Annotated in this window: 51 protein-coding genes and 4 pseudogenes (1 of these 55 running past the window's edge); 36 read left to right on the forward strand and 19 right to left on the reverse strand. The window is 34.8% G+C overall.

The features are described 5' to 3' along the window. Window positions 1-562: pseudogene (locus D0T87_RS15305) on the forward strand (hypothetical protein); the annotation flags it as partial. 118 nt (window positions 563-680) lie between these two features. After that, window positions 681-2,084: a hypothetical protein gene (locus D0T87_RS15310; RefSeq protein ID WP_163176019.1), complete on the forward strand. Its 1,404-nt coding sequence runs from the start codon at window positions 681-683 to the stop codon at window positions 2,082-2,084. Window positions 2,085-2,281: 197 nt separating this feature from the next. Here the strand turns inward: D0T87_RS15310 and D0T87_RS15315 are convergent. From D0T87_RS15315 to D0T87_RS15340, 6 genes and pseudogenes are all read right to left on the reverse strand, one after another. Beyond that, window positions 2,282-2,803 (reverse strand): annotated as a pseudogene (locus tag D0T87_RS15315) (transposase); the annotation flags it as partial. Beyond that, window positions 2,745-3,068: a hypothetical protein gene (locus D0T87_RS15320; RefSeq protein ID WP_163176020.1), complete on the reverse strand. Its 324-nt coding sequence runs from the start codon at window positions 3,066-3,068 to the stop codon at window positions 2,745-2,747. The pseudogene D0T87_RS15315 and the gene D0T87_RS15320, both read right to left, overlap by 59 nt. Window positions 3,069-3,143: 75 nt before the next feature. After that, window positions 3,144-3,560, reverse strand: coding sequence for a DUF1896 family protein (locus D0T87_RS15325; protein ID WP_163176021.1), 417 nt, complete (start codon window positions 3,558-3,560; stop codon window positions 3,144-3,146). A 173-nt stretch (window positions 3,561-3,733) separates the two neighbouring features. Beyond that, window positions 3,734-5,353 carry a toprim domain-containing protein gene (locus D0T87_RS15330; protein ID WP_163176022.1) on the reverse strand — a complete coding sequence of 540 codons (1,620 nt, stop codon included), beginning with the start codon at window positions 5,351-5,353 and terminating at the stop codon, window positions 3,734-3,736. 61 nt (window positions 5,354-5,414) lie between these two features. Then, window positions 5,415-8,351, reverse strand: coding sequence for a JAB domain-containing protein (locus D0T87_RS15335; RefSeq protein WP_163176023.1), 2,937 nt, complete (start codon window positions 8,349-8,351; stop codon window positions 5,415-5,417). Window positions 8,352-8,421: 70 nt separating this feature from the next. Beyond that, a complete protein-coding gene (locus D0T87_RS15340) occupies window positions 8,422-10,263 on the reverse strand; it encodes a hypothetical protein (protein ID WP_163176024.1) in 1,842 nt (613 codons plus the stop codon). Window positions 10,264-10,435: 172 nt separating this feature from the next. Here D0T87_RS15340 and D0T87_RS15345 point away from each other — a divergent pair, with 172 nt between their 5' ends. From D0T87_RS15345 to D0T87_RS15385, 9 genes are all read left to right on the forward strand, one after another. Then, complete coding sequence (locus D0T87_RS15345) at window positions 10,436-10,738, forward strand: helix-turn-helix domain-containing protein (protein WP_163176025.1); 303 nt, start codon at window positions 10,436-10,438, stop codon at window positions 10,736-10,738. A 139-nt stretch (window positions 10,739-10,877) separates the two neighbouring features. Then, entirely contained in the window at window positions 10,878-11,222 is a 345-nt protein-coding gene (locus tag D0T87_RS15350; protein WP_163176026.1) for a hypothetical protein, read from the forward strand. 17 nt (window positions 11,223-11,239) lie between these two features. Continuing rightward, complete coding sequence (locus tag D0T87_RS15355; protein ID WP_163176027.1) at window positions 11,240-11,497, forward strand: hypothetical protein; 258 nt, start codon at window positions 11,240-11,242, stop codon at window positions 11,495-11,497. A gap of 28 nt (window positions 11,498-11,525) precedes the next feature. Beyond that, the gene (locus tag D0T87_RS15360) at window positions 11,526-11,780 is read left to right on the forward strand and encodes a hypothetical protein (RefSeq protein ID WP_163176028.1); all 255 of its coding nucleotides are present in this window, start codon (window positions 11,526-11,528) and stop codon (window positions 11,778-11,780) included. 10 nt (window positions 11,781-11,790) lie between these two features. Beyond that, complete coding sequence (locus D0T87_RS15365) at window positions 11,791-12,015, forward strand: hypothetical protein (RefSeq protein WP_163176029.1); 225 nt, start codon at window positions 11,791-11,793, stop codon at window positions 12,013-12,015. A gap of 7 nt (window positions 12,016-12,022) precedes the next feature. Further along, window positions 12,023-12,361, forward strand: a complete 339-nt coding sequence (locus tag D0T87_RS15370) for a hypothetical protein (RefSeq protein ID WP_163176030.1) — start codon at window positions 12,023-12,025, stop codon at window positions 12,359-12,361. Between the two features lie 260 nt (window positions 12,362-12,621). Then, window positions 12,622-12,984 carry a hypothetical protein gene (locus tag D0T87_RS15375; protein ID WP_163176031.1) on the forward strand — a complete coding sequence of 121 codons (363 nt, stop codon included), beginning with the start codon at window positions 12,622-12,624 and terminating at the stop codon, window positions 12,982-12,984. Next, entirely contained in the window at window positions 12,977-13,318 is a 342-nt protein-coding gene (locus tag D0T87_RS15380; protein WP_163176032.1) for a hypothetical protein, read from the forward strand. The genes D0T87_RS15375 and D0T87_RS15380 overlap by 8 nt, the downstream gene beginning before the upstream one ends. A 15-nt stretch (window positions 13,319-13,333) precedes the next feature. Further along, window positions 13,334-14,668 (forward strand): type II toxin-antitoxin system HipA family toxin, encoded by a 1,335-nt coding sequence (locus tag D0T87_RS15385; RefSeq protein ID WP_163176033.1) that lies wholly within the window; start codon window positions 13,334-13,336, stop codon window positions 14,666-14,668. Between the two features lie 32 nt (window positions 14,669-14,700). On the opposite strand, the gene D0T87_RS15390 is transcribed toward D0T87_RS15385, so the two are convergent. From D0T87_RS15390 to D0T87_RS15415, 6 genes and pseudogenes are all read right to left on the reverse strand, one after another. Beyond that, window positions 14,701-16,002 carry an HlyD family secretion protein gene (locus tag D0T87_RS15390; protein WP_163176034.1) on the reverse strand — a complete coding sequence of 434 codons (1,302 nt, stop codon included), beginning with the start codon at window positions 16,000-16,002 and terminating at the stop codon, window positions 14,701-14,703. Further along, complete coding sequence (locus D0T87_RS15395; RefSeq protein ID WP_163176035.1) at window positions 15,999-18,194, reverse strand: peptidase domain-containing ABC transporter; 2,196 nt, start codon at window positions 18,192-18,194, stop codon at window positions 15,999-16,001. Before D0T87_RS15395 ends, D0T87_RS15390 begins: the two co-directional genes overlap by 4 nt. Window positions 18,195-18,196: 2 nt before the next feature. Beyond that, window positions 18,197-18,496, reverse strand: a pseudogene (locus D0T87_RS25125) (lantibiotic dehydratase C-terminal domain-containing protein); the annotation flags it as partial. Between the two features lie 300 nt (window positions 18,497-18,796). After that, a complete protein-coding gene (locus D0T87_RS15405; RefSeq protein ID WP_163176037.1) occupies window positions 18,797-21,112 on the reverse strand; it encodes an outer membrane beta-barrel protein in 2,316 nt (771 codons plus the stop codon). Beyond that, complete coding sequence (locus D0T87_RS15410) at window positions 21,112-22,923, reverse strand: YcaO-like family protein (RefSeq protein ID WP_163176038.1); 1,812 nt, start codon at window positions 22,921-22,923, stop codon at window positions 21,112-21,114. Before D0T87_RS15410 ends, D0T87_RS15405 begins: the two co-directional genes overlap by 1 nt. Window positions 22,924-23,173: 250 nt before the next feature. Beyond that, the gene (locus D0T87_RS15415; RefSeq protein ID WP_163176039.1) at window positions 23,174-23,314 is read right to left on the reverse strand and encodes a hypothetical protein; all 141 of its coding nucleotides are present in this window, start codon (window positions 23,312-23,314) and stop codon (window positions 23,174-23,176) included. 235 nt (window positions 23,315-23,549) lie between these two features. On the opposite strand from D0T87_RS15415, the gene D0T87_RS24655 reads away from it, so the two are divergent. Continuing rightward, window positions 23,550-24,140 carry a DUF4372 domain-containing protein gene (locus D0T87_RS24655; RefSeq protein WP_239063702.1) on the forward strand — a complete coding sequence of 197 codons (591 nt, stop codon included), beginning with the start codon at window positions 23,550-23,552 and terminating at the stop codon, window positions 24,138-24,140. A gap of 368 nt (window positions 24,141-24,508) precedes the next feature. Here the strand turns inward: D0T87_RS24655 and D0T87_RS15425 are convergent. Continuing rightward, window positions 24,509-24,795 (reverse strand): annotated as a pseudogene (locus tag D0T87_RS15425) (hypothetical protein); the annotation flags it as partial. 436 nt (window positions 24,796-25,231) lie between these two features. On the opposite strand from D0T87_RS15425, the gene D0T87_RS15430 reads away from it, so the two are divergent. Continuing rightward, window positions 25,232-29,392: a hypothetical protein gene (locus tag D0T87_RS15430; protein ID WP_163176040.1), complete on the forward strand. Its 4,161-nt coding sequence runs from the start codon at window positions 25,232-25,234 to the stop codon at window positions 29,390-29,392. Between the two features lie 306 nt (window positions 29,393-29,698). Here D0T87_RS15430 and D0T87_RS15435 read toward each other — a convergent pair whose 3' ends face one another. The 6 genes from D0T87_RS15435 to D0T87_RS15460 all read right to left on the reverse strand — a co-directional run bounded on the left by D0T87_RS15435 (window position 29,699) and on the right by D0T87_RS15460 (window position 37,410). Further along, window positions 29,699-30,754, reverse strand: coding sequence for a site-specific integrase (locus tag D0T87_RS15435; RefSeq protein WP_163176041.1), 1,056 nt, complete (start codon window positions 30,752-30,754; stop codon window positions 29,699-29,701). A 431-nt stretch (window positions 30,755-31,185) separates the two neighbouring features. Further along, window positions 31,186-33,351: a peptidase domain-containing ABC transporter gene (locus D0T87_RS15440; protein WP_163176042.1), complete on the reverse strand. Its 2,166-nt coding sequence runs from the start codon at window positions 33,349-33,351 to the stop codon at window positions 31,186-31,188. Continuing rightward, complete coding sequence (locus D0T87_RS15445) at window positions 33,348-33,851, reverse strand: peroxiredoxin (RefSeq protein WP_163176043.1); 504 nt, start codon at window positions 33,849-33,851, stop codon at window positions 33,348-33,350. The genes D0T87_RS15440 and D0T87_RS15445 overlap by 4 nt, the downstream gene beginning before the upstream one ends. A 973-nt stretch (window positions 33,852-34,824) precedes the next feature. Then, window positions 34,825-35,013: a hypothetical protein gene (locus D0T87_RS15450; RefSeq protein ID WP_163176044.1), complete on the reverse strand. Its 189-nt coding sequence runs from the start codon at window positions 35,011-35,013 to the stop codon at window positions 34,825-34,827. Window positions 35,014-35,116: 103 nt separating this feature from the next. Beyond that, window positions 35,117-36,181 carry an efflux RND transporter periplasmic adaptor subunit gene (locus D0T87_RS15455; RefSeq protein WP_163176045.1) on the reverse strand — a complete coding sequence of 355 codons (1,065 nt, stop codon included), beginning with the start codon at window positions 36,179-36,181 and terminating at the stop codon, window positions 35,117-35,119. A gap of 2 nt (window positions 36,182-36,183) precedes the next feature. Next, window positions 36,184-37,410, reverse strand: a complete 1,227-nt coding sequence (locus D0T87_RS15460) for an ABC transporter permease (RefSeq protein ID WP_163176046.1) — start codon at window positions 37,408-37,410, stop codon at window positions 36,184-36,186. Window positions 37,411-39,217: 1,807 nt separating this feature from the next. On the opposite strand from D0T87_RS15460, the gene D0T87_RS15465 reads away from it, so the two are divergent. From D0T87_RS15465 to D0T87_RS15575, 23 genes are all read left to right on the forward strand, one after another. Further along, window positions 39,218-39,976, forward strand: coding sequence for a ParA family protein (locus D0T87_RS15465; protein WP_163176047.1), 759 nt, complete (start codon window positions 39,218-39,220; stop codon window positions 39,974-39,976). Window positions 39,977-39,979: 3 nt separating this feature from the next. After that, on the forward strand, window positions 39,980-40,366 hold the full coding sequence (locus D0T87_RS15470) for a hypothetical protein (RefSeq protein ID WP_163176048.1): 387 nt from the start codon (window positions 39,980-39,982) through the stop codon (window positions 40,364-40,366). Between the two features lie 207 nt (window positions 40,367-40,573). Next, window positions 40,574-42,397 carry a fimbrillin family protein gene (locus tag D0T87_RS15475; RefSeq protein ID WP_163176049.1) on the forward strand — a complete coding sequence of 608 codons (1,824 nt, stop codon included), beginning with the start codon at window positions 40,574-40,576 and terminating at the stop codon, window positions 42,395-42,397. Between the two features lie 909 nt (window positions 42,398-43,306). Continuing rightward, the gene (locus D0T87_RS15480) at window positions 43,307-43,855 is read left to right on the forward strand and encodes a DUF3575 domain-containing protein (protein WP_163176050.1); all 549 of its coding nucleotides are present in this window, start codon (window positions 43,307-43,309) and stop codon (window positions 43,853-43,855) included. Between the two features lie 24 nt (window positions 43,856-43,879). Then, window positions 43,880-44,083 carry a hypothetical protein gene (locus D0T87_RS15485; RefSeq protein ID WP_163176051.1) on the forward strand — a complete coding sequence of 68 codons (204 nt, stop codon included), beginning with the start codon at window positions 43,880-43,882 and terminating at the stop codon, window positions 44,081-44,083. Next, window positions 44,080-44,544: a hypothetical protein gene (locus D0T87_RS15490; RefSeq protein WP_163176052.1), complete on the forward strand. Its 465-nt coding sequence runs from the start codon at window positions 44,080-44,082 to the stop codon at window positions 44,542-44,544. The genes D0T87_RS15485 and D0T87_RS15490 overlap by 4 nt, the downstream gene beginning before the upstream one ends. 5 nt (window positions 44,545-44,549) lie before the next feature. Beyond that, entirely contained in the window at window positions 44,550-44,834 is a 285-nt protein-coding gene (locus tag D0T87_RS15495; protein WP_163176053.1) for a hypothetical protein, read from the forward strand. Window positions 44,835-44,837: 3 nt separating this feature from the next. Then, window positions 44,838-45,056, forward strand: coding sequence for a hypothetical protein (locus tag D0T87_RS15500; protein ID WP_163176054.1), 219 nt, complete (start codon window positions 44,838-44,840; stop codon window positions 45,054-45,056). 167 nt (window positions 45,057-45,223) lie between these two features. After that, window positions 45,224-45,829, forward strand: coding sequence for a hypothetical protein (locus D0T87_RS15505; RefSeq protein WP_163176055.1), 606 nt, complete (start codon window positions 45,224-45,226; stop codon window positions 45,827-45,829). Window positions 45,830-45,840: 11 nt separating this feature from the next. Beyond that, entirely contained in the window at window positions 45,841-46,143 is a 303-nt protein-coding gene (locus D0T87_RS15510) for a hypothetical protein (protein ID WP_163176056.1), read from the forward strand. A gap of 404 nt (window positions 46,144-46,547) precedes the next feature. Further along, complete coding sequence (locus D0T87_RS15515) at window positions 46,548-46,721, forward strand: hypothetical protein (protein ID WP_163176057.1); 174 nt, start codon at window positions 46,548-46,550, stop codon at window positions 46,719-46,721. Window positions 46,722-47,038: 317 nt separating this feature from the next. Further along, a complete protein-coding gene (locus D0T87_RS15520) occupies window positions 47,039-47,290 on the forward strand; it encodes a hypothetical protein (RefSeq protein WP_163176058.1) in 252 nt (83 codons plus the stop codon). 22 nt (window positions 47,291-47,312) lie between these two features. Further along, window positions 47,313-47,720 carry a hypothetical protein gene (locus D0T87_RS24235; RefSeq protein WP_203558699.1) on the forward strand — a complete coding sequence of 136 codons (408 nt, stop codon included), beginning with the start codon at window positions 47,313-47,315 and terminating at the stop codon, window positions 47,718-47,720. 245 nt (window positions 47,721-47,965) lie between these two features. Next, a complete protein-coding gene (locus D0T87_RS15530; protein ID WP_163176059.1) occupies window positions 47,966-49,636 on the forward strand; it encodes a type IV secretory system conjugative DNA transfer family protein in 1,671 nt (556 codons plus the stop codon). Window positions 49,637-49,675: 39 nt separating this feature from the next. Further along, window positions 49,676-50,497: a hypothetical protein gene (locus tag D0T87_RS15535; RefSeq protein WP_163176060.1), complete on the forward strand. Its 822-nt coding sequence runs from the start codon at window positions 49,676-49,678 to the stop codon at window positions 50,495-50,497. Between the two features lie 134 nt (window positions 50,498-50,631). Beyond that, window positions 50,632-51,543: a radical SAM protein gene (locus D0T87_RS15540; RefSeq protein WP_163176061.1), complete on the forward strand. Its 912-nt coding sequence runs from the start codon at window positions 50,632-50,634 to the stop codon at window positions 51,541-51,543. 10 nt (window positions 51,544-51,553) lie between these two features. After that, window positions 51,554-52,165, forward strand: a complete 612-nt coding sequence (locus tag D0T87_RS15545) for an ATP-binding protein (RefSeq protein WP_163176062.1) — start codon at window positions 51,554-51,556, stop codon at window positions 52,163-52,165. Window positions 52,166-52,220: 55 nt separating this feature from the next. Further along, a complete protein-coding gene (locus D0T87_RS15550; protein WP_163176063.1) occupies window positions 52,221-52,547 on the forward strand; it encodes a hypothetical protein in 327 nt (108 codons plus the stop codon). Between the two features lie 14 nt (window positions 52,548-52,561). Then, window positions 52,562-52,894 (forward strand): single-stranded DNA-binding protein, encoded by a 333-nt coding sequence (locus tag D0T87_RS15555; RefSeq protein WP_163176064.1) that lies wholly within the window; start codon window positions 52,562-52,564, stop codon window positions 52,892-52,894. A gap of 579 nt (window positions 52,895-53,473) precedes the next feature. After that, window positions 53,474-55,522, forward strand: a complete 2,049-nt coding sequence (locus D0T87_RS15560) for a hypothetical protein (protein ID WP_163176065.1) — start codon at window positions 53,474-53,476, stop codon at window positions 55,520-55,522. Window position 55,523: 1 nt separating this feature from the next. After that, entirely contained in the window at window positions 55,524-56,420 is an 897-nt protein-coding gene (locus tag D0T87_RS15565; RefSeq protein ID WP_163176066.1) for a hypothetical protein, read from the forward strand. Window positions 56,421-56,445: 25 nt separating this feature from the next. Next, window positions 56,446-57,390: a fimbrillin family protein gene (locus tag D0T87_RS15570; RefSeq protein ID WP_163176067.1), complete on the forward strand. Its 945-nt coding sequence runs from the start codon at window positions 56,446-56,448 to the stop codon at window positions 57,388-57,390. 29 nt (window positions 57,391-57,419) lie between these two features. Next, window positions 57,420-57,671: the beginning of a fimbrillin family protein gene (locus D0T87_RS15575; RefSeq protein WP_163176068.1), read on the forward strand. The gene runs 3,981 nt beyond the window's last position; only the first 252 of its 4,233 coding nucleotides appear in the window; it begins with the start codon at window positions 57,420-57,422; the stop codon falls past the right edge of the window.

The following is a 57,671-nucleotide window of genomic DNA, read 5'->3' on the forward strand; positions in this document are numbered from 1 at the left end:
TAACCCAATACATACAAGACCAAAAAAACAAATGAATGGTTTGAAGAATGCTTTCATCCCACACCTAAAGAAGTGGGCTTTCAGGGGACAAAAGCGTAAAGCTGCTCTCATAGAGCAAGTGAAAGGACAATGTGAGAAGCAACTAAAACAACAAGAAGAACAAAACAGAACTCTGCAAAAACAATTGAAGGAGATTACAGACTCTCACAAAATAGCTTCAGAAAAGTCTAATGCTCAAATTGCTATTTTACAGAAACAGTTAAACAATATTATTGTATCTAATACGGAGAAGGATAAAAAGAACAATGAACAAGCAAAAATCCTTTCCGATCAGATTAAAAAATTAACCGACACCCAATTAGAACGAGATAAATCTTCTTCAATTCAAATAGATCAACTATCTAAGCAACTAACCACTTCGCAAGTGCGTATAGATAATCTTTTGAGATCTATCGCTGATAAAGATGCAAAAATAGCTGAATTATCTAACAAGCGATCAGGATGCCTAGGAGTGGTTGCCGGATTTGCTGGCATTTTAATCCTATTTTTAGCTTTCTTATAATTGCTTTGCATAATTAGAATATCATAATATTATTTTCGTTAGTAATTTGGTGTTGTTACCATTATTTTGATATTTTTGTGATTTTAAGTCCAATAAGCGAAAAAATTAGAAAGAGATCATGATCTTGAAAATCAATTTTCAAAATGTAACCCAACAATTGGGAAATACAACAATGTTTATAATAATTGCATTGTTAATTTCAACTGCTACCAATGCACAAGTTAAAATTGCAGTACTTGACTTTAAGGCTGGAGTTGGTGTAGGACAAGATGACGTAGATGGAATTTCTGCCATATTTGGTACCTACTTTATTAATCCTCAGAAATTTACGCTTGTAGAAAGAACGCAAGTAGATAGAGTTATCGTAGAACAGGGATTCCAATATTCTTCTTTAACCAATCAACAAATGGTACGTATTGGACAAGTTCTAAATATCTCGAAAATGGTGGTTGGTAATGTGAATATTGTGAGTGGTCAATATAATGTTGATGTCCGCGTGGTAAATGTTGAATCAGGTGCAGTGGAAGCAACTGATGGTGCTACTTGGGCAAGAGGTACTTCTTATCGGGAATTGATGAAAAATTTAGCCAGTAGATTAATGTCTAAAATGGACTACCAAGCAAGTAGTATTACACAAAACCAAACAAGTCTCTATAAACCTAATTCTGTAATAACATTATTAGGATATTTAAATGTATATCCCGATGATATTGGTGAGTTTTCTTCAATACCTACAAATATCATTATCAATATGAATAAACAGGAATTACACGGTTATGATAATTGGAGGCTACCTACACAAGAGGAATTGGATTTAATGAGAGCAAATAGTAGTAAATTGGGTATGAAAAATGGTGACTACATGATTTCTACAGGTAGTACTGGAAATGTAAGGTTAGTTACCTCAGGAAAATCTATAGCAGAAAAAAACAAACTAATGCAACAAGAAATAACCGAAGAGTTGCTTATTGAATGTGGATTTAGGTTTTCTGAGAAAAATTATGAAATGTGTTCTATTGAAGGAGAAAGAGGTGGATGTAAAGTAGAATCCTTTATTGGAGCAGAGTCAAAAAACGATGAATATGCAAATACTTCTTTTAAAATTAATCAATCTAAGATTTTTGGTGGAGAGTGTAAAAATGGTTATTTAAATGGACTGGTTTTTATGACTATTGATGGGGAAAGAAAATTGGGTAAAGAAAATATATTGGCATATTTCATTCATGGTAGAATAGTATATCCTGTTCTAAAAACTTATGTCGACAAAACAGATCAAATATTCATTGGAATTAATGAGGGTAATTCGTCCTACGGATGTGTAAGTGTTGGTAACAGTCTTAGTTGGAATTTTGCAGACACTCGCTCGATGTGTAAAAACATGAAAGATATATATGGAGAAAATATATTTTCCTTGAGATGGATGGATAATTTCAAGAATGGAAATATTGACTTGAAAGAATTGGAAAAACAATTTAGAAATTTTATTGTTAGCGATAAAAAGATATCTTGGGAATTAGATTAAGAGATGGGACTATCCATAGTTGTAAGAACTAGACTCGATCTGACAACTTATAAATTGGTTTTCTTAGACATGATTTCTTGGAATAATCTGATGATAGACAAGAGTACGTAATTTGTACTGTAAGATAAAGTCTAAACTAAAGGCACTATCCCACATTTTGTGTAAACCGTAAAACTTACAGGTAATCGGATTAGGATTTATATCTTAATCCGATTTTCAAATATAGTCAAAAACTGGTTAAATATCATGCCCCAGTTCCATATCGGTTGATACCACTTCTTCTCAATCTCACTAATAGCCAGATAAACAGACTTTTTCAACGCATCATCGTTAGGGAAAGAAAGTTTGTTTTTAGTGTATTTCCTAATTTTTCCATTCAGGTTTTCAATCAGATTAGTGGTATAGATTATCTTCCTGATTTCTACAGGGAAATCATAAAATGAGGTTAACTCGTCCCAATTGTTTCTCCATGAGCGGATGGCATAAGGATATTTATCACCCCATTTCTTTTCGAAGAGGTCAAGTTCCACACCAGCCGCCTCTTTTGTCGGAGCATTGTAGATATTCTTAAGATCGGCAGAGAACTCTTTCTTCTCTTTCCATACTACATAACGACACGAGTTTCTGATTTGATGAACAACACAGATTTGTGTTGTAGACTCAGGAAATACGCTCTTTATTGTATCGGTAAATCCATTTAGGTTGTCGGCTGTTTTTAATGGATAGAAGATATTTTTCGTATTCTGAATTATCTTTGCTGTTATCTTTAAGTATTTGATGGAGTTGTTTTATTGGCTCAATTAAGTTCTTGTCTGCCTCACTAAATAACTCAGGTTTATCCGGGGGAAGCAATATCGCTTTTATTCCCCCGAAACCTTTATACTCTTTTAAATGAATGAAATCTTCTGTTGTTTTATTGTTAGATAAGGCAATAGTGATTGCTTTGGTATTAGCTTCTAATACCTGTTTTTTATTGTATGACATAATAATAATGAAGTAACGACGATGTTGGTCGGACAGGCCATCGCTTCAGTGAATACTAAATGGAAAGGATTGGTTCTATTCCGTAATTCTCTTTAAGATGGCTTCTTTTAATGGACCTTCCTTCGCTGGATCCTCAAATAGCTCATTGGGATTATATTCCTGGAATATATCTACATATTCAAAATACTTACTCACTCTTTCTTCCTGCGAAAGTTCTTTATTGAATTCGGAGGAGTAAAGAGAGGCAAGAAAGTCTGTAGGAGACCATTTCAATCCTTCCAGTAGTATTTCTCTAGCGCTGGATCGTGCAGAGGGGACGTCAACACCATTTTGTATTAGCGATTGGTACTTTTCGAATGCAGCTTCTGCACGAGAGTCAACAAGTTCTGTAGCCGCCTCTTTATTTCCTAATAGATATGGATGTGAAATTTCAAGGATCTCACACATTTGTAATACCCAATAGTCAGTTAGGTTCAAATTTTCGTTTTGCATAAATAATTAAGTTTACTGAATTAATACTGTTTTTTATTACGTCATTCCACAAATATACAAAATAAGATCATAAATGGAAGTATATAAAGAATGTATAATTGCAAATTGAGAAATATTATAATTGAAAAGCACATAAATGTACCTTTCTATTTAGTTGATATAGTAGGGAAAAACTATAGAGTGTGGTCTAAATCAATACTGTTTTTTTTTAATGGAGAAATTTCTTTTAAGCCCCATCCGGAAGGTGATACAGTTCTCTCAAATGATCGCTCAACTCCTCCTTTTGTAAAAGACAAAGGGGTGTTTTTCTCCAAAAGTTGACGAAGATCATTTGAATGAAAATCTTTCAAGAGACTTACCTTTTCTTTATTGAGGGTATCGTATAGCGATTGAGCAGAGTGTTTTTTTGCAATTGCATTGTCAAAGACATATAGGTTAGTTGGTTCAACTACAAATTCTGAATATTTCATTCTTAAGTTGCAGTCCATTAACATGGAATATGTATTTGTCTCTGCAATAGGAACGGATACGTAATATTGGTCTCCTTTTAATAAACGCTCCACGATTTTATTGCTATTTCTCTCAATTGTTATGGAAATGTCATGAAAACCATGCAGATTTAATTGTGATAAAGTTTCATTTAATGCCATGGATACTTTGACCGATGGGTCTAAGTTGAGATCAAATCTCTTGTAATAAATCAATAGCTCATTCCAATCCTTTCCTCGACCAGGCTTAATGATATCTAGATTATTGATATTATTTTCCTTTAAAAATTTAGTGGAAGAAAAATAATCTTCATGGATAGTAATTTCTTTCTCATTACCCAGAGAAAGATGGATCACCTTTCCTTCAGTTTCAGATAATTTATGAGCATACCCCTTAAACTCTTTCCCTTCCAGGTAATGAGCTAAACCAATATCAAAGATATTCCCTGAAGCGTCATTATCCATGCATGAGTGCCATTTTGCATTCGGAAACCGCCTCATTAGTGGTGTTATTTGGTTTTGCGTCACAGTGCCACCGGAAGAAGCAAATGCACATGTTGTTTCTTTGGTAAAATTGTTAATCTCATAAAAACTCATAGCATCAATGCACGATTCAAAGAAATAGATATCCGTAACTTGATTATCGGGGACAAAAGAAGCTAACCAAGAGCTAGTAGTTCTATTCCCTCCGGAAGGGAAGCCCTTGTAGTTCTGCATATTCTCAGGAAAATAATTGCGCATCTCAAGATTATCAATTTCCATTGCCGGCCAGGTGCGATAAGGAAATGCTACATGGTCATTTGGTCCGGCTAGATAAATAAAATATCGACTTCGGAAGTCATCTATTGTTTTAGGTGAGAGTTTTCTTCTATTTGTTAAATAGGAGTTTCCTTCTGGCAATGGACGGAGGTTCCAATAATTCAAATTGAAGTCTTTTGCTTTTGTTTGATTGGTAGTAGTGAGTTTAGAGCGATTTATCTGTTGGGGGTTATTGAGATATTTATTTAGTACTTCATTTACTCCTTTAAGACCTTTCTCGTTAGTATAGCTACTAAAAGAATCAAGCCGAGTTTCAACAAAGTTGATTAAATTACCTTTGTCAGTTCCTTTACGATTAAAATAAGTTTGCTTGGCTGGGTTGTCTATATTATATATAACAATTTCATCCTGTGGATTATTCTTATCTCCAAGAATATAACTAGGCTTGGACACTCCCCCATTCGGGTTGCGCCAATAACCAATTGATTCAGCAATTTCTGCTATTGATATTCGTGATCTAAAATCGTCAAAAGTCATTAAAGCCATAAAATTCGTGTCTAAAGTTACATATTAATTTGAATATTGCATAATTTGAATGTTCGTCTTATTACATCTCGATGCCCGAAGCTATTGTAGCAAATGTTTGTTTGCCTATTTGTAGGTCCCAACCGGTCGGACTTTTGGTGAGATTATATAGGTTAGTTGTTCCCTGAAGGTTTTTAAGTTCTACCTTAGCACCCGAGAGTAATTTCTTTAACGCATCCGGGGACTGCTTACGGAGATCAACGTCTTTAACGTTCAATGGATCAATTTTGTCGTTATAGTGATCTTTTATCAGGTATCTTTCTACTTTATCTTTTGAATTGACCTCCGCAGTCAAGGATTTGCTGCCTGTAGAAGCAATTTGTATATTTTTGTAATTGAGGTTATCTACACTATGTTTTAGTTGATCTCTTTTTCTACTTAGTGTTTCTATCTCTTTATTTAAAAAGTGTCTTGAAGGCTGAAATAGCTGTTGATAATACTCATCATTATGAAAAATTCCAGCAAATTCATCTTCTTGTTTCTTAAGGTTGATTGTGTTTGGTAAATTTTTAAGAGAAGATTGATAAATAGCAATTTCACCTTCATAAGATGCAATATTTTCCTTTATGGTGTATTTTAATAAGGAATTATCTAAAATTTCTTTTCTTCTTTCAATTTCCATTATCCCATTCTGCAGCTTTTCATCATGTTTTTTCATACTTTCAACTTGCTTATTACTAAGGGACAAGTCGCTTTGCATTTCTGCTTTCATAATAAGGGATTCATGTTGTTCGTATTCTATCTTTTCGGTCAGATTAACCTTTTCAAGCTCTCCTAATACTGCTTGTAGAGGAGTCTTGATATTTGTAACATCTAAAGGGTTGTTTTTAATATAAGGAAGTTCGTTTAGCTTGCTGGCAATTCCTGTGTTGATTAATGTTTTAGCATCCGTTTGTCTGAATGCCTGCCCGAACCGTTCAATATCTTGGCTACCTCCATATTTTTGAAAAATATTATTTAATTCTTTTTCGTTAGTTCTTAGTTTTTCATTATCAATCTTTAGCGTATTTGTATCATCCCACCTATCCGAATATAAGCCAGGATTTTTATCTACCTCTTTAATAATTTCATTTACGGTTTTAATATCTTTTTCAATAGGTAAGAGTGGAGAATCTTTTAAATCCTGGGTAGCGGCTGGCAATATTATTGTGTCATCAATATTTTTAGAAGTTACTTTTGAAGTGGACATTGCATCTGTAAAGCAAGTTTTAAAACTCATATAGTCTCCAGGCGCTTCAGGATATTTCCCATCATTAGAGTAGATATTGAAGTGTAGAGAAGATGTTTTAATTTCTTGTACAATGCTAAAAACATAATCTGATTTTTTCCCCATTATCTCATTGAAATTTGGGCTTTTTGCTATTCTGTATGTTTTGTCAATAACCATTTCAGAATCATCAATAGTAAAACCAGACTCTTTGAGTTTTTTCTCAAAGTCTTTCATCTCATCGGGGAACTTGCTTACATCCAACATGTCTTCTTGAACCTGCATTTTCTCAGATTCAGTTAGTTTAGGTAGTTTCACTTCCGCGCTATTCTCTATTTGATAAGCCTTAAAGTCGGCAATCAGTAATTTAAAGTCATATAGAAATTCTTTACTACAACCATTCTTTTCATATATCTTCATGGCAGCTTCCAATATTTCTATAGAGCATCCATCTGTACCTTGAAATACTATTGCCGGTATTTCATTATGTAGGCAGTTGTGTAATAACTTTCTTTGATCTTTCATAACATTTTCTTTTATTGGTGATTTATAATTTTCATCAGTGGCAAGATTGGAATCGGAAAAGTTTCGATTTCTGTATATGCTGATATTTTCATTAATAAGCTTACCGCTTAAGAGAGATGATTCTTTTAACTCAGTAGGATTATATTTAGTTGTAGGCTCAAATACCCCATCGTTAAAATAACTGACATAATTGCTAAGTATATTTTCGTCCTGTTTAATGGTTATCACGTCTAAAAGATTGATGCCAGTTTTCTTTAACGTAGATTGAATAAATCTTGAGTCAATTTTACTCATAGATCCGTTGCTTGCTATGATAACTGACTCCCCATGTTTTCCTACCTCATAGATTATTTTGGAAAGTAATTCATCAATATTTAAATTAGGATCAAGTGCGACATATCTATTTATTGTATTATCTTGTCCCAAGACTAACATTTGAATCTTTGGAACTAGGCCTCTTTTTTGAATACTAAGAAATTTAGCTATATCCTCAGAGTTCATTATTTTATATTTTTCTGTAGAAGGAACATATAATTGCTGGCGATCAAACTGATATACTTTTGGCTCTATTATTTTACCAAGTGGGTCATTCTTTAATAGAATAGTACAATCTGTATCGTCAAATACGGTATATTGACCTGAGTCAAGATTTATAATAACTGAATCTTCCAACTCAATATTAGTTCCAATAAAGGACTTAGATAATGCATTATGCAAATTGTAATCAGCAATAGAAGGTTGCAAGCTACCAGAGGGGTGATTGTGAACTACGTACACTTTTGATGCCGATAATTCATGAGCTGCTGTAACAACTAATTTTGTATCTACCGGCGTATAATTTGTAGCACCAGTACTCAAATATAATACAGAATATGTACCATCTTCTTTTATTAATACAGCGAATGCGTTTTCAGTAGCAGCAGATTCTAAATTTTTAAATAGAAAAGCAACATCCGATGATGATTCAATCTTTGCTGAACCAGTTAACTTATCACCCATAAAAGTTAAGAACCCTTGTTCTGATAGCAGTCTCTCACAATACGTAATTGAGTCCTCTGTTATAGCAATGTTGTAACCACTTTCCTTATATATTTTCGTCAATGATTCATCTACCTCCAAAGTACTTGCATGTTCAACAGGGGAGGACCAATCAATTTGAAGCTGAGTTGAGTTGGGCGATAAGGTAGGTGAAAATGTATCTTTTATCGTTTTCTCTTCTATATTCATATTTTTATTTGATAGGAGTTGTATGATATTATGATAAATCTTTCATAACTTATATCTTTTATAATGAATATTATGATTCGGCAGCTGCATCCATAGAAGCGAATGCTTGTTGTGCTGCTCTAAATCCCCATCCGCCAAGAGTCTTAGTTAATCCGAGCTTTTGTGGCACTCCCACTTTATCTGTCAAATCAGCTTTACCCCCGGAAAGTAATGTTCTCAAAGAATCTGCAGGCTGCTTACTGAGGTCTATGTCTTTTATGTGTAATGCTTCTATTTTGCCTGTGGCCATATCTCTGATACGATAATTTCTGAAATGCAAGGTCTGTTCTTTGCCTGGATATGTATTAGCCTTTATATCTGCAATTAGCATTTTATTACCTGAAGAGACTACTTCAGAATTTAGAAACAATGTATTTTCACTATATGGCTGCCTTGCCTTATCAGCGATTGAAGAGTAACCTAATTTTTCAGCCTGAGACACTGTTATTGTTGGAAGTGATGAATCATACTTGTTTTGGTACTTCATCAACAGAACTCTGTTGTCTCTTAGCTCATTTTCAAGGCTACTTATATTTTTATCTGTTATTGAATGAAGATGTTTGCCGTGATTAGTATAAGCTTTGTCGTCACAGTCAAGATCTATTGCTCCTATCTCTCTGTCATGCAAATAGTTGAATCTCATTTCACGGTTAATTGACTCAGAAAAATTTGTTGCGTTATCTAAATTGTATTCCATTTCCGCAATTTTACATTTCAATTTTAAAATGTGCAATTCCGTAACGTTTTCAGAAACAGTATTAGGACCTGAAGAAATCTTGTTAACTTCTGCATATTGAGTATGTAGTAAATGTCCCATAAGTGACCTTGACGAATCGGGAGTTAGGTTCTGATTTATTATACTGATTTGTTTTTCTGTTATATGGGGATGAAGTTTGTATTTGTCTATGAGGTGATATGGAAGTTCAGTTGTGAAATTACTTTTTATTTCATTTAATGCTGAGAGGTCAGCTTCCCATTCTTCTGGGAGTATTGCTCCTGTGTATTTTCTATGAAAGTCTAAATATTCAGTGTGATGCAGAGGAGGGGCTAATGAGTTTGCTAATCCCGGATCTATTTCTTTATTATCGTATAGTCCTCTCAACTCATAATAGTGGTCCGTCTCTTCCAGTAGCAATGCTCTATTCTGTGTTATTTCTTCATATATAGATTCTTTAGAAAATCTTATTGTTGGCTCAATGTTCAAACTGGGAGTTTGGAGTATGTCTTTTTGATGGAATGCATAAAGATGCTCTTCTATTTGATCATATTTCTCAAGGCCTATATTTATGTTGTATTCAGCTTTTCCGATATCTGATTTGGCTTTGAGTAGATGTAGTTCTGTTACTTGATCACCGCTTAATCCTATCGGATATTCAATTGTTTGAGAATGATTCTTGCCATATTTTGTATTTAATAAATCCTTCACTATTCCGGATTCATATAATTTCTGATTTGAAATGTTTTGATCAAATAGGATTTTAACTTGTTCTTCTGTGATTGAAGGAATATTCTTGTATTTTAAAATCAGTTGTTCTATTCGATGATTGTTTTCAGTTCCAAGCGACTGAAATATTTTCTTATCGGATTGCCACATATCAAACATCGCATTTGGATCTTTATCTGTAAGTTTCTGTGTTGCCTTTGAAAAGAACTCTTCATGACAATCAAAACGCTCATCATAGTTATTTGATGTACTATACGTATTGTACAACTCTGACATTTCGTTTTTTGATATAAAGGCGTTCATTTCCCTATCATTGCTAAAAACACGATCAACATTGCCATTATTTTCGGTAATTGCCTTTAATAACTCAGTATCTCTAGTAGGAGTGATAACACCAATACGTCCTAATATTCTGTCTATAAAACTCATATTATTAAATATTTAAAATGATTATGGCAAATGTAAACGCATACCTACGCCACTTCATGGCGTTTTCCAATATTTAACACAACAACAATTCATATATGATGTGATATATAAAATAAATCGCATAATAAGTCATATATGATTTATTATGTGTATATTTGTGGAAAATTGAATTATGTATTGGACAATAATGAGTGATCCAGCGATTTTGACTCTGTTAGGTGAAAGGCTAGCCGCCTTAAGATTAAGAAAAAATATATCTCAAGAAGAACTCGCACTTAACTCGGGTGTTTCTATATCTACTATAAGTCGAATCGAAAGAGGATCAAAGACAACAACAGATAATCTAATCAAGATTATGAGAACTCTTGATATACTGGAAAATCTTGATGGACTGATTCCGGAACAACCAATAAGTCCAATTCAAATGAAGAAGATGCAAGGTGGAAAAAGAAAAAGAGCATCAGGGAAATTTTAATAATAGGGAAGGGATTATAGACTTCTATCACTGTACTCTAAATTAAACCCACGTTAATAATGATAAGGTCAGTGGTAGAAGCTACTTTAAAAGAAGCATAGATAGCATTACGATATCGGTTAATATAATAAACTATAAGATGAGTAACCTCAAAGAAAGAAAGTATATCACAATTAACCGGGTAACCAATGAAGGTATAACACAAATATCCGGGAGATTGGTAGAATGTAAAGGCTATGAGTTTTGTTTCTGCGAAGGAGAAGATAATTATTATCTGATCGAGTTAAGTACTGGTTTTACAGTTGGATCGCACAACATACAAGAATGGCATAAACATTATAACCGTGAAGACGCTCGTGAGGCACTAAGGGATAGAGTGGCTATTGCAACTAATGAAGATTTTAAGAAAGGGATAGATAAAGCTATAGCTGTCTTAAACGAAAATGGATATGATTATCCAGTAAATAAACCAATAAATCTATAACGATAATAATATATAGGATGGAAATCTCATTAGATAAATTAATCCCATTACAAGAATCTATTATAAAAGAGATAGAGGAAAAGACAGAAGGCAAAGTTTCTGATTTTAGCTTTGGCAAAAAAGGAGATTATGCATATTTTAGTGTAACATATAAATCTGACAGGGTTTTTCCCTGGCAATTTGATGGTATATCGGAGATTTACTTTGATCTGTCAAAAATTGCATATTGGTCTAAAGTAACATCATTTACAGCAGTGCAAGAAATGTTTCTATAATTTATTTCTTTAAAACTGTATAAAACTAATGAAAAAGATAATAGTTCATAAAGCTGAGAACCCAGATGGTACAACTACTTATTATTTTACTAAATCAAAAACAGAATGTTTATGCTTAGAATATAATAAGAAGTGGGATTATGGAAAAAAAGATTCTTCTGGCACTCATATTTCGGACATAGAAATTTATTCGAATAATAGTTTCAATACTAGCGAATTAATTGAAATAGGAATAAATGAAGTTCCTGAGTCAATAATTGATTTATTGAGTTTCCTAACATAATATAGAAAGAATGGAAAAAATAAAACTCGAAATGGAAATCAATCTTTTCAATAAAGTGAAAGGGATGATTAAGGAACATGCTATGAACATTCAAATACATGAGGGACAAGTGAAAACGATTCATGAATCCTATAAACCTGCAGATATGATTGAGGTTATAATTGAATGTTCTGATACTTCGGAATTTAATATGATAGTAGATAAAGCTATTAATGAATTAGATGAAATGAATTAAGCATATTATGGCATTAGATAAAGACTCAGTAAAATTAGGAATAAGCATACTTAAAAAGATAAATAAGGGTGCGACTGTTGTTAAACATGAGTTGTATGATCGTTCAAAATCATATGTTGATACTGATACCATCTATTGTGTGGACGAAAAGTACGACAATGGATATGAGAATGTATTTACCAACATTGAGAGCATAACAGAAGAACAGAAAAAAATATGGGAACAGCTGAAAGAAGAAGTTCCTAATTCTTCTTTTATGGACAAATTAGAGGAAAAGAATTATCCTTCTTATGCACTGTGGGAGAAAGAGAAAAATAAAGATATTACTTGTATTGGATGGTTTTAAATATAAAATGGTTATGAATGATTATAATAAATATCTGCGACAAAGGTTGATTAGAACAACTTTATATTTTATACTTTTCTTGTGCATTCCTGTATTGTTGGACTTCATCCTATCTTTCTTTAATGCAGTCCAGGGACAAGAACCCTTCATAACTAAAAGGATGTATTACATTACAATTATATCGACCTTTGTAGTGATATATTTTATTGTATTCTTGAGATTTCGAATAAGGAAGAAATCAACCCCCAAATAAATCTTTGATGAAACATCCAAATCCAATGAATCAAAAGTACCAGGAAGATTTTCTAAATCAATGTCCTGAAGATATGCGAGAATATCATGCGAGAATTTTCCGTATAGGGAATGTTGCATATAGGTATCATCAACTTGCAGCCACTCCAAGTAATGAAGTGCTTGAATCATATTATGCCGAATGGTTGGAAGGAATACCGGCAAATATCAGGGAAGATATGAAAAAGAAAGGTTTTAATCAATGCAAAACGATGTTTCCTTTTACACGATATGTTAACGAGCAAGAAGATGTAGGCATGGAGGCCTGGATGAAAGAAAATCTCTCGGAAAAAGATTATGAATCATATCATGGTAAAAAATCAAATGAATGAAAAGTTCAAATTGGAATTAGATATGGCCTATCCTCATATAGGTATATTTTCAAAATACTTTAATTCTCTGAAATCTCTCAAGCAATGGTTGAAGAGAAACAAGAATTCACTATTTACATGTATAGAAACACGTGAGTATATATTCACCAATAACGGCTATGAGCGATTTTATATTTTTGGAAATACTTTAGTTCCGCTCTCAGAACTTTCTAAAATCACCTCTGATATTATAAAAAATGAAGAGGATAAACAAAAATTCATAGATGAACTGAAGACTCAGAGTATTCAAAAAACAATTAGTGAAGAATGTGAGTCTTCAAAACAGCAAAAGTAAATATTTGAAATGGTGATGGAGGATTTGATAGTTGATGTAAGCTTGTGGGGTAAGAATGTTGGGGTCCTTCTTTGGGATCAAAATAGAGATATAGCCTCATTTGAATTTGAAAATAAGTTTATTCGATCAGGGCTGGACCTCTCCCCTATTGTTATGCCGTTAAAAACGGCCGCTGGCATGGTTTATCAATTTCCGGAGAACAAAAGTAATTGTTTTAAGGGACTACCTGGTTTAATTGCTGATTCTCTCCCTGATGCCTTCGGAAATCAAATCATTAACGAATGGTTTGCATCAAGAGGGCTGCCTGATGATCAGGTAACACCGCTTGACAGGCTATGTTATGTGGGCAGGCGCGCAATGGGGGCATTAGAATTTAGGCCGGCAAAATCTATTCCTGGACTAAATGATTCAACACAATTGCATATTAGTGAATTAACTGAACTCGCATCTGAAGTATTTCGAAACCGGGAAGAGTTCCAAAGTAAATTACTCAACCAAGACAAAAAAATACTGGATATATTAAAAGTAGGAACATCTGCAGGGGGGGCTAAACCCAAAGCGATCATTGCTTATAACGAACTCACTAATGAGGTAAGATCAGGTCAAGTAGCAGCTCCGGACGGATTTACCTATTGGCTTTTAAAATTTGATGGCGGTGTTTATGAAGAACATGCTCATATCACCAATAACCCGCAGGGAATAGGTAATATTGAATATGCTTATTACCTGATGGCTAAAGATGCTGGCATTGATATGACTGAGTGCCGGTTGCTTCCTGAAGGCGATAATTGTCACTTCATGACGAAACGATTTGATCGAATGAATAATGGTGAAAAATTACACATGCAAACATTGGCCGGTATTGCTCATTTCGACCGAGATCAGCGACATTCCTACGAACAGGCGTTCCGGGTCATGCGCCAGCTGCAACTACCTTACCCTCAGCATGAGGATTTTTTCCGGAGGATGGTATTTAATGTAGTGACCAGAAACCATGATGACCATACAAAAAATCATTCATTCCTAATGGATCAGTCCGGACGATGGAGCTTAGCGCCGGCTTATGATCTCTGCTATTCTTATAATCCTGCCGGTACTTGGACCAAGAGGCATCAGATGAGTATCAATAGTAAACAGGATAGATTTACTTTTGAAGATCTTCAAAAAGTTGCAGAGAAGATGGGTATAAAAAAAGGAAAAGAAATTATCGAAAAGGTTGTAGATAGTGCATCAAAATGGGATGGATTTGCAAAAGGTGCTGGGGTTAAAGCCATCCATGCATCACAAATTAGAGAAAACTTATTGCTTTTAGAACCCAAGAAATATAATAGTAGGGAAAGGGAATTGTGAGATCTTTCGTTCTCTAAGGGTATTGGAGGTTACTAGCCTCCAATGTGGTTACTTATTAAATACTTAAGAGGAGAAAATATGCGTGAGAACAAGCTTCTATCATCTGTAACAATTTCAGCTTCACCAATCAGATCTCCTGAAAAATCAAGAACGTGTCCAGTATTTGTTTTCAGACCTTTAGGTAGTTCCACCTCTATAGAATAACTATTTTGATTGGAGACTAATGATATATTTTTAACTTTACCTTGTAAGCTACCATACTCCATATAAGGGAATCCATGTACCTTAATATTTACCCGTTGATCCTGTCTTATTTTCCCAACTCCTGATGTCTGAACTCGCACTCTACCAACAATTTCTCCCGCTTCTAGTGGAACTACAGTCAGCACATTCTCCCCAGAATTGACAAATTGATTCTTTGCCCAAAATGAACTGAAAGTAACGACTCCATCTATTGGACTAATCAATAGATAAGTTTGCTCCCAATTTTCAATAGTTGATAACAGTTCCCTATAAGAGGAATGCAAATTTGCAAATAAACTATTTCTTTCCTTTAAATATTGTATATCCAATTTAGATATAGCCTCATTTAATTGAACTGATTCTACCTGATCGGAAACAATGCTAGTTTTTATTTGTTGTAATGTTTGCTTTATGTTTAAAAAAGTACTTTCTGCAATTTCCAATTCATATTTAGAAACGACTCCTTTCTCATATAATTGTTGCTCTCGCATAAACACCGATTGAGCTATTCTCAACTCCTCTTCTTTCAACTCTAATTGTTTTTGAAGAGCCGAGGAATAGCGTCCATGTCCTGTAGCCTTTAATATTAATGCATTCTTTTCCTTGCTAGTCGTATTGAAAGAAAGAAAATTTTCATACTCGGTTACTGCTTTTGCGAATGAGGAGTAAGCGTTTTGCATACTTCCTAACTCATAATTAGAAAGAAGTAAATCTGGCGGAAGAAAAAGGGACGAATCATTAACAATACATTGCAATAAATGTTTTTTTACTCGAATGACGTCACCCGTAATCGCTGGATTTTCTATTATAGCTAATATCTGCCCTACATAAATCTCGCTTTTATCAGAACAATTTAATTCCTTAATTTTCCCGGTTGCTTTTGCTATTAATCGCACCGGAGGGTTTTCTGTTGTTATAGTTATCTCTCCTATAACAATGTCTGGATATTTAAAAAAGAAACTACCAATCAATAGTAGAATTGCTATGCCACAAATTACAGAAATCCCACTCCTAATAAGAATATGTGGAGGACGAGTTAAAATGTCTCGCATTTCTTCACTCCTTAATTCTATTTTATCTGTTTTCCTCATAGTTCTAATTGATTTTTCACTAACTGATAGTAGACTCCTTTCTTTGCCGTAAGCTCCTCATGTGTTCCTATTTCTGCTATCTTTCCTTTTTCCAATACAACTATCTGATCTGCCTTTCTCACTGTGCTCAAACGATGTGCTACTATGAGCACTGTTTTCCCTTGAAAAAATGTATTCAGATTATTCATTATCATACTCTCATTGTTAGCATCTAAAGCATTAGTTGCTTCATCGAAAAAGACAAATTCGGGTTCTTTATATACTGCTCTTGCGATTAATATTCGTTGCTTTTGTCCTTGACTCAATCCATGTCCTTCACTACCTATCATTGTATTATATCCCAGTGGAAGAGATTCTATAAACTCCTGTATATTAGCAACTATCACAGCATTTAGAAGTCTCTCTTTATCAATATGCTCTACACCGGGGGCTATATTTCTAGCAATCGTATCCGAAAATATAAATCCATCTTGCATTACTACTCCACACTGTTTACGCCACTCTCTCATACTATAAGAGTGTAACTCATTACTCCCTATATAAATATTCCCTTTTTGTAAAGGGTAAAATCCTAATAGCAATTTAATTAAGGTTGTTTTTCCGCTTCCACTCATTCCTACAATAGCAGTCTGTTTATGAATTGGAATATTCAAATTAATATCCTGTAATATAGGCTTTCCTACGGATGTTTCATCATACGAGAAATACAACCCTTCTAACCTTAGTCCTTTGTTTCGCGGGATATCTTGAATCTTATGTTTATCTATGGTCTCTTCATCTTCTTTGTTGTTAATCTCACTAAGCCTTTCTAAACTCAATTTAGCATCTTGAGTTTGGCGAAGAAAATTTATTAATCGGTCTACAGGACTGTTTAGCTGACCAATAATATATTGCACTGATAGCATCATACCAAGAGTTAACTGACCATCTATTACAAGCTTAGCCACCAATGCTGTTATTAAGATATTCTTTACTTGATTGATTAGTACTGCACCGGAATCCTGATATTGCCCCAAAGCTAATCCCTTAATCCTCAAACGAAATAATTTAACTTGAATGCGTTCCCATTCCCAACGTTTTTGTTGTTCACAAGCATTAAGTTTTATTTCCTGCATTCCTGCAACCAGCTGAACAACATTGCTTTGATTGGCAGACTGTTGCGCAAAACTCTTATGGTCAATTTCTGCTCTTTTCTTCATGAATATCCATACCCAAAGAAAATACAAAATGCTACCAATTAAAAAAATCCCAAATATTTTAAGATTATATAAACAAAGTACTACTCCAAATATTATGATATTAAATATAGAGAACAGTATACTCAGACTTGAGTTGGTTAGAAAATTTTGTATTCTGCTATGATCATTGATTCTTTGAAGGATATCTCCTGTCATTTTTGTGTCAAAATATCCCATTGGTAGTCGCATTAATTTTATTAGAAAATCTGAAATCAGAGATATATTAACTCTTGTACCCAAGTGTAGTAGTATCCAGCCTCGTATAAATTCCACAGCAGAACCACTAAACGTCAACATCAACTGAGCTATCAAAACCAAATAAATAAATCCAAGGTTTTGGTTACTAATACCTAAATCGACAATAGATTGGGTGAGAAATGGAAAAATGAGTTGGATCAAACTTCCAAAAATTAATCCAAGAAATAGCTGAACAATCAATTTTTTGTAGGACTTCAAGTATGAGAACAAAAAAGCAAAACCTTTACGATTTATTTTTTCTTCATCCTCTGTATAAAAATCAGAGGTGGGTTCCAAAAGCAATACAACTCCCTCTTCTTTTCCATCTTTTTTAGTATTTATCCAACAATTGCAGAATTCTTCTTTCGTATACTTCACTTTGCCTACAGCAGGATCAGCAACATAAACGACATATTCTCTTTTCTTTTTCTTTATTTGATATACTACAACAAAATGACTCTGGTTCCAATAAACAATACAGGGCAGTGGTGCTTCAAATAAACCTTCAAATGGGAGTAAGGCACCCATAGTACGAAAACCTATTTTTTCAGCAGCTTCGCTTATTCCTAATAATGATACACCCTCTCGAGATATATGTGTTTTTTCTCTCAGCCCTTCCAATGAGTGATAACGCCCATGGTAAGCCGCAATCATACGAAGACAGGTTGGACCACAATCCATTACATCATGTTGGATATGAAATGGGAATTTTTTCATAACTATTTATCGTTGTATTTGCCTTTGGCAATTTCACTTGTGTAATGGCGATTCATGAAATCGTAAATAATTAATTTATGTAATCGATTTTTAGATTGAAAGAGCCTATTTAACATCATGGGTATATAACTAAAGAGCAAATCATCTAAAGGAATATTGGCCTTATCTATTTTATGTTCTAAAGACCTAATTATTGGCTCTAACTGTTTTGATCTTCTTTTTACAAAAGAATACAACTTCAAATAATCTATTTCTGAAATATTATTTCTCAATATATTGTTTATAGTATCTTTGTTCTCTCGAAATTTGAAATTGAACTATTTTGAATTGTATTGATTAAAACCAAATTCCTGCTTAAAAGATTCGCTAAACTTATACATTATTTTCTGCTTCCTTATTATATCGAATGAAAAATCAGACAATAAATCATCTATCATTCTCAGTGCAATCATCCACCGGTATTTTTCATTCTTGTATGAAACGATACACTTTTAGTTTAATTTTAAAAACAGGTTAGTGAATCGACTAAAGTAACATGAAGTTTCGCTGAATTGCCTCGAATCATGTTACAGACAGTATATGAACTTCTTCATCCTAAGTCATTATAACCCTATTCGCGATGCATCTACATGGCTTCGCTTCTCCTTATATCCTCCAAAAGTATATCGTGCGGTGAAAACAGCCATTCTCGTATCACGAAAGTTTGTCATACGGAACAACTGGGATGATTTTGAAGTTTCAGCCTTGACACGAAGTGTATTAAACATATCACTTCCTCTGAGTGTAAGGTTCCAACCGCTGCCATGAGGTTTCCATGTCAATCCGGCCGAGATGTTAGCCGATTCAGCATTCTCCTGATATCCTGAAAACATTGACGATTGGTAGGTTGCCGACAGTTGAAAAGATAAGGTCTTGGCTTTGTTCAGAATGACAGTATTCGATAAAGTGCCCACTCCACCCATATTTTGCTTGTCGAAAAAGACATCCTCTACATGGCCTTTTTGCTTGGAAAGGTAAACATCGGCAGTCAGTCGCGTTGAAAAGTAGTCGTTCCATTTGAAAGGGAAAGCGCCTGTAATTCCCCAATTCATATCCTTGTCCCAGTTTATGTATTTGTAAATGGCTGTAAGGCTGTTCGGATCTTGATACAGTTGCTGTTCTATCTTTTTGGGTTTTGTATTATAATATAACCCGACGGAGTATTTCCCACCGAAAATATAATTAAGGCTCAACTCGTACAACTGACCGGGTATCAGTAGTGGGTTTCCGTCACGCATCAGATAAGTGTTATAATACAATCTCCGGGGAGTGGTTTGTGCGTATGTCGGATAGTTGTTTTCACTCGAAAAGGTCAATTGTAATCTTTCTCCTTTTTTGACGGCATAGACCAAAGACAGTTCGGGCAGGCATTTAAACTCTTCCCAAAGGGTAGTCCGGTCGCTTCCACTTTCTGCCGATGACTTAAAATATTGCAGGTACACAGTCGAGGAGAATGAAAGTTTCTCTCCGAGCTTCTGTTTCCAACTCACATATACATCCACATCCGTTTCTTTTTGCTGCAAGGAAAAATTATTACTGTCTGTTTTTCCATCATTCCTGTCGGTGAACTGCAAATTCTCGGAAGTCGAGAACATAGCATCAACTCCGTATGTAAAAACAGCCTTAGCTATAGTGTGTTCCAGGCTGGCATAAGCATTGAAGCGTTTTACCTTTTGATCCGATTTCGACGATAAGATATCCACGTTGATAGTATTGTCGCTATCAACCAAATCTTGTTTGTTATCTTGTTTATAAAAAGTGTAATCAGCACCAACGTTAAAGTTTTTGTGGGTATAATCGGCATTAAAAAGATGAAGACTGCTGTTGCCGTTTTCTTCATTCCTGCTGTTTGTTGCAACGTCTCCATTTTCACTCATACTGGTGGCCGTCATTTGTTTATCGTCATTAAACCGTCCGGAATAGAAAACGGAAAAGACATCCCCGTTCTTCAGGTCGATATTAAAACTTGCGGTCAGGCGCTGCGAAAATTTATCAGGCTGCGTAGTACTCGACAGCATAATGGGATGTAACTTTCCGTTGAGTGTGTGTCTGGAATCCAGGTCTAAGCTTGTTGACTTTTTAACTTTCCCCAAAGCATAATTCAAATCGAACGCCCACGATTTGTCCGAAAACGCCAGCCCACCCCCCCCGACAGGATAAAAGTGCTTTCCCTGATACAATGCCGTATGTACACTACCTTTGGTCTGGAGTGTATGGGTTCGTGGCATTTCCATCACTACATTGATTGATGCACCCTTGACTCCATATTGGGGCGGGGTATTATAAAAAATTTCGACCATCTTAACCCTGGCAGGGTCAGTTGTCGATAGCAACTCTTTCAGTTGTTCGGTTGTCATTGTCGATCTTCTTCCATTCAAGATAATAGAAGTAGCCGCAGTTCCAATAATAGAATAAGAGTTGCCTGTTTTCTGAACTGATGGTATTTCATCCAGAATATCCAACGCATTGCCAACGGGCTTGTTGCGGATAAGATTGTTGACATTATAGGATAAAGCTCCATTCTTCGCTATGGTTAGAACTGGAGCATCGGCCAACACAATCACCTCTCCCATCGACTGGACATTATCTTCCAATATGATATTGCCCAGGTCGGCAACCGAATCAATCAATAGCTTCGTTTCGTATACCAGGTGTTGAATGATAAGCCTATATGGTCTCTCGGCGCTAGCGAATGTAAACTGTCCTTTTGAATCTGAAATGGCGACGTCTATATAGGTGGAATTTGCTTTTTGTAAAACAATAGAGGCACCATCAATAGGGCGCATGCTGTGGGTGCATAATGAGCCGTTAATGGTTTGTGCTTCCAGATGTATAGAGGAAAACAGGAATAATAAGATTGATATATGTGCTTTTTTCATTAATCGTCTATTGCTTTCATTAATTGCTCTATATTGGATTGCTGAATATCAGTCGCTCGGTTCTGTAAAGTAATATTGATTCTATGAATGTCCTGTACCTTGCATTCATTTAACAGTGAGCATTTGTCACAACACGGGCAATTAGGCATGTGGTAGTGCTGAAATATCTTATTAGGTTCTTTAAAATCAGAAATAATTTCTTTTGCTAATTTGATACCATACAAATGCGACATGATGTGTAGGATTTCATCTGATTCATTTCTCGCAACAAGTAATTTAAGAAAATCGGCACAGGCATAAAAGTATTTGTGCCGGATTCTACTTTTATCGTCCAAATATAATAATAGATAAGCTAAAGCTTTAGGAGTATTACCTATTTGATAGGCCAACATACACATAAACAACTCAATTTGTAGCGTATTAAGGTCCTTATTCGTATTCTTGACAAGAATGTCGGACAACGTTGTCATTTTGCCTGCTATATATGAGAAATTCTCATCAATAGTTTCAAATATTTGTATTTTATCAGCCTGGGTCAGACTCTCCCATGCGTTGATTTTTGCCAAAACACGATGTATGGAAAAATGCTCTTCTAAAGTATTCGTATCATTCTTTTTCGTTTGGCTCATTCCGGGTATAACAACATAATAGGTAGGAAAACCCAAAAAAGAATTATTCCTGATGAAAATATTGTGCCCCATATTTTTTATTAGGTCAAAGCTATAAAGCAGGTCTGATTTATTAGTGATGCCAAGATCTTCATTAAATCCTATAAAAGTATATGATGGTTGTTGATTCAGTATAGAAATAGGCCAGAATCCGGTGCCATTCGAGAAGATTTTACTAAGGTTCTGCTCGGCTTCTTTCTTGTTTTCAAAATCTTTCGCATCTAAAAAGTGATAAGGTAACGCCAAAAAATGTTCTAAACCTTGATACAGTTCTGTAAAACACCTTTCAAGAGCAACGTAAGGCACAAAGTCGCAACCCACCTTAAAATTATATTTCCCTTTTTCCTGATCAATCATCAATACGCCGATAGCAGGTATTCCTTTACCCAATGAACAATCTTTAATCGTTATCTCATAACGGCCTTTAGATAACAGATGTTGCATTTTATTATATATAGAAGTGCCTGCAAACTTTTCAATAGATATGGCAGGTGGGGTTAACTGATTCCAATATATTTCACTTACAACATATCTTTCAAATATCTCACAAACAGCCTGCAATATGGCTTCTTGTGGAGTGTTGCCGGAAGCCATGCCATTGGAACCTGTCATTCCCCAAATGAGATCAATAGGTAGAAATACTTCCGACTTATCAAAAAACGAATAAAACGGAACTAGTGAAATGGGTGCTTGCGAAATCACACTGATAAAGCTCCTGAATGCATCCAATGTCTGGATATTGCAAAGTTTCATCAATTCGGTACATATTTCTGCATCTAAAGTTGTTGCTTCAACTTTAGATTCTCTTTTGTCATAACTATACATTTCAGTTTCCTTCCGATTTATGGAATTATCACTGAACACTTTATAATTACTCTTCTTTTTAGGATGAATTAAAAGACGATTTTGTAATCTTTCCATAAACTCTGCAAGTCCACTGGCTAGAGAATATTCAAAAGAGGTTCCTTTTCCATTTGTACCTATATCTAAATCGTATAAATCATTATTACCAATTCGTAAACGACATGAATAAAAGCCATCTTGACCTTTATGATTTTCATGTAAAATCAATCCTAATTCAGATAGGATGTTCCGTATTTGGGATATTGTATGTATGGGGAGATGCTTTTTATACTGTTTCATATATACTATAAAAAAAGAGCGCCTCAAAACAAAAAAAGCGAAACGATCTTATTTATACCTGTAAGTAAAATATAATATTCAATCTTTTAGTCTTGCAAATGGACAAAAAAGCAGAAAACAAAAGAAGATGTATAAAAAGTAAAACACCCATAATAAAGAACACCTTACCTTTTTATACATCTTCAATTTGTGAGATTTTCAATTCTAAAATTCAATTTTGGACGCTCTCTTCTTCTATTTAAGCATTAGATTAGAGAGGAACTTCCTCGTCCGAAATTTGAGTTTGAGTCTGCGTTTGAGTATCCCCTCTTTTTCCACCTACAATTTCATTCAATTCTTCTTCTGTCAATAATTCATCTTGCGGTACAATGACCATAGTTTCTGTTTTCATAAATAATGTTGTTTTGTTACACATATTAATTGTCTTTGCAATGTTATCAAAAATCGCTAATATTACCAAATTTTATTGAAAAAAAATCAGACAATTTTTGATTGATGATTACTAGTGATGCAATAAATTGCATCTGATTACACTTAAGTTATTATATATAAACACATTACAAGCGTTCTTTGATTTTTTGATTTGAAATGAGTGGATAACTTCGTGGCCTTAAAACCATGAAATTATGAATTCAGGCAAGTATATATTCTCGCAGGTCGTTGAATTTATCCCTAAATATGAGTTTGATAAGCTAGTTAAGCAGTATAACGGAGACTTCCATACTAGAAATTTGAGTTGTTATAACCAACTACTTCATCTCTTATTTGGCCAATTAACCGTTTGTAACTCACTACGTGATATTTGCTTATGCCTGAAAGCACATGAGAAGAGCCTGTATCCTAACAGAACACTGACTGCTAAATTCAAGAATACTATTATTATAATTAATGAAAAAAGAGAAAAAGGAGTTTCTCAAAATGAGTATTTAATATACCTAGAATCGAGTGCACCAGTAATTAGTGAAATTACTTCAATAGTGACTATAACTTATCAGCATTATACTTGGGAGCCATCACTTAATGATGATATTTTACGTGAAGAATATGAGATTGAAGTGAAGTTGACTATTCCTATTGGAAACACAAAATCGAATGTTTATACATTCATATCCTCATATGTAAATGGTTATGAGGTAGAACATTATGATATCACAGAGAAAATGCATAGTTGGATAAGTAACCCTATATATCAATTAGAAAACCAGGAATGGAAATAAAACAGGGAAACAGTAATGACGATTTATTTGCCAAAGCATTGATTACGCCATCACTTTTACCGATGTAAAAAACATTTAATCAAATTAGAATAGCCAGAGAAATATTCCCTGGCTATTTGCTTATCGTAAGTTAATGACTGGGCATAAATTGTAAAAGTCAGTACTTGATCTGAAAGTTTTATGGTTTAGTTTAGACCTTATCTTACAGTACAAATTACGTGCTTTTGTCTATCAATCAGATTACTACAAGAAATTACGGCAAAGAAAACCCATTTATAAGCTATCAGATCGAGTCTAGTTTTCTACAAATTAAGAAGCCGCACTGATATCACATCATGGCGGCTTCTTAATGCAAAACATCTACATTCCTAAATTGTATCTCCGGCACTATGGTGATGTCGAACGGGTTCAGATCGAACTCGTGCGTAATGTTTGTGTCATCTTGTTGTGATTCCATCCCATCTTCACTAAAAATATATCCCTTCAAAGTTACCGTCGTTGTCGTCCAGTCATCGCTGGCCATCGGATTGGTAAACGAAATGATAAGGTCAAACTCACCGATATCCATAAGACTCCCATATGTGCTTCGGAGCATCTGCTACCTCGCATAATCCATTGTGATTGAGGTGGTGTAAGTGATATTTCCGAATCCCCTCTCCTACTTCAACCTTTGTTGTTTAGGATTACTTTTTTTAAGTTCTTTTTCTAGCGTAAAGTCGGTAACAGCGCTATATATCTATTATTGTTTATTGTTAATTACATTGCATTTGTGAAATTGAACATATTGTTACTCCTTTTATGATATTAATTAGTCTTCCATTTGTGATTATGTGATATATAGGCAAATAATTTGCTATGATTGTGTAGAATATCACATTGAAATATTTCGAAAATAAATGTTTGTGAATTTGCATTTATTATCAAAAAAAGCTAATATTACATTTCAATTATTATCGCTCAGATTAGTAAAATAAGTTCTAATATTCTTTATGTAGTTGATATTAATAAAGGTATGAAGAAGATGGTAATTAGTCAACAGATGGTTCGTTTTTTATATTATATTTCCAAATAACTAAATAAATTTATTCATCATGAAAAGCCAAACAAAAAATGAAGCAGAAATATGCTGCCAACAATCAAATCTGAATGGATTTGCCAGTAAGGGAATTCAGTTGATTATCAATGCAATAGTTAGACCTTTAGTAGGTTCAATGTTGGGGAAGTTAGCAGATGCAACAGATGGGCAGTTGTCGAATGTATTTATGATGGGGCAGTCGATAGTATCGGCTAAAGGGTATTTTAAACACCGCTTAACGCTGATTGACGACCAACTCAATGAAATCAATTCAGGTATAGAGGCTCTCCAAGTTGAGATAGATTTGCTAGCAGAAGAAATAAAGCAGATAGAAACTATATTGCAGGAGATGATAATGCAAGAACATCTGAAGCAAATCAATTTATTTAAAGATAAATATTTAGAGGTCTATTTGCAATATAAAAATGTAGTAGAGGCGATGCTGAGACTAAACAAGATAGATAATCCCAGTGATAAAGATATAGACTCTGTTACTCAACAATATAATTTTCTAATCAAAGAATTGGATGGGATTGAAAATGAAAGCGAGAATAGCCCGATAAATGTAAGAACAGCATTAAATTGTTTTCTACGAGAACTAAGTCCATATGATCCATCTCAGCCAGTAGATATTAATAATGTTATGGATTCTAACCAGTGGGCGCTACCTACAATAAAGCACACGACATATTTAGATAGCTTAAAAGATTTTGTGCCAGATACAGTGGCTTTTGGGTGTCAATACTACGATAAAATGGTCGTGGGCATGAATGATCTGTATTTAACGGGCTTTTATTATTTGCAAACAGTCAAGTTAATATATACATTACAATCAGCACGCTTTCAGGAAGAATTATTATATGCCGTTGATAAGGATGAACGCTACAAAGTCTTGGGTAAAATAAATACTGTTAGGGAAAATTTCCTAGATAATGTTTACAAGCTTATTCGCGGAATCAATCAAAGTTTATATTATTATAATCTCCCTGACAATAACCCTGGAGGGAAAGTAGCAATGACTGATTTATTTATACGTGAAGTAGATCGGCATTGTAGATTAGTGCTAACAGATAATAACTATGCACATCCTACAAAAGATATTAGATATGGGGGAGATACGCGAGGGGCTTTTGGCAGGGTTAATACCTTTACTGGAATGAACCTTTATTACTACTCCAACGAGAATGGGTTACGCCAATATGATGATAGCCTATATGATGTATCGTTTGATTCTGTGACACAAGACTATCATATTTCCTTGATTGACAAAAAAGGTTTATATCATGGAAATCTTATATTTTCCCAACTGGACGATAAACAGTTGCAGGTGTTACTCGACCAGTCTATTACAGCAGGATATAGTGATATCTCCGAATATTTTGCAAGGAATGGTAGTCTGGGTGACGATTTATTGTTGTATGGAACTAAACATATTAGTGTTATAGGTAATCCTAATAATGCTGGAGATGTAGTAACCTTGGCTAATATACAAGGGGATGAGAATAATAAAATCTCAAAATGCAAATTACAGTTTACGGCTTTGGGTAGGCAACCATTGTTGGCATTATTCACAGATCAAGACTCGGATAATGAAATCTCTAAATGTCAAGTCAACATTACTCTGAAAGACTTGCAAATTATTGATGAATCTGGAAATGTATATCAGGATAAAGCATCCTTGACATCAGGGAAAACCGTCTCTATCATTTCTGACAGACCTCTCAAGAGCCTAACATGGACAGTTGCTTATCCAGCAGGCAGGGATGTTCTGCTAGAGCAATATAAAGATTATAAAGAAGATATTGTTTCTGACATGACTTTCGCTCAAAGCAATATATATCAAAACTCAGAAGGCAAGTATGAATATACCTTCATTGTACCATTTCATGATGGGGTGCTAACGCCACAGGTCGAAGAGCCAAGGCCAAGCAACACTTTAATACTTGAGCAATATGATTGTAATGGCAATAAGCAAGATGGGAATCTTGTTCTACTAAATACTTATGATTTATTTGAAAGTCGCCAGAATGTTGGAGAGGAGGTTGTCGTTTTTTTGAGTCCACGATTGGGATTTGCTGCTCAAATCATAAAGGCTTATACATCAGACAACCGAGAACATATTTTAGAGTTTATTCCTGTAGATCCTAGAGAATATGGTGTGCCATATCCAGGAGCAAAAGTTTATCGGTTTGTAATGCCAAATATAGACTTGATATTGCAGGCATCAGCGGAGAATGCAATCGAAAACGCCCCTTTCACTAAAGTTGGAACAGTAAGGTTATGTACTAAAGATGTTTTTACGGGTAATCAATTGTCCTTTACGGGTTTTTCATTGTGGAATCCATCTTATACAGATCCAATATTATCAGAGAAAGAACATACTAAGGTATTAACTGAAGTGGGCTTTGAGTCAGGATTATTTGTTTGTGTGAAAGAGTTTTTATCAGACAATCATTACGTAAGCCAATATAATATTTCGATAAAGACACGAAACTCAGAATTACAGAGTGAGCAGGTGGCAATCATTGACTGTGAAGTGACGAATGATGGTATATGTTTCGAGATGCCAGAATTAAATAATCTAGAGGAGCAGTTTATCCAAGTCGAAGCTGTAGCTGCAAAAAATAATGGGGACAATTTGGTTTCCCTGAATTGGCATGGGGTAGGCACTATGTATTTCAAAGGGACAAATATAACCCAAAAACCATTTGTTAATAAAGATATGGTGGAAGTTATTTATGAAGAACGGGACATAAAAAATGACTGTTTTTCTGAGTTTAATATAGAACGATTGGAAGTGAATACCTATAATGATAATATATTAATTCATCCAGAGGAAATTATTTTTCAAGAAACAAAAGATTATAAATCTTTTGCTTTTATAAAAAAGGAAGGTACAAGTGATATCTCAATCCACGGTTATTTCAATACAACTTACTCTATTGTTACTAAAATTGAAAAAGTCGATTTAATTGATGAATCAACTATCACAGTATTAAATGAATGCAACGATATAATTGATTGCTCCATGGTTGGTGAGAAAGTAACTATTGTCGTAATAGAAATAGGACAAAAACTTCACAAATTAGAGGTGCAGGATATCTATGGGCAGACACTAGAGGGGATTCAGTTTCTGAGAAGTGAGAACTCTTATCATTTTATTATGCCAGAACAAAAGATTGTTATATGGGCTACTTTTGATAAAGCGGATTATATTCCTGAGGATGAGACAGGATTTGTAATATCAGAAGCTACACATTTACTTAATATGGCCACTAGGATCAATGCAGGTGATCAGAAATATCAAAACGGGCATTACCGCTTGGTCCGTGATATTGATTTACAGAATAATAAACTAGAAATGATTGGAAATGATCAATTTCCATTTGAAGGAGTTTTTGACGGAGGAAATTATAGACTATATAATTTATCAACTTGGGGATTCCATGATTATTGCGGATTATTCAGAACAATTGGAGAAAGTGGTATTGTTGAGAATCTGAATATTCCAACTGTCAATCTTTTTGGTAAGCATGTTGGCGCTATTGCCCAAACCAATAAGGGTTTAATTAATAATGTGGTAATAGGAATGCCACATAATACGTATGAGATCAATACATCGGAATACTCCTCTAGCGATGCATTGATAAACTCAATTATGGGGGAAGAGACATGTGGTGCTATTGCTTCGATGAATAGTGGTACATTAAAGAATGTCATAAACTATGCAAATGTCTTAGGTTATACCAATAAATCACAAGTTGGTGGGCTTGTTGGAATTCAAACTAGTACAGGGGGCATTTATAACTCTGCTAATTTAGGTGCAGTAGCAAACAAAGATTCTAATTATGTAGGTGATAATTATGGCCGGGCAATTGGGCAATGGCAACAAGCAGACAGTGAAAAACTACTAAATATATATACAGTGAAAGTAGAATGGGATGGTGATGAACTAAAACCTGTATATGGAACAGCCGATGTGTCGCCTTCTCTATCAAGTGTTTATCATGATGATTTAACATTTAAACAATCAGCGGAATACATAAGTAGAGTTGATATGAAAAAGGCTCTTTTTGGGGATTTATTGAATAAATTAACTCAAATTGATAATACTTTCATTGCATGGATTCAGCGATCAGATATCAATGAAGGGTTGCCTACATTGGATAATGCGTGAATTAACTCATTAAAGATTGTGTGAGTTCTCATTCTTATCATAATAAGGATCAAATTAATGGCACTATTTTAAAGCAAGTGCCATTAATTTGACCCTTTTGATTGTAATGAAATGTGGGGTTTATCATCGAGTGAGCTACCCACACCTAAATGAATAGACCTTCTACGACACGAGTATACCAACATGTTTATCTGCAATTGCGAAACTGTGATTAAGTCTGTAGTCTTAGACTGTGTCAGTAAAGAATATTTTTTTTGGTAACACGGTTTAAAATTACAGTCTCGCTCGTCCTAATTCTCCCCTCTCCTACTTCAACCTTTGTTGTTTAGGATTACTTTTTTTAAGTTCTTTTTCTAGTGTTAAATCGGTGACAGCGCTATATATCTCTGTGGTCTTAACACTCTTATGTCCCAGAATCTTCTGTACGGTAGTTATGCTTACTCCGCGATGTAATAGTAAAGTGGCGCATGTGTGCCTGGCCACATGAAAAGTTACCTCCTTTTTTATACCGGCGGCTTTGGTAATCTTCCGGAGATTTCTACTCACCTGTTGGTTGTTGCTTAATTGGAATAAAGGACCACGTGATCTGTTGATCGATTTGGTTATTTGCAGTGCTTTGCCATTAAATATAGTACTGATCGGAATCCTAACCTCTCTCTTTTTCTTATGTGTCTTTATTATAATCCATTTCTTTCGATTGTTGGATACAATAAACTGTTTTGTGAACCTGCATACATCTGAATAGCGCAAGCCAGTGTAGCAGCTAAATAAAAAGGCATTTAGTGTTTCATCGGGTTCGTTAAGCGTAACCCGGTATTCTTCTAATAATTCTAACTCTTTTTCTGTTAATGCCTCCTTCTTCGTTTCTTCAGTACGAATGACATAGTTAGCGAACGGATATTTAGATATCAGTTCCTTTTTTATAGCGATATTGATATATCTTTTCAGCACCTTCATGTGCCGTGCTATGGTGTTGATTGCTAACTTCCTCTCATTACGCATATAAAGTTCAAGCTCCTGGAGATATGTATATGTTATATCTTGTAGAAATATCTCCGGTGTGTAGCCTTCTATTAATTTCACTGTATCAGTATGGAGCTTAGTTGTTGATGCTGCATTTGAAGACAACTGAATCTCTCTTCTCATAAATTCAGTCAGATAATCTTTTTTTCCTTCAACTATGATAGTAGCACCATTCAAATGATTCAGATTCCCGATGCTCTTAACATAGTTTTGTCCTAGTATCTTTACTTGTATTAATAATGCCCCATTATCTTCTGTTAGACCTAATTTGCGTAATTGACTCTCAAAAGAGGAAATAGCTGTCTCAATAGAGGGACTAGCTGTCTCGATATTAGTCATTCTTCGTCATTTGGGGCAAAAGTAAGAAATAATTGTGATATTTTCGCAAATTTGAAGTGCAAGTATTTTGACGACATTGATAGCTATAACACTTTTAAATGCAAGGATTACAATAATTATGCCTATATTTCAATTCTAAATCTGTAAGCAAATTAACTTTATTTTCGCTTCATAATTAATTGGTGAAAATCTTTGGTTCTATCTGATTAAAAATATAAGATATACATTAGGGAAATGAAGTTTTAAAATGATGTAAAATGTGGCTAAAATAATAATGAATAATTGCGTATATATAGTAAAGTGTATTTACTAAATTGAATTATTATTGTTATCTTTGTATATGAATTAAAACACCGGCGGCAACGGGTAACATCGGCATTAAATCATTAAAATGGTCAATAGTCCCTCTAGAGAAAAAACCTCGTCTCACTTTAACCATTTAAATCCGTCCAAAAATTGCTATATAGATTTTCAGTTTGCATCATTTGAGTATGATTGCCATAATGGTTTATTGTTTGATTCTCTATAAGATAAATTTTGTCTGCATATTTCTTAACAACATGTAAACGGTGAGATACAACAATGATTATTTTAGTTTTCTTGATTGCAGATAATAATTCAAGAGTGAACTTTTCGCATTGACGATCCATCGATGAAGTTGGTTCATCTAATAAAATTATTCTTGGATCCATAACTAATATACGGGCTAATGCTATAAGCTGTTTTTGCCCTCCGGATAGATTGATGCCGTCTTCGCCAATTTTAGTCGCATATGATTGCGGTAGTTGAGATATATACTTCCCAAGTCCATAATGTTCACATGTTTCGATGACTGTTTCTGGGGAAATCTTATTTAATCCTAAACAGATATTATCTAAAACCGTTCCATTGAAAAAATAAATTTCCTGTGGCATTATTCCTATTTGTTCACGCCAACTTTTAATAGCAATACTTTCTAAATTTATATTGCTATTAATTATAATATTACCACTTTCTGGACTATAAAACTTCTCTAAAATGTGACATAAAGTTGTTTTTCCGCATCCACTTTCACCTATGATAAAAGACATCTCTCCCACTTCAAACGATAAAAATACATTATTCAATACTCGTTTGTTGCCTGTAAACCGGAAATCTAAGTTGCATATATTAATTGATTTTACAGGAGAGTTTAATGTTAGACCTTTATCATTTTCAGGTTTAATGCTAGTAAATTCAAACATTCTATTAAAAGCAACTTTAGCTTCATTTAATTGAATTGTTATTAGCGCCAAACTTACAATGGAGGGCATAATGCTCACGACTAGATTAATAATAGCCATAAATTCCCCCAGCTTGATTGTATTATTGAAAACTTGATATGCGCCGTATGCTATAGAAAGCGTTATTATCATTGTGCTAATGGCTCCTGAGATGAAAGACAATTTGATGCTTATTTTTCCTAAATTGAAGATCCGATCTTGAAATGAGTTATAGATTAGTTTGTTTAGCTTTCCAAATTCGTTTTGTTTATTGTGGCTTTTTACAGTGTCTATCCCTTGCATTGTGTTGATAAAGTTACTTTCACTATTTGCATACCAGGCCATGACTTCACGTTGTGCATTTATTATTGGTTTATTGAAAGAATTAACCAACAATATAATTGTCGGAGTTATACAAAGTAGTGCAAGTCCAATAACCCAAGAATAATAAAACAAAGCGGCAATTGTAATAATGGATGCTAATATATTAATTATAAAATCCCCAGAAAGGACTGTTATTACTTGTTGAATGCGTCTTGTGTCATTGAGACGTGCAACTAGATCACCGGTTTTTCTTGTATCAAAGAAAGATTTAGGCAATCGAAGAAGTTTGTTATAGAAAAACGAGATGATTCTATTGTTGAAATTTCTACTTTGTGTATACAATAAATATTGTCGTAGCGCAATTAATCCAAGACGGAAAAATAAAAGTAAAAATAATAAAATCATTCCTATATATAATAGATCAATGCTTTTATTAGGAATAATTTCATCCACAAGTTTCTGTGTAAATACAGCTATGGCGATACCTAGTATAGATATGATAAGACCAATAACAATGCTAATCCCTAAAACTGGGTAATCTTTGTGGATTAAATGGAAAAACCATTTTTTCTTATCTTTGGAGATATTTTTCTTGTTATAAAAATCATCAGTTGGTAGGATAATTAAACATACTCGAGACTTCCATATTTTATTAAGATCATTTATAGTATAGCGACAGAGTCCTTTTGCTGGATCAAAGATGACAAAATGATTGTCTTCATATCCAAAATTAATAATAAAATGTTCTAATCCATTTTCCAACTCCACATGTAGAATGATTGGTTTGGCATGTTCAATGAGGGATTGGATGTCAGCCTCACATCCTTCTGCATGTAATTCTACAGATATTGCCGCCTGATAGAGCCCAAGTAATGTAGTACCTTGCTTGGTGGTGCCACTTAGTTCTCTTAGTCTTTCTAAAGTTATAGCTCCTCCATGAAATCTGATAAGTGTAAGTAGACATGCAACGCCACAGTCCGAAGTGTCTTGCTGCATTATCTTCACTTTGTTTATATAGTCAATATTTATCATTTTGTAAATTGTAGGATGTTTTTAATAGACATCGTTCCTTTGAAAGATTTAATTAATTCATTATCACTATAAATAAACCACACTGGTGGAGATTTGATTTTAAATATTTCACAAAATTCCCCCTTATAATCACTTGCGATAACAACGTTGTTAATTGAGTCGAGGGGGTAATCGTTGAAAAGGTCTTTTATTTCTCCAATTGTTGCAGTAGAGACTATTAATAAATCTATTGAAGATAGTTCATCTTTATTTAAAATTATGTCTTGTAATTCCATTAGGCAGAATTCACATTCTGGATGAAATAAAAAAATCAAAAATATTTTATTTTTGAGGTTCAGTTCGTGTAGTTTTATCAATGTTCCATCTATTGTCATTAATTCAATATTAGGTAATTTCTGTATTGCGCTGTATTTATTGTGTCGAATATTCAATTGTACTGCAATTAGTGTAATTAGTGCTACAAGAAATAATGAAAGAGCAAATCTTATTGATTTTTTCATCGTGAAACAAATAGAAAAATGAACACCATAAATAATATATAAAATATTAACCCTACTCCGTAAGTGCATATAACAAAATTGAATGTGTCCCTAAATGTTTTTTTAGCTGTATATGCCAGCAGAATGGTGATCAGGAACCAATAAATTGCTTCAAAGAGATTAAAAATTCCTATTGTAGAAATGAGCCAAGGTTCTAAAGTGCTGATGTCAAAGAAATAAAGTAGTGATGTTGCTTTCTGAAACATTATAGCAGCTTCTTTGTCAAATAATAATAAAAGAGCACAAGTCATAATTGATGACGCAAGTAAAGCAATATCTGCTTTAAGTGAAATGTTGAAACATTTTTTGTATTTCAATTTACTAAAGCTATCAAATATATATCCGCCAATATAGAAGCAGGAGGCAACTAAAGAAATTCTAATAAAGATTATGGTTGGAGTTATAATAAATGATAGTATCCTGCTTTGATAGAATGCATCAAATATCTTTGTTTTGAAAGATAAGCTAACAAAATTCATATCCTCCAGTTGTGGAATAATTAGATACTCTTGTTGTATGTACACTGTAATAATAGCCAGACAGCATATTAATATTGAATAGTATAACATGCTTAGGTTTAAATACTTCTGTAGAATGAAATCCATGATGTGACCGTTATTTTACAACAATGAAACCTAACATTACAATTATCCCTATCAAAATAATTATAGCTCCATAAAAATCTAATATTTTCCTATACTTGTGATCTGATTTTTTGCGATAATAGTTTGATGTAAAAAAACTAGTAAGAGCTAATGCGAGCATAATAGACAATAACTTTATGTTGCTATCATAAATAATAATGAGAATACATGTGGTTAATGCTGCAATACTGCATAGGCCATAAAGAATTGCAATGATATTATTTTTCATTTTATATTGTTTTATAAATATAGGCTGGAGCTACCCCAGCCTATATCGTTAAATAAAAAAATTAGCAGAGTGCCTCAGAACCAATGAAACTACCGGCTATCCCGGCGAAAATTGCACCAACTCCGGTTAAGCAGGCTGCTCCAACAGCTGCGGTAACAAGACATGCTACTCCAATATTACATGCTGCTTGCCATGTTGCAGCTCTGCCACCCTTGACATCTTCCATCTTTTCAAAATTCAATTTTTTCATACATTGACAAAATAATTAATTTACAAATTAGTTACCTCTCATGTAGTACATTTGAGATAACCGGATATTTAGTTACTTTTGCAAAAGTCAACTCATTAATACGTTAATCGACAACTTTGATTTCATCATCTTCATCAATTCCAGAAGTTATTTCAGTAAATATACCATCAGAGATTCCAGTTGTTATAAACTGTTTCTTGAATTTCCCTTTAGTGTCTTTTATTTCTAGATATATTGAATCATAATCAAATGAAAAATACTGTTCTTCAAGTGCAAGTACATTTTCTTTTCGTTGTAGAACGGTCGTGGCGCTTGCAGTACAACCTGCCTTAATTTGCATTTGAACTGAGTCAGGTACATTTATTGAAGATATAACATCAAAATATGCTATACCATTTTGAATTGTTCCTTTCGGTGCTATGAATTCTATCTTTCCTGTAATCTGTAAATTTGTATTTGAGACCAAAGAAAGATTAACTGGCATTCCTGTTTTTAATAGTAATATATCTGACTCTATAACATTTCCTACAAAGATTAGTGAATTGAGGTCGGATATTTTAGCTATTGTTGTCCCTTCGCTCCAAGTGCCTCTTGACATAACAGAACCACCCTCTTTAACTGGCAATTCTAAAATAATTCCATTGTTTGTGGCGGTTATAATGTTTGATATGTTCGATTTGTAGAATCCTTTCATCATATTTAGCTCATTCACAGTGGAGCAATATTCAGATTTGATAATATTTAAATTACTTTCCTCTGTTCTGTATTCCTCCTCGGCTATAAGTTGAGAATCATAAAGCCTTTGTGTACGAGAAAAATTCTCTTGAGCATTGTCATATTTAATTTTTGATACTTCTATGCTTTTTAAAAGGCGTTCATATTCTATTGGGTCCTTAACGTATTGAATCCGAGCAATGTTTTCCCCTAGTTTAATACTATCGCCTATCTTTACGTATAATTCCTCCAATACTCCTGAAATAGTTGATTTTATATCAATTTCCTTTTCCGGTAGGATAACACCTGAAATAGTTAAAGAGCTTTCAATTGTCATTCTTTTAGCATTTACAATTTTTACGGTGTCGCCATTGTTATTAATCGCAATTTTATAAATGATATATCCAACTATAATTAATAGTATACTTAGTATAAGTGCCTTTATTATTTTCATTTTTAATTTTCCTCTTTTATTGCTTCTACGGGAACTAAATGAGATGCATATATTGCAGGGATTAAGCCCGCTAAACCTCCAGAAATGACTAAAATTAAAACCGCTGCAATTGATGTTGAAATATCAATACCTGGTTTTTCAATCATAATGGTATCTTTTGTGATAAGTAAGCCCAAAAATTCCAGCAGAATCCAACCTATAAAAAGTCCTATTGCACCAGCAATGGATGTCAAGCCTATAGCTTCCCCAATGAACATAATCTTAATACTACTTGCAGTAGCGCCTATTGATTTTCTTATTCCTATTTCTCGTGTTCGCTCTTTAACAGATGCATATATAATGTTGCCAACACCAATAATCCCGCTTATCAATGTGCTCAGTCCCATAAACCAAAGAACTTTTCTTATGGTAGTGAATAAATTTGTAAATGCAGCAACCTGTTCTTCAAAAGAACTAAAATAGAATACTGTATCATCTACTGGGCTAAATATGTATTTCTTACCCATAATAGTACGTATGCGTTTTTTTATGTCGTCTAAACTGCTTTTTTTATTTGTAGAGAATAGAACAATAGAAAATTGTTCTGCTTCAGGATGGCTGTCTAAATATGTAGAATATGGTATATAGATAACGCGTTCCTCAGAACTGTTGAGAAGTGTGTTTTTAATAACTCCAACAATTTTATAAAATTCTTTTCCAATACGAATATCTTTTCCTATGGGGTTTTCATTTTTGAAAAGAATATCTGCTATATTTTTTCCAATTAAAACGATCTTTCTTTTTTCTGCCATATCAAGATCGTTTAAAACCCGTCCTTTATCTGCTTCCAATAACTTTATTCGAAAATATTCTGGGTATACCCCACGCGTCTCATAACGAGCGGATTTAATGCCTGCAAATATTTGATCCAACTTAGAAACTTCTGGAGAAATATAATCAATTCCTGATATGCATTTTTTAAGTATCTGAATATCTTGCGAGTTAATTTCTATTTTTGTATTTGTGTTTGTTCCTTTATAAGGCAGTGATGTTTCAAAAGTGTATAAATATGTTGAGGTTAACGAAAACCCATTAAACACACTGAAAACACCTTTTTCAAAACCGGATCCCACTCCAAGAAGTAAAATAAGAATTAGTATACCCCATGCAACTCCTATTCCCGTGAGAACGGAACGAGTAGGCTTCCCTTTTACTGCTTGATATATTTCGATTACAAAATCATTAAACATTGTGTGGTAGTGAACTTAATTGGTTTTGCTATACATATTTAATTTGTATAATCAGAATTAATCATATCATATAATTTACAAATATATCAATAAATAAATATAATAATTCATTTTACAGATATTTGTTGAAAAGAGACAAGCATTTTATTAATCAGAATATCCTCTTTATGCAGTTCAAAGTGCTAGTAATTAATTGATTGATAATGTTTTTTTTAATATGAGACGATTGGAATATTTTTCTTGTTGCTGATTGATAGTTGTATGATAGTTACATAATAATCAATAATGATGTACATGGATGTTGCATATATTACAAAATGTTATGCAATATAATATATGATATACATATATTTGGCTTATAACCTAGTATTTAAAACAAATATACAGAAGAAGTAGCTAATTGCATTATCCTAAAGATAGGATATGCATTGAATAAGTTGGCTAATAAGGTGAATTTCTGTCAAATCTTTGTTGGAACTCTACCCTGCCCTGTTTGACTCTAAACTAACTTCAGTTAAATGAGGATTTACCCAATCCCTGTTGAACTAAATAAATTACTTCATTAGAAAAAGTATCGGGAAGTAAGATATCTATTACGTTATTCTCTTTTGTCGCGTACAATTTGGGAGGTGGCTCTATTGCAGCGATGTTGATGACTCGTATAACTGCGGGTATTCTATAGTTTATAATTCAACTGTTTATTGGAGCTAGCCTACTAATTGAAATCTTTATAGTTCTATTAGTTGGTTGGTTTGCAAGGTCTAATTGATGGTTTTAATTTTAGATTGATTAATGCACATATGTTGAAATGTGAAACAATTAATACATTATAATGTATTGATGTAATATTTTGAATATATATTAATGTAATAACAGGGTAGTATAAATATATTGAGATGTCTTGAAGTCATCCTACATTGATTGTAAAACATTAGACTGTACTATAGCTAACTGCGAAAGTACATAAACCCTGCGTACCCACCGGATATTTCTATGCATATTACCATTATACGTCAAATCCTATGGTCCTACATTGCTGTTATTCACTGAATATTTGCATTGGCATACTCCCGCACCCAAAAAAAATGGACGTTCAATGCACGTTTTTCGTGAACCAAATGGTTGTAAATGTGTTATTAATGCCCAAAATTAATGTTGATATATAATATAAAAAGAGTTGCATGTATCTCTCAGTCCATATTTAAATGTATAAATGTATAGGTGTAAATGTATTAAAATATATATATAAGAATGTACACCTACTAACTGTGATGGCGATTTGATCTATCGGTGTATTTTGCTGTATAAATGTTAAAATGCATATCTATATCAATGTATTAATATAATAGTTTCGACACATTAATGCATACCGATGTATAAATGTAACTCTGTAAATACTGTAATATATTTAAATGTATTATTGTGGAACTTGGCAGTAGTTTTGTCGATTACTGTAATTTTCTATGTTAATGTATAGATGTAACTACATATAAATGTATTAATGCAAATATATTGTAATATATTTCATTGTAAATGTACTCACACATATATTTATAAATACAATTAAATTATAATGTAATAATGCATATACATTATAATATATAAATGGATATATGTATTATTATATAAATGTCATGAGGGAGATACATTGATACATTGAAATACAATAATGCATATATGTGAATATACATCAATGCAATAATGTTATAGTATTAATAATTAATAATATATTGATATTTTAATGCAGAAACATTGATATATCAAAACATATTACTATATTTGCATTGTAACATAAATATATTAATATATGGAAGCTAAAATTATTGCGATTGTAAACCATAAGGGTGGGGTAGGAAAGACTACTACAGCAGTGAATCTTACAGCAAGCCTGGCTACTTTTGAAAAGAAAGTTCTTTTGGTGGACTTGGATCCGCAAGCGAATGCTACATCCCACTTTGATGTTAATGCTGAAGAGGGAAATAATATATATCTGTCTATACGTGGCGACCTAAAGGAACTTCCAATCGTCAAGCTAAACGACTGTCTCGATTTAGTTCCATCAAGCCTTGATCTAAGTGCCGCAGAAATAGAAATCACATCGAAGATTAGTAGGGAAACAATACTTCATAAGTTGATAAAACCTCTACGGAGTAAGTATGATTATATCATTATTGATTGCCCTCCTTCATTAGGGCTTCTAACAATTAACGCGCTTGCGACAAGTCAAAAAACAATTATCCCTGTGGATTTTGGAACATTTGCTGTTATTGGAATGGCTAAATTAATAGATATAATTCAAGCTGTAAAAGAGAATATAAATGATGATCTTTCTGAGAATTGTATTCTGCTAACCAAGTATGATCCTAGGATGAACATGCATAAAGATATGCTGTCAAGTATAAGAGAAACGCTTGAAGAACGCACTTTTGATACTATTATACGCACAAATATTGCTTTGAATGAGGCTGCTTACAATAACAAGCCAATCGTTGAATATAGCCCGCAGAGTAATGGTGCAATCGATTATTTAAAGCTAGCGGAAGAAATTATAAATACTAAATTTTAAGTCATGCCCGGACCAAAAGAAAAGACCAAATTTGGAGTAGGAGCCTTAATAGGGAATCCCAAGAATCGCACTACAACTGAAGAACAAGTAACTGTAGTTCCTGAAGTAAAAGAAGAAGTGTCAACAGTCGGCATCAATGATGAAGCTGCCAATACATCAGTAGATATGCCAATAGAAGAAGTAAAGACTTCAGGCGATAAACCTGATAAGCGTAGTAAAACTAAAAAAGCGGAACCTGAAGTTGAAAGAACACATCAGACAACGGTTCAACTTCCAGTTTCAAAGCACAAGAAATTATCAATCCTATCTATAAATATAGATAAGACACATAAAGAGCTAATTAACGAAGCAATTGACCTTTTATTGAAAAAATATAAAGATCAAGTATAATATATAATAGGGAAGGGTAGGGGAGTGTTTTTTGCAGCTTCCTGATGAGAACATAGAACCTGAAACTAATGAATCAGGTATTTTAAAGTACAATTCTATATAGTGCTAACATTGCACTATATCCATATACAAGAGGATTTCTCATTTTTTAACCAAAAACAACGTGATTTGGCTAACGAAAATATAAGTAACTTAACAACAAGGAATATGAAAAAGATAAATATTGTATTTGGCTTGCTAACAGCAGCTATATTGTTCTCCTGTAGTTCTGATGACACTCCAGAACCAACTCCTCCAGGACCAGATCCTACTCCTCCAATAGAAACAGGAGTTAAATTAAAACTTTCAACTTCCATCGAATCTCACACTGAAGTTACCGATGGGCAGAGTAGGGGAGTGGTGGCTACCTTCCAAAAGGATGATGAGATAGGACTATTTTATAACGATACTTGTGTCAATCGCAAGCTAACATTTAGTGGTACCGAATGGACTGACCATAACATAACCCTAGCTTCTTCAGCAAAGAATCTATACTGTTATTTTCCCTATGATAATTCTGTAAAAAGCCATGATGCAATTTCTTTCAAAGTTGAAGATCAGATTGATTACCTAGTAGGATCAGCTTCAGTAAGTGAACTTGTACCTACTGCAGAGATTAAAATGAAGCATGCTCTTGCTCTTGTTCGTGTAATACTTAAAAAGAATAATTATAATGGAGCCGGTCATGTGGAAACTGTTACATGGAATGGTATTCATAAATCTGGAACATTAAATGTTATAACCAATACGACTATAGCAAATGGTGATAAAGGAAGTTATCAAGCCGGTGGAAATTATAACCTTGATGACCGAGTGGATCCTGTTCAGGTCGAAGCCATTCTTTTACCAGTTAATACAGCGGATGGTATTGGTGTAACTGTAAAAGTTGATGGAGAGGAAAGAATTTACCAGTTACCAACATCTCACAAGTGGGAACCAGGTAAAGCATACACTTACGAACTTACCCTGAAGGGTGGATATAATAGTCCGATAGAGCTTGAAGAATATGCAATAGATGTTTCTCATTGGTCTACCTATGGAAAAACTGATCAGATTATATTGTCTGTATCGGATAAAGATTGGTTTGATATAGAACCGGGTGTAATTAAAGAAGGTAGTGATGTATATCGCAATGAAGGGCGCATGTTTGGCTTCTTTGGTTATTGGATGGGATATGACCCCGTAACAGGAAATATGCCGGCTACCTGGGAGGGAGACTTTCGTATGGTGTTAATGGATAATACAGGAAATATAATCGAACAATATCACTCGTGCACTATTACTGCTGAAAATGGTGGGATGATGAAGAATACTAGTAGAAGATGTTATGTAACTGCACCGGTAGGTACTTATGAATTAGGGGTATTATTCCGAAAGAAAGGTGAAACTACCTGGCAGAAAGCGACTTTATTGGATGGCGTAACAAAAAAGGATATGACTTATACAGTTAAAGAACAAACAAACCTTCCTGCACTTCGTATGATTCAGATAGAAGAAGAAACAAATACAGGAATTGTTAATCACGATCGCCACTATAATAGTAACTTCAATATAACTTACATTCTGTCAAACAGGGGAAACATTCCACTTAAGGGTGAAATAAAAGCGGTATGGGAACGTACCTTTGATTATACCGGTCATTGTTATAGACCATGTTCAAAACGAACAAATACGATCAACGATTTCACTTGGCAAGATGAAATAGGACGAGTGTCTATTGATTTAGAATCAACTGTACGGTTTTGGAATGGTATTATTCCTTGTTCTTTCCCTGTCAAAAGAGAAAGGCCAATGACTGCGGATGGAATAGGATATTGTATGCCATTAGTACATCTGTACTGGAAAGCAGAGGGCAGCAGTGAGTGGGTATTACTTCGCTTAGACATGGATCCTATTTTGGCTGCTAAAGTAAACACTAGTCAGGAAGAAGCTAATTTGTTTTTTAATGCTTTTAATTATGTAAATGTAACCCAAACACATTGGTATAACTAATGGCTATAATTAGGCGTTATAAAAGAAAAAATATATCTACTTTTTGGGGCTCACTCACTTCTGTATAGTTGTAATTCAGATAGTATCTACAAAGATACTATGATTGATCTGTGATTTCTGTAATCCAAACTATATTAAGTCGTCTATCTATAGAGGTAGGCGACTTTTTTATTGTAGAAAAATGATTTAGTCAGTATCGGATTTAGATGAGGTTTTAAAATATAAATGTTAGTACTATTCAGTGAACTCATCAACGATGCTGTCCGTTAAAATAGCCTTATTAACTCTCCTCGTATAACTTAAATAAAATAGCCAGGGATTATTTCTCTGGCTATTTCTTTCAGTCATTTTCAATTCATTTATCCTATCATCCTAGTTTTACCAGAAGTTTGTTCCAAGTTTATATCGACTATCACTACTCCAAAGGTGTGTGTATGATACAAAGTCATGAGATTCCACATAGTCAGAACCGTTACTACCCTCTGATGGGTTCAGTTTATATATATTTGATTTTGTTCCTCCGGAAGCAATAGTGAGTGTATATGTTACTTTTTCATCTTTGACAAGTACATCGTCATTATCGATATAGTCCCACTGATAAGCTAATGTATGTATCTCAATAGTGGTAGATACAGCTGAAGGAACAGCGTCTGATGCCTCTAAATAAATGCTATATATGGGAGTACCATTTATATATGATGATATTTCATTTATTGCGTTTATTGTAACCGATGCTGCTGTATATTTTGCTGTTAGTGTTCTGTTAGAACTCTAACAATCAGTTTTCTACTACCGAATGGTGTTTATAGCCATGAGAAACTGTTTTTAAGGCTATATATAGACGATTAATTTGTTTTCCTATTATTTAGGTGTGATTGTTCTTTCTGAACTTAATTTAATAATAACTATATGAAAAGATTGAAATTAATTTTTGTGATTGTGTTGTGTATTTTCTCTTTAAGAGGTTATTCACAGTTTTACAGTGCCCGGACAAATATAGTCGGGTTGGGTACCGGTAATATAAATGCTGAATTTAGTATGACCCTAGACAAACATTTTTCTCTTCACTTTCCCGTTCAGTATAATCCCTTTACCTATAACAGGGGTAAGAATACGAAGTTCAAGAACCTAACTATCCTTCCTGCTGCCAGATATTGGTTCCTGGAAAGTTTCCGTGAACAGTTCGTCGGCGTGTCTCTTGTTGGTAGTCGGTATAACATCTCAAACATTTGGGATAGCCGCAGGTATGATGGTTATGCTGCTGGATTAGGAATCTCTTATGGGTGGGCATACCCAATAGCATCAAGGTGGAATATAGAGTGGGAGGTAGGCGTTGCCGGTATGTGGTGTGCTTATGATAAATATGTATCTAAGAACTCAGGCTATCACTTTGGTGAGTACCACCAGTGGAGAATAGTACCCCATAAGTTTGCACTCAACTTGACCTACCTGTTTTAATAATAGGGTAATAAAGACGTTGATATGGACCACTTTCGAATAAAAGCCAAAGCTATTCATGATCTGTTGATGGATCATCCGTGTATAACTCCTAAGCAAAGGGAACATTACAGAAAATGGTTTAATGAAATAATAAAGCCTTCTGCGGAAATGGCTGGAGTGGAACTAATTGAGTTGAATACTCCGCCTACTGAAGAAGAATTAACCATATTATTTGAAACGCTATGAAATCTGAATACTATGAGTTGAGATTACCACCGGTAGCAAAGAAAAAAAGACCGGTTAAAATTGATTGGACCCCGGAGATGATTCAAAAGTTGATTGATTCTTTTCCCTATACGTTTAACAATCGGCTTGCTAAAGATCTTGGTGTTAGTCAACGTTCATTAATAAGGAAGGCTCGGGAATTAGGTTTGGAAAAAGAGCCTGATTTTTTTGAAAACCATAGAGGTGAGATGACACAAATGGCAATAGCTGCCAGGCGGCCAAACCCAACCAAGGGAATGAAAGGTTGGTGTGTACCAGGAGGTGAAGCGACTCAGTTTAAACCGGGAAATATACCGGCAATTAAAAAGGATCCTATGTTAGTGCAGAGAATCAGAGAGAAGCGGAATAATACAATAGCCCGTGAACGGATGAGACTTAGACTTGGATTAGATCCTCTTACTAAATTGAAACTAAAGTACTGAATGCTATGGGTAAATACTATGTGAAATATGAGACTGGCAGTAAATGTAAGAACAGTGCTGAAGTAGCTGCGAATAATTTTGTTGAGACGCTTGATGGGATTCTCTTGTCTGATATCCTGGCTAAAGAAATATTTATAAAGGATGTAAAGGCTGAGATTGATAAGATAAACCTGCAAAATAGAAGATGTCGAGATGTGCGGTTTAGTACCTGGAATGGTGAGGGAGTGAATATAAGTGTTGGTGAGGGTATCTGCTATTTACGGATTTATAAGGTTAAGAAGGAGATTTAAAAAGTGAATAACAAAAGTTGTATACTCAAGGTAAATGATCCGGTAATTATATCCGGAGATCTGACTGGATTAGGTGATCTTGATGGGATGATAACAGAAGTAGATCCTTTTATGGATGCAACTCTTATTACAGCAAAATATATCGGTGAATCAGCCGTTACCGCTTATCCACATCAGAGTGTTACTGGATTCTCCCATTTTTTTCAACTAAAAACCTCATGAGATATGAAGATTATTCTTAGGATTTTATTAAAAGTACTCCTTTTTTCCATATTGGTTATCTCTGTAATTTTATTCATTGAAACTATCACCCAAAGTGAGAGCGATTTGGGTGATAGGTTATTACAGTTGTTAGGATTGAATTAAAATATAAAATTTATTTCCCTACTATGAAAAAGATAAGTATTTTATTAATTGGCCTTCTCTTAGCATTATCAGTCTATAGTGAGACTCCACATACATGTAGCTTAGGAGAAGATGTACGCAACTCTATTGTTCTTCCTCTTCCGAAGGACATTGAGAACATTCGATCGGATAGAGCTACGGTGATGTTTGTGTTGACGGCAATAGCAGTCCTCGCCCTGAGTGTGGTTGTAATAAAGAGTGGATTGTATAGTAATGGACTAAGGCATGAATCGGGTGGGGAAGGGGTGATTCCTTTAATAAGAGTGGATACTCAAATGCCGGATTATTACTCTTCTGATTTCTTGGTTGATGATGAAGTAGAGCCAGTGGTATATCAAGGCTCTCGAATATGGTGTATTAGAGAGTCAATGTATTGGTTCTTGTTAGAGCAAGATATGAATTTCTATGCTTTTGATATCCGGGAGATAGCCACACAGTCCGGGATACATATTGATGCTAAAACTCTGGACTTTATTGTTACGGGTATGTATAAATCGAAGATCGGCTGGGTTGTTGCGTTCTTAGAAAGGTTGGAAGCTAGGAACTGCCGGATTGATATTGGAAAGTCAATTGCAATGATAGGGAAATAAAAGTTCACTATATGAAGGGCTATTTGAGAGCTATATTTATGGAAGTTAGAAATTTTATCATCAAAAGTATTGATCGCATAGTTCAAGGAGTAAAAGGAATCACTATGAAATATGCCCATGATCCACTAACTGATTTTCATATTATTGAAGTACAACCAGAAAGTATAAGAAGGGGAAATGATGAGTATATGAAGATGGAGGTTCAGTTATGGAGCGATTTCTATAGTCGATATCCAAATGAAAATTTGCTCATTTCGGATATAGATGAATTAAATGATATGAGTAATCTTGTTTATACACAGATGTCCTTTTGAATATTGCTTTTTTGAGACGAGTCTAAGTACTCGTTACGAAATAATTAAGGTAGCAAATTAGGTGTTACATCATTCTAAAAATCTAAGTGAGCATAAATAGATAAGGTTATAAATTAAAGTTGTTTGTTGCAGGTCAATGTTTTTTTGAATTAGATTTTATGTAACACACAAGTGCGGCTGTTCGTGAGAATCGCTACACTTAATTCTAATGAAACTTGATTATACAGATATGAGAAATAATGAATTGAGAATAAAGGACATGGTTGGATCTATAGTACTCTGTTTGCTATTTGGTTTAGGAGTTATATGTTTTTCACAACATAAACATATATCATATTTGAAGGCTGCAATAGAACAGAGAGATAGCTTGTTGAATGATCTTATTTACAATAAACAATATATGTATGAATATTAAGCAGCGTGAGATTATTGCATATTGGTATAATCAACTATCCACTGAATCCGGACAAGTGGAAGAAGCCTTTCAATTTATGAAAGACATGATAAAGGAGTTAAGGGGTTCGGATAAGGGACTTGATGCTCTTTTGAAACAAATAGATGATAGACTTAAATATTAACTCTTGGGGCTTTGAAAATGAGTAAAACTCTAACATTGAAAAATCCTGAGAAGTACAAGGGATATGCAAAACATCCCACTCAGGATAAAACCATTAGACAGGTGGTTAATGCTACGATCGCTAAAAGTAAGCACCTATCATGTTGGTATGATTTGAGGATTGAGTTTGAGAACGAAGTGGTTTTTTACAATTCTAGTGGATCTGTTGCAGGTTGCAAGAGAATGTTTGCCTTTCAATGCGTAGCTGGTTCGAAATGGGAGTAATCGTTTATTTCACTAGAATAATCAATATAACTATATAAAATAAATATACTGGAGATGAAAGTACAAATATTAAGTGAAACAATTAAGAGATTTCCTGGTAACGAAGGTACAGGTGATATGTTAATGGGCATTGAGTTTAGTGTTCTGGATGATAATAATAATCAGATTGGTTCTGGTGCAGTATGGAAGGATTGCATAAACTTATCTCTCCATGGTAGATCGTTTGGCGATCCAAAGGATGTTATGGCCCAATTAAATACCACTATAATGGATTTGTTGGGAGCACCAATAGATAACGAATTATAGGTACTAATGATCTAACTAAGCCATGTTTAGAGAGTCTATTAAAATATTGAAACCTGTAGCAGATCGAATTCAAGCTAAAATTGCTGAAAGAAATCTCCAAATCTCTATGGAGACAGGAAAAACCCGGAAGGATGACCAGGTAGTGGTACATTTTCAATATAAAAATTATAAGGAGCTGTATCTAGTAATTACAGAGTCGGTTAATGATGAGATAGATGGCCTTGGACCTGGTGAGAAGTGTACCCATGATTTACAACTACCTTCAGGCGTATGCCAGATTTGTGGGTGTACGGATAATAATGCCTGCGTGGATCCGGATCATGGTCCATGTTGGTGGGCAAATGAAGAGTGTACTTTATGTTCTCATTGTGCACCTGAGAGTAATGATGACAGCCTGGCGGCGAAGATTAAGCAATATGAAGAAGCATAAGTATATAAATAATGATAGCCTTGCCCATTATAATATCTACCGGTACTACATTTGGATCTTATACATACTTCTTCTATTGTTTGTTACTGCATCTTTGGGGGCATTATTGTTACGACATTATCCAGATATAATTTATGAATACGCACCCTATATTTTAGTATCTCATGCGCTTCTATTATTGTATTGCGTTTGTTTAATGATAAAGATTTACATTCTAGAAAAATATATATAAGCAATAACTAGATATGATTAGTACCTGGAACATATCACCATCGCCAACTCTCAACATGATTGTGATTGAAAGTTTAGTTATGATATCTGCATTTATTTGTTTGCTCTGCATAAGACCATTTGGAGTACGATGGAAGAATGTATGTACTTATTTGGTGCTTTCTTACATGGGTACCATGGTGATAATAAAAATATTCCGGAGATATTTAGATGTAGATCCATCTGAATCTTTATTTATTCCCTATTTTTTATTCTTCGTGATCAGCATATATGTATACGGTCAGGGACGTTCAAAAACAAAACCACAAAAGGATAAGGATGTGTTCACACTGCTGACAGAGAATGGTGATATCAAGTTTTATAATCCTTTTGAAAACTTTCTAGTACTAGGTGGTGCGGGATCCGGAAAGACTAAATCTGTGGGATGGCCAATTTTGGCAGAATATATGCGATGTGGTTTTGCCGGGTTCATTTATGATTTTAAGGATTTTGATTATACTAAAGTGGCGTATACCTTGAAGGAGAAGCTAAAATACCCTTATCCACTTTATATTATCAACTTCACGGATATGGATAGAACACACCGGTTTAATATTCTGGATAAGGCGGTTATAAATAATGAAACATTTTTATTTCAGGTACTGGAGGATTTTTTGAAATCAATGCAGCCTGCAGATGCAAAAGCAGATGAATGGTTTAATGGTGCATTGGGAATACTTCGCGGGGTTGCTTATCGTTTTTATAGCTTTAAAGGCAAATATGAGAAGTTTTGCACACTTCCCCATGTTCTTAATTTCATTCTCCAGGCTTCCCGGGATGAGCTAACGACATTTCTTGAAACTGATATGAAAGCTAAGGGTTTGGCTGGAGCCTTCATTGGTGGGAAAGAGAGTGAAAGAACCGCTGCGTCCTATATGTCTACGTTAAATAACTATATCAATGTTTTGGCCAACAATGCCAATGTGTGTTGGGTGCTAACTGGTGATGACTTTAAATTTAATCTTATTGATCCTAAAGCTCCTAAACTGTTTGCAGTATCTAATAATTTCAGTACTACTGACCTTATCTCTCCTATTGTAGCTATGCTTGTTCCAATCGCGGCCAAGAGGATAGAATTTGGAAATGAGGTAAAGTTTTTCTTTGCCCTGGATGAGATGACAACATTCAAAATTAAAGGTTTTGAAGCTATGCCATCTACCCTTAGAGAATATAACGTTTCCCACTTAATACTCACTCAGGCTATGAGTAAGTTAGTGAAACTATACGGCAAGGAAGACACATCTTCTATTGCTGCCAACTGTGCTAATCTCTTTCTTGGTCGTACAAAGGATATTGAATCATTAAAAAGCTACCCTCTGTTTTTCGGAAAGGCGGAGAAGGAAAAGAAAAGTTATAGTTCCGGTTCATCAAATGGGGGGAATAATAGAAATAGTAATGTAACAGTTTCCCAACAACGTGAAGAGGTATATGACTCCAATGCTTTTGCTGATCTGAGGGTCGGGGAGTTTATCTTATCTCCCGGCTCTGCCAATATTGAGAAGATAAAAACTCTGTTTAAACAATATAAGATAAAGGCGAAGGACATTCCTAAGTTTAGTCTAACCGCACAGATAGAGGTCAATAAGAACTATGATCAGATTTTACTGGATTGTGATCAGATACTCAAAGAGATGTGTGGTAGATAGAATATTTGTTTCCCTATTATTAATTATAAAAAAGTGAAAATGAATATGGGTAAAACGTTTTTTAAACGAATTATAGGCTTTCTTCCATTTTATAGAAAATCTAAACAGTCAAGAGTTGATAGTGCGATGTTGGCTGAGCTTGAAAGTTTGCTTTCCGTCCTTGTCCGCGTTGCTTTAGAAAGAGGTATTGTTATTCCAATGGGCGTGCTTGATATGGAGCCGTGTTCCTCTAACGTTGATTTCTTAAACAATTTGCTCTTTCAGTTGGAATCATCGCCGGATACCGAGATTTGGAAATATGTGCAACTATGCGAAGCGTTAAGTCGTGAATTAATATATAATTCGACAAAGGCTATTCGATCCTTACAAATCATGGGTAATGTTGTTGGTGATCATTTGCATGGTGTCGGGAATCAATATACATCCCTTGAAGGTGGTGAGAGAGATGCTTATTTTATAGTTAGTTTTTTAGGTAAACTAATGTTTCAGAGAAATATCGGTGAAGATGTCGTCGACGATCCAGTTTTTGAAGGAGCTATGGACGCCTTAATCAATAATTTTCCAAATGAGACAAAATTAATTGAGTTTATCGAGAGTTATCGCAATGGCCGCGTACAAGATTTTACGGTTGTAGAGTGTTGTGATCGTTTATTGCACGGATTTAGTATAGGTAAAAGCATCGACTTTGCAATGCCGATAAACAGTTTTGATTTGTCATTTCCTTTAAAGGAATCCATAGCTGATAATAAAAATTATATTGTTGCTACCAGTTCACCTAGCCAGTTTTTTCAGAATGGAAAAGATATATCCTCTGACCTGGCCAGGGTTTCACACCTTTTTTTCGGTCGTAAAACAAGTTGAAGTTATGAAGAAACAAATGAATTTAGGCGCCTTCAAATATTGGTTGCGTATTAATGGTTATTGCTGTAATCAATTTGGTACCGGTGAAAAATGGAATCCGATTAAAGTCAAATCGAAGAAATATAAAAAGTAAGATGAACATAGGTCTTTTAGCAGTTGATAGTAATTATCCTAACTTGGCATTGATGAAAATCAGTACCTATCATAAATCAATCGGTGATTCTGTCGAATGGTATAATTCGTTGTGTACCTATGACAAGGTGTATATGGCCAAGGTGTTCAACTTTACTCCTGACTATGGTTATTATATCAATGCTGACCAGGTAGAGATAGGTGGAACAGGATATGATATTTCTAAGAGTCTTCCTGAAGAGATTGAGCGCATGGTTCCAGACTATGATCTTTATAAGGTTGACCATAACCTGGCTTATGGTTTCTTAACCAGGGGGTGCCCGAATCATTGTAAGTGGTGTGTTGTCCCTATGAAGGAAGGCGGCATCACTTCATATATGGATATAGAGGAGGTATCTGCTGGCAGAAAAAAGATTATTCTTATGGATAACAATATCCTGGCTTCTGATTATGGTCTCCAGCAGATAGAGAAAATTATTACTATGGGCCTACGCGTTGACTTTAATCAGGGCCTTGATGCCCGTTTGGTAACAGATGATATAGCCCAGCTACTTGCAAAAGTGAAATGGATAAAGCGCATCCGGTTTGGATGTGATACACCAGGACAAATTGCTGAAGTGGAACGTGCGGCAACACTTATTGATAAATATGGATTTAAAGGCGAATATTTTCTATACTGCATCTTGATGGAATTTAAAGAATCGTTTCACCGGGTGAATTATTGGAAAGGTAAAAGTAGACGTTTTGTACCACATAGTCAGCCCTATAGGGACTATAAAAATCCACATCAGGTCGTTCCACAATGGCAGAAAGATCTGGCACACTGGAGTAATCGGAAAGAACTATATATGAGTTGTGATTTTAGAAACTTTATACCTCGTAAGGGGTTTATTTGCGGTGAATATTTTAATTAAGATAATAATAATGAATACAGTAATTATCACCGGTGAATCAGGTACAGGGAAGAGCACTCTTGCAAATATGTTATTGCAGGCTCATCCATCAAAAGTGAAAACCTTTGATGTAATAAAGTTTGTGCAGTCTGGCTACACTTTCGAAGAGGTATTAGCTATGGAGAGTTGTAATCTCCTTATTGTTGATTGCATGGATGATCCATTATTTGAAGTTCCTGATTCTTTATGCCGGCTGATATTGCGCCGTCGGGATAAAGGATTGAAGAATATTTTAATCGTTCAATCCGAAACTTTCCTGCGACAAATCCAAGCACCTGTTTTTAAATCAATTATGTGGGATACAAAGACTACTTCATTTGAGCTACATAGAGAGTCCGACTTGGAAGAGGTTGCTAAATATGTATATAATACACTAATAACTACAAAGCGATTAAAAGTGAAAAAGTTAGTTGGAATCATTGTCTCAGGATTTGCAATTGGATTTATCAGCTGTGCGTTCTGGCGATTATTGCCATTTAACCCTTCCGAATATTTTTTGCTTGCAACAATATCTATGGGCTTTCTTTGGGGAGTATGGGGATATAGACTCTTCTCTTTATTCTTCCCTACAGTTACGAGCTGAAATAATGAGTTAAGTATTTATGTATTTAAAATATTATTTATTTAAAAAATAAAATATGAGATTAACAAATTCTATGCAATTCATTGGGCGTTTGGCATCAGACGCAAGGGATGTTGATAACGTAGAGAAACCATTCTTGGCTTTTACTTTATTCGAACATCGAAAAGACTCTCCTGCGATAGTGAATGTGACGTATTCATACACAGGATCTACTCCGAATGTACATAAGTACTTGAGAAAAGGTACTCTTGTAACCGTATCCGGTACTCCTTACGCTAAGTTGGATGAATATCAAGGAGAGAAAAACGCAATCCAGTGTATGTTTGCTGATAATATCACACTGCTATCATCAGGTGCTAATAACCCGGAAGAAAAATATTAATTCATTTCCCTATTATGAAAGTAGAATTTATAGGCTATCTCGGTTCTGATGCTGAATATAGTAAAGAAGGAGATAAAGATGGAATCAAATTCCAAGTAGCTGAGACGAAACAAGGTAAACCCGATGCTGAGGGCAATAGGAAGGAATATACGCAATGGATTAATTGTTTCCGGCCCGTTGTATCTGAAGACTTACTTCGGACTTTAAAGAAAGGTACTCGTGTTTTTTCCCGTGGTTCTCTAAGATACAAAGCGTATGAGGGGAAGGATAAGAATTTAGGTGTCAGGCTAAACTGCCGGGTCACTGAACTGGAAATTCTATCGGTACCAAAGCATGAGGTTGAGTAAACATCTCACTTCTAATATTTTATTTTTATTGGATCAGAAAGGCCCCTATCTACAATTACCCTTCTATTAATACTCTTCTTACTCTGGGCTAATTCAAGTGCACTTTACAAATGTGTGCATTGACTTCTCTGAAATACCACAAGTTCTAACATGCTAATGATTAAGGAAAGAATAGTGTCTTTCCCTGTTATTATCCACTCTTTTTTGAGTGGTATTATATCAATTTAACAAAATTATAAAGTTATGGGATTTAAAAAAAACAAAGAACCGCAGGCAAGGCGAAAGCCTGATATGAGCTGTAATGCGGATGATGTGCATGAACTCCTGGTTCAACTAAGGGAACGCGATCGAGGTAAAGTACCTGTTCGCTTGGATGCAAATACGATTGTGTTAACTCGCCCTAGGTGTCCAACAACACTTTCAAAGAAATGATTCTAACAGACCAGGAGAAAGATCTTCTTATATACCTGAAAAGGATAGGGAAGAAGATAGGATATGGTCTATTAATCGTATCCGGCATCATGAGCGTGCTTTGGGCACTAATTTTTTTGATGGTGCATTTTGTAAACAAATGATTATATGAAAGATTTTAAAAACAAATTATTAATTCTGGTTACCTGTGCTTCCTTGGTATTGAGTTGTAGTACGCCGTTGGTATCTGTCCTGGAGAAAGACAAGGAACGTGTACGACTGAATCAAGTACAGCGAAAGAAAGAGTCCGTTAAGCGATCTAATAAGGATTCTACTAAGGTCTATAGTAAAGATACGGAGAAATTATTGAAAGAAGGTTTCTTTGAATCGAAGGATGAAAATGGTATGATGAATGTCTCTCTCGTTGATGTTCATGTCGTAGCAAAGAATAAGAATATTCCGGAACGTTCAGGGAAGGTAGCCATTGATTTTATGGTCAGTGTCCCGGCTAGCCTGGTAAATAACAAATGGCAAGTACATATTCTTCCTTTCGCATATAAGAACGGAAAGAAGATTCAGTTCGATAAGATCCTGGTATCAGGTGCTCAGTTTATGAAACAACAGGAAAAGGGTTACCAGATGTATCAGGACTTTCTGAATTCCATCATCCCGGATAGCACCTATATGCAACGTTTGTTTGATGAGAAAGGTTACCAAAAGGCGTTATTCCATTTGGAAGAGCAGTTTTATCAGGCGTGGATAAAAGAGGGGTTTTCTGCGTCCCGTTTTGTCGATTGGAAAAACAGTTGGAACAAGAGAAATGCACTCTTTAATGGTATTATGGAACGTAACAAGGCATCTGTTACACCAACGAGCTGGAAAAATTCTTTTGCGGATCATTGGCTGGAAAGGGGACTTGCTGCCCGTTCCGGGCTATGGACCGAGTTTCTTTCACCTGAATATACCTATGAGCAAAGAACAATCTCTTCGGAAGACTCTATTGCGTTATCTAAGCGGTTTTTTGACTACAAGAGTATGTTAGAGAACGAGCGTAAAAAAGCTCTGGTAGACGAGAAATATAATGAATATGTTCGCTTCCCCCGTGAAGCTTGCCGTCTTGACACTGTCATTCGCAGCGGTAATAAGTTTGAGTATTATTATTCTCAGAATATTGATATTGATGAAAACATCAGAAAAATTGATGTGATGTTGGATGGAGAGGTTATTGCCCTGGATGAAAGTAAATATCAGTTTCCTCATAGCGACACGCTCACTTATTATATTTCATCCATGGTACAGTTTCTGGATCCTGCACCTCGCTATAAACGCGTTATTATTTCACGTCAGGCACAAGCATCCATGCCTGCATATATCAATTTTGCTGCCGGCTCTGCCACTTTTAGTGAATCGGTAGGAAACAATAAAGAGGAAATTGATCGTGTGCTTGAAACAATGCACAAGCTGACCTTTACCGGCGAACTTGTTCTTGACAGTGTAAACATGGTGGCGACTGCTTCTCCAGAAGGTAATAGCAGTACGAATTTGCGTTTATCAGAACTTCGGGCCCGGGAACTGAAGAATTACCTGGAAAAAAGGGTAGACGATTCCGAAACGATGGCGCTATTTCATCCTCGTGCACTTGGGGAAGATTGGACTAAACTCACAGAACTCATTCGTCATGATGATAATATCCGTAATACGGATGAGATTCTTGAAGTTATTGGTAGGGAAAAGAATGATGATGTTAGGGAACTGGCGCTCCGTAAATTTGCAGATTACTCCTACATACGCCAGGAGTTGTATCCAGAGCTTCGTGCAGTAAACTTCAACTTTCATCTACATCGACGTGAGATGGTGCAAGATACTATTGTGACCACTGTAATTGATACCACTTACATGGATGCTGTGCAGCTCCTTGAAAACAGACAATATCGTGAGGCCCTCTCTGTATTATCAGAATATAATGATCGGAATACAGCGGTGTGTTTGATGAGTATGGGATATGATAAACGAGCCATAAGCGTACTTGAGACTCTACCTCAAGATGATAATACCCTTTATTTACTTGCCATTCTTTACGTTCGTGAGAACCGTATAAATGAAGCAATAAATTCATTTAGCCGGGCTTGTGAACTGGATATAAGCAAGTGGTATAGAGGAACTCTTGACCCCGAAATCCATAAACTGATAAATGATCACAATTTAAATTTTGAATAATATGATGAAAGTAAAAGCAATTACAATGTCCGTCTGCGTGTTCTTTTCCCTATCATTCATTTCCTGTACAGATAAACTGTTCCCGGAGAAAGAATGGACAAAAGGGTTTCTAAGGGCAAACATATCGGAGGAAGGTGCATTTCCCTCTACAACAGAGGAGATACAAGTACGGTATTATGACCTATATTCCGGAGATGAATATACCGACAAGTTTGGTGAACCGGATTATTTTGATGGGGAGAATAATTTCTTAAGCAAAATAAAAACGGGGGAATACCGTTTCCTTGCTTATAGTGCATTTAATGGCAAAGTAAGAAATACATCTGATATTGCTACGATTGAGGTTTATATGGATACAACCTATTTAGCGAAGTATGATAGTTATGTCATTGCCAATAAGCAAAAACCTGTATTTACCGCTACTGAAACCGGCAAGATCCATCGTGAAGACACTACATATAGAAGTTTTGTCCTTACACCGATGGTACAGAATATTACCGTTAATGTGACTGTGATGGGACTATCCAATAACCATCATATAAAATCAATAGAGGCTATGCTTTCCGGAGTAATCGTTGGCCGGAAGATACATACCAATCAGCCCATTCCTGAGTATAGCGGACTTATCTGCAATTTCGATGAGATTCAGCAAGATAAGTTTACTTCTTCCTCATGGGTGTTCGGTGTTTCCAATGCTGTTCCTAATATATTCAAAATACAGTGTATAGGAGATTCCTTTAACCATTATTCGGAAGTCGAACTTTCGGATGTCCTCACGGACTTTACCGCCGATGGCATGATTATCAACTTGGTAATTGAACTAGGGGAAAATATGGAGATGAAAGATATTTATATAGCTGATTGGGAAGATGTAGATCAGTCAGAAATCAAGTTTTAGTATTAATAATAAAAATTTTAAGAAAATGAAAAAATTAGCAATTTTAAGTTTGTCAGTGTTTGTAACATTATTTTCAGCATGTAGTAATGACGAGAAAGAACAGGGTACTCCTGAACTATCTGTAAATGCTTATATCAGTAGTCAAAAACAGGACACACGCGCAGAAAAGTCCGCATGGGCTGAAGGCGATCTGCTGGGTGTGTTTGTTTGTAATGGAACTCTTGATACTCCTTATCTAGGAAATGCTTCCCGTTATTTTAATACGGCGTTCAGACACAACGGCAAAGCATTTGTTGGCAGCGAGGTTTACCTAAATGAAGAACTGGCAGAGGTGTATGCTTACTTCCCTTATTCTGCTGCAGCAACAAACGGCAAGGCTATTCCCGTAGAGTCTACTACACAAACTGACTATCTGTATGGGCATTCACCCACACAAGCTAATATTTCTCAGAGGAATGTAAATCTTGAAATGAAGCACGCACTTTCACAAGTGGTGTTCCGTCTCAAGAGATCAGCTTCATATAATGAAGGACCTTGTTCTATATCCGCGGTTACGATTGAGAATAACGATGCGAATAATATTTTCAAAACAACCGGTACTCTGGATCTTTCGACCGGTATTGTTACTGGTACTTCTACAGATGGTGTATTGAGTATGATACCAGGCAGTAAGGTTGATTTGACTGAGAGTTATCAGAATATCTCTAGCATTTGTTTACCAGTGAATTCAACACCGTCCAAAAATATCAAAGTGATCTTTACTATTGATGAACGCCAATTCAGATATGAGTTTGCTGCTGGCACCTCATGGCAACCTGCTACCCGCAATATCTATACACTGACTGTAGGAAATTCTGGTCTTGAGATTGGTGGCGGTGATGGCGATGGCGACGGCAATGATGATGGAATTATAATCGAGCCTTGGGGTGATGGTGATAATACCGATATTTCCTTAGTTCCTATTCTTTGATCTTAACAAACATTTACATGGTGAGAATCATGAGATATTTATCCCTATTAATATGTTGTGCGCTGCTCTTCGTCTCATGCGAGACAGAGGATCGGGAAAATAATGTATCAAAGGGACAAGCTGTTTCATTTGTCCTTGATCCAAATACAAGGGCAAATGAAAAGGAATCATTTGAAGACGGAGATGCAATTGGTGTCTTCGTCTTGGATAAGTCCGTAGGAAATTCTTTGAAATCTATTGGTAATTATGCCGATAATAGAAAGTATATCTATAGCAGTGAG

It is taken from the genome of Bacteroides sp. 51 (genome assembly GCF_010500965.1).
Taxonomy (GTDB): domain Bacteria; phylum Bacteroidota; class Bacteroidia; order Bacteroidales; family Bacteroidaceae; genus Bacteroides.

What these genes read in the sequence shown, in the direction of transcription:
- D0T87_RS15550 (WP_163176063.1), top strand. Translation starts at nt 52,221, where the DNA reads ATGAGATTAACAAATTCTATGCAATTCATTGGGCGTTTGGCATCAGAC.
- D0T87_RS15385 (WP_163176033.1), top strand. Translation starts at nt 13,334, where the DNA reads ATGGAGGATTTGATAGTTGATGTAAGCTTGTGGGGTAAGAATGTTGGG.
- D0T87_RS15335 (WP_163176023.1), bottom strand. Translation starts at nt 8,351, where the DNA reads ATGAATATAGAAGAGAAAACGATAAAAGATACATTTTCACCTACCTTA.
- D0T87_RS15375 (WP_163176031.1), top strand. Translation starts at nt 12,622, where the DNA reads ATGAAACATCCAAATCCAATGAATCAAAAGTACCAGGAAGATTTTCTA.
- D0T87_RS15450 (WP_163176044.1), bottom strand. Translation starts at nt 35,013, where the DNA reads ATGAAAAAATTGAATTTTGAAAAGATGGAAGATGTCAAGGGTGGCAGA.
- D0T87_RS15565 (WP_163176066.1), top strand. Translation starts at nt 55,524, where the DNA reads ATGATGAAAGTAAAAGCAATTACAATGTCCGTCTGCGTGTTCTTTTCC.
- D0T87_RS24655 (WP_239063702.1), top strand. Translation starts at nt 23,550, where the DNA reads ATGAATTCAGGCAAGTATATATTCTCGCAGGTCGTTGAATTTATCCCT.
- D0T87_RS15435 (WP_163176041.1), bottom strand. Translation starts at nt 30,754, where the DNA reads ATGACTAATATCGAGACAGCTAGTCCCTCTATTGAGACAGCTATTTCC.
- D0T87_RS15570 (WP_163176067.1), top strand. Translation starts at nt 56,446, where the DNA reads ATGAAAAAATTAGCAATTTTAAGTTTGTCAGTGTTTGTAACATTATTT.
- D0T87_RS15555 (WP_163176064.1), top strand. Translation starts at nt 52,562, where the DNA reads ATGAAAGTAGAATTTATAGGCTATCTCGGTTCTGATGCTGAATATAGT.
- D0T87_RS15380 (WP_163176032.1), top strand. Translation starts at nt 12,977, where the DNA reads ATGAATGAAAAGTTCAAATTGGAATTAGATATGGCCTATCCTCATATA.
- D0T87_RS15320 (WP_163176020.1), bottom strand. Translation starts at nt 3,068, where the DNA reads ATGTCATACAATAAAAAACAGGTATTAGAAGCTAATACCAAAGCAATC.
- D0T87_RS15545 (WP_163176062.1), top strand. Translation starts at nt 51,554, where the DNA reads ATGAATACAGTAATTATCACCGGTGAATCAGGTACAGGGAAGAGCACT.
- D0T87_RS15465 (WP_163176047.1), top strand. Translation starts at nt 39,218, where the DNA reads ATGGAAGCTAAAATTATTGCGATTGTAAACCATAAGGGTGGGGTAGGA.
- D0T87_RS15410 (WP_163176038.1), bottom strand. Translation starts at nt 22,923, where the DNA reads ATGAAACAGTATAAAAAGCATCTCCCCATACATACAATATCCCAAATA.
- D0T87_RS15445 (WP_163176043.1), bottom strand. Translation starts at nt 33,851, where the DNA reads ATGAAAAAATCAATAAGATTTGCTCTTTCATTATTTCTTGTAGCACTA.
- D0T87_RS15350 (WP_163176026.1), top strand. Translation starts at nt 10,878, where the DNA reads ATGAGTAACCTCAAAGAAAGAAAGTATATCACAATTAACCGGGTAACC.
- D0T87_RS15475 (WP_163176049.1), top strand. Translation starts at nt 40,574, where the DNA reads ATGAAAAAGATAAATATTGTATTTGGCTTGCTAACAGCAGCTATATTG.
- D0T87_RS15370 (WP_163176030.1), top strand. Translation starts at nt 12,023, where the DNA reads ATGGCATTAGATAAAGACTCAGTAAAATTAGGAATAAGCATACTTAAA.
- D0T87_RS15415 (WP_163176039.1), bottom strand. Translation starts at nt 23,314, where the DNA reads ATGAAAACAGAAACTATGGTCATTGTACCGCAAGATGAATTATTGACA.
- D0T87_RS15515 (WP_163176057.1), top strand. Translation starts at nt 46,548, where the DNA reads ATGAATATTAAGCAGCGTGAGATTATTGCATATTGGTATAATCAACTA.
- D0T87_RS15535 (WP_163176060.1), top strand. Translation starts at nt 49,676, where the DNA reads ATGAATATGGGTAAAACGTTTTTTAAACGAATTATAGGCTTTCTTCCA.
- D0T87_RS15460 (WP_163176046.1), bottom strand. Translation starts at nt 37,410, where the DNA reads ATGTTTAATGATTTTGTAATCGAAATATATCAAGCAGTAAAAGGGAAG.
- D0T87_RS15480 (WP_163176050.1), top strand. Translation starts at nt 43,307, where the DNA reads ATGAAAAGATTGAAATTAATTTTTGTGATTGTGTTGTGTATTTTCTCT.
- D0T87_RS15495 (WP_163176053.1), top strand. Translation starts at nt 44,550, where the DNA reads ATGGGTAAATACTATGTGAAATATGAGACTGGCAGTAAATGTAAGAAC.
- D0T87_RS15510 (WP_163176056.1), top strand. Translation starts at nt 45,841, where the DNA reads ATGAAGGGCTATTTGAGAGCTATATTTATGGAAGTTAGAAATTTTATC.
- D0T87_RS15365 (WP_163176029.1), top strand. Translation starts at nt 11,791, where the DNA reads ATGGAAAAAATAAAACTCGAAATGGAAATCAATCTTTTCAATAAAGTG.
- D0T87_RS15440 (WP_163176042.1), bottom strand. Translation starts at nt 33,351, where the DNA reads ATGATAAATATTGACTATATAAACAAAGTGAAGATAATGCAGCAAGAC.
- D0T87_RS15355 (WP_163176027.1), top strand. Translation starts at nt 11,240, where the DNA reads ATGGAAATCTCATTAGATAAATTAATCCCATTACAAGAATCTATTATA.
- D0T87_RS15455 (WP_163176045.1), bottom strand. Translation starts at nt 36,181, where the DNA reads ATGAAAATAATAAAGGCACTTATACTAAGTATACTATTAATTATAGTT.
- D0T87_RS15325 (WP_163176021.1), bottom strand. Translation starts at nt 3,560, where the DNA reads ATGCAAAACGAAAATTTGAACCTAACTGACTATTGGGTATTACAAATG.
- D0T87_RS15530 (WP_163176059.1), top strand. Translation starts at nt 47,966, where the DNA reads ATGATTAGTACCTGGAACATATCACCATCGCCAACTCTCAACATGATT.
- D0T87_RS15520 (WP_163176058.1), top strand. Translation starts at nt 47,039, where the DNA reads ATGAAAGTACAAATATTAAGTGAAACAATTAAGAGATTTCCTGGTAAC.
- D0T87_RS15490 (WP_163176052.1), top strand. Translation starts at nt 44,080, where the DNA reads ATGAAATCTGAATACTATGAGTTGAGATTACCACCGGTAGCAAAGAAA.
- D0T87_RS15540 (WP_163176061.1), top strand. Translation starts at nt 50,632, where the DNA reads ATGAACATAGGTCTTTTAGCAGTTGATAGTAATTATCCTAACTTGGCA.
- D0T87_RS15395 (WP_163176035.1), bottom strand. Translation starts at nt 18,194, where the DNA reads ATGAAAAAATTCCCATTTCATATCCAACATGATGTAATGGATTGTGGT.
- D0T87_RS15470 (WP_163176048.1), top strand. Translation starts at nt 39,980, where the DNA reads ATGCCCGGACCAAAAGAAAAGACCAAATTTGGAGTAGGAGCCTTAATA.
- D0T87_RS15390 (WP_163176034.1), bottom strand. Translation starts at nt 16,002, where the DNA reads ATGAGGAAAACAGATAAAATAGAATTAAGGAGTGAAGAAATGCGAGAC.
- D0T87_RS15505 (WP_163176055.1), top strand. Translation starts at nt 45,224, where the DNA reads ATGAAAAAGATAAGTATTTTATTAATTGGCCTTCTCTTAGCATTATCA.
- D0T87_RS15345 (WP_163176025.1), top strand. Translation starts at nt 10,436, where the DNA reads ATGTATTGGACAATAATGAGTGATCCAGCGATTTTGACTCTGTTAGGT.
- D0T87_RS15360 (WP_163176028.1), top strand. Translation starts at nt 11,526, where the DNA reads ATGAAAAAGATAATAGTTCATAAAGCTGAGAACCCAGATGGTACAACT.
- D0T87_RS15560 (WP_163176065.1), top strand. Translation starts at nt 53,474, where the DNA reads ATGAAAGATTTTAAAAACAAATTATTAATTCTGGTTACCTGTGCTTCC.
- D0T87_RS15430 (WP_163176040.1), top strand. Translation starts at nt 25,232, where the DNA reads ATGAAAAGCCAAACAAAAAATGAAGCAGAAATATGCTGCCAACAATCA.
- D0T87_RS15330 (WP_163176022.1), bottom strand. Translation starts at nt 5,353, where the DNA reads ATGGCTTTAATGACTTTTGACGATTTTAGATCACGAATATCAATAGCA.
- D0T87_RS15485 (WP_163176051.1), top strand. Translation starts at nt 43,880, where the DNA reads ATGGACCACTTTCGAATAAAAGCCAAAGCTATTCATGATCTGTTGATG.
- D0T87_RS24235 (WP_203558699.1), top strand. Translation starts at nt 47,313, where the DNA reads ATGTTTAGAGAGTCTATTAAAATATTGAAACCTGTAGCAGATCGAATT.
- D0T87_RS15405 (WP_163176037.1), bottom strand. Translation starts at nt 21,112, where the DNA reads ATGAAAAAAGCACATATATCAATCTTATTATTCCTGTTTTCCTCTATA.
- D0T87_RS15340 (WP_163176024.1), bottom strand. Translation starts at nt 10,263, where the DNA reads ATGAGTTTTATAGACAGAATATTAGGACGTATTGGTGTTATCACTCCT.
- D0T87_RS15310 (WP_163176019.1), top strand. Translation starts at nt 681, where the DNA reads ATGATCTTGAAAATCAATTTTCAAAATGTAACCCAACAATTGGGAAAT.